We start from the raw sequence: 56,966 nt of genomic DNA on the forward strand, positions 1-56,966 counted from the left end.
CGGTCGCCGCGGAGTGCGGACGGGGGGTGCCGGGAGACGGACCTCGAGCGGCTGCCGGGCCTGGTCCAGGCGCGGATGGGAGCGCAGCCGCAGCCGTCCGCCGGGAGCCGGCTGCGCGGCCGCAGGAGGGTCCGTGGGGATGGCCGGCACCAGCGCGCTCGCCCCGATCCGCAGTACGGTGCCGGCGGGCCAGGGGCGGGGCCTCGAGCACAGCACCTCGTCGCCGAGCCGGCTGCCGTTGGTGGACGCCAGGTCGGCCACCGCCAGACCTCCGGCGCCGACGTCGACGAGGACGTGCCGTCGGGAGACGTCCGGGTCCTCCAGCCGGACGGTGGCCTCCCCGCCGCGGCCGATCACCTGCCGGCCGCGTGCCAGGGGAAGGGTCGTGCCCGCGTCGGGGCCGCCCACGACGTGCAGCTCCAGAGCGCTGGCCCGATCCGCCCCGGCACCGCGAGGCCCGGCGCGGCCCAGCCCGAGCAGCGCGCCGTGCGCCAGCGCGGAGGAGGTCAGCGGGACGTCGCCCGCGAGGCGCGCGGAGCCGGCCCACAGCTCCGCCTCGGGCAGTCGCAGCGCCTCGGCGAGGGCGGGCAGCACGGCGCCCAGGCGCTCGTCGCCGGCCGCGGTGACCTCGACGTCCACCGTGCCGTCGGCGGTGACGAGGGACCAACGACGGGCCGCGGGCGGGGAGGACTCGAGACGGGGACGCACGCGTCGACCCTCACCGCCGGCCTACCGGGAGCGGGCCGGGGCGGGACACCTGTGGACGGGCGCCGGGCCTGTGGACGACGGAGTGGGCGTACCCGGGCCGCGCCCTACCGTTCGCCGCGACCGGGACGGGCCCGGGCGAGGAGGAACAGTGAAGGTCGACATCGCCACCCTGCAGTCGATGGCCGGGCAGTGCCGGTCCGAGGCCGCCGAGAGCGCAGCGCGCCACGCCACGTTGTCGAGCAGCGTCAACGCGTCGGTCCTGGACGGCTGGACCGACAGCCAGGCCGCCGTGCGGTTCAGCGAGCTCTACGAGCAGTGGCGGCTGAGCGCACAGGGGGTCAGCGACGCCCTCACCGGCATGGGCGGGCTGATCGAGAGCGTGGCCGCCTCGTACCAGCAGCACGAGGCGGAGGTGGCCGCACGGATCAGCGCCCTGCTGTGACGGCGGCCGAAAGCGTGCCCGCTCAGGGCGCGGGAGCGCCGTCGGAGGGCACCATCGCCGGACCGCGGCGGCCGATCCGCCCGCGCAGTTCCCGTGCGGTGTCCGGCAGCCGCTCCCACGGGAGGATCGACAGGATCGCCACGCAGTGCGGCAGGAAGATGATCTTCACGCTGGCGAAGACGGCGACGTGGAACCCGAGCAGGAAGACGACCAGGGCCACCCGTGCGCGGTTGGACCAGACCAGCAGCATGAGCGGGGCGACGAACTCGAGGACGAGCATCGCCCACTGCGCGGCCACCAGCAGACCGGGGACCTCGAGCGTCCAGTCCGACAGGACGGTGCCGCGGCGCACGATCGCCCGGGCCAGCGTCGAGCCGGTGGCCCAGTCCCAGCCGCCGAACCGCATCTTCGCCCAAGCGGCCAGGAAGTAGGTGAGCATGACGGTCACGAAGACCGCGGCCATGGCGAAGCCGGCCGCCTCCGAGGAGCGGCGGTCGCGCCAGCGCACCCGCCCGATGGTCGGCAGCACCGCGAGCGCGACGAGGAAGGCGATCCGGTCGTGGTCCACCTTCCCGTAGCTCATCGCGATGACCATCCACTCGAAGTAGAGGAGGAACACCGCGGTGCCCAGCAGGCGGGGCGCTCGCCCGGTGGCTGCCGCCAGCGCCGCGGCCACGAGGGTCCACTGCACGACGTGCACCACCGTGGACGTGGGGACCGGCAGCGGGAGGAGCTGGCCGATGGTGAGCGGCTGGTAGTACTCGGTCGGGACATCGGCGTGCGCCCGGACCCACGCCGTGGTCAGGAAGACGTCGACCGGGACGAACAGGTAGGCGATGGTCCGGAAGACCGCGATCCGGGCCAGCGGCACGGGCCGGAACCACCAGCCGTGCCGGCCGGCTGCCACCCGGGAGTCGCCGGCCGGCTGGGAGCCGGGGGAGGAGGTGGCGCTCACGGGGTGCCCTCCAGGTCCTGGGCGACGAGGACGCTGTCGGTGACCTCGCCGGTCTGCCGGCCGTCCTCGAGCTCGTAGCGGCGCTGCACGACCCGCACCTCGACCAACGGCTCGGCGTCGGGGTGGTGGGCGGCGTAGGTGCCGGCCAGCAGGGCCAGCAGCTCCGGCTCGTCCACGAGGCGGGGCAGCTGCCCCTCGAACTCGGCCCGGCGCAGCCCCACCTCGCCGCCCGAGAGGCGGACCTCCACGTCGTCGGCGGTCATCCCGACCACGCGCGTGGAGACCACCGGACGGTCGGGGTCGGCCCGGGTCGAGTACATCTTGAACGGGCCGAAGGGGAACGAGGCGTCGGATCCCCAGACGGAACCGGCCAGCAGCACCAGCAGCACGGCGACGGCGGCCGTGAGCCGGACCAGCCGGCCGGCGGGGGAGAGCGTCACGACGCCGGCCTCCCCGGGATCACGAACGGGGGGAGCCGGTGGCACCCGGGCATCGTAGGATCAGCGCCCGTCCAGATGGGTCACCGACGCGGCGTCGTGGGCAACTGGCCCCTCGCTCGCGGAGGCCCTCCCGTCGTCGTCCGGGTCCCGCCGTCAGCGTCGACACCGGAGGACGTCCATGCAGTTCGGTCGGTACTACGAGGAGTTCGAGGTCGGGGCCGTCTACAAGCACTGGCCCGGCAAGACCGTCACCGAGTACGACGACCACCTGTTCTGTCTGATCACGATGAACCACCACCCGCTGCACCTGGACAGCCACTACGCGGCGGAGACCACCGACTTCGGCAGGAACGTCGTGGTCGGGAACTACGTCTACTCCCTGCTGCTGGGCATGAGCGTCCCCGACGTCTCGGGCAAGGCCATCGCCAACCTGGAGATCGAGTCGCTGCGGCACGTGGCGCCGACCTTCCACGGCGACACCATCTACGGCGAGACGCGCGTCCTGGACAAGACCGAGTCGCGGTCCAAGGACGACCGCGGCGTCGTGCACGTCGAGACCGTCGGCTACAAGCAGGACGGCACCGTCGTCTGCACCTTCCGGCGCAAGGTCATGGTGCCCAAGCGCTCCTACGGCGAGGCCCGGGGCGGCGAGCAGCCCGGGCGCCCGGAGCCGACGCCCCGCGGCTGAGCGCCGCGGCCGCACGCCCCGCGGCTGAGCGCCGCGGCCGCACGCCCCGCGGCTCAGCGCCGCGCGCACGCCCCGCGGTCGACCTGCCCGAGCGCACGCCCCGCGACGCAGGCGCCCGCGCTCGTGTCGCACGGCGGAGGCGCGCGGTCAGGAGGGCAGCACGCCCCAGCCGGCCAGGGTCTCGACCAGTCGCGGGGTGCACCGCAGCGCCGCCAGTTCAGCGGCGTCGGCGAAGGCGACCGCGTCCGCGTCGTCCCCGGCCACGGGGACGGCATCGGGGTCGACCAGGGTGCAGGCGAGGTCGACGACGTCGTAGACGACGCCGGCGCCCGGGATGCGGACCCGGCCGACCGGCGCACCCGCGCGCACCCGGAGTCCGGTCTCCTCGAGCACCTCCCGCTCGACGGCGGCCTCGGGCGTCTCCCCGGGCTCGACCCGTCCCCCGGGCACCGACCACAGCCCCCGGCTGGGCTCGTGACCGCGGCGGATGAGCAGCAACCGGCCTCGCGCGTCGTGCACCACGGCCCCGACGCAGGCCACCACCGGCGGCGCGGGATCGTTCGCGGAGGACACGCCCCGCACGGTACGCAGCGCCGTCGGTGCCAACGCTTGACGAACCCCTCCGGTCACAGGACGGTGATGCGCGATGACTGCCACCACGGTCTGTCCCCGGTGCGGTGAACGACTCGTCGTCCGCCCGGGGAACTCTGGCCAGGCCTGGTGCCACGTGCACGGCGCGGTGACGCCGCTGCACCACACGCTGCTGGTCGCGCACGACGCCATCGCCGCGGTCACCGCCGACGCCCGCGTCCCGGCCTGGGTGCCCGACCCCATGCCGTCGGGCTGGTCGGTCACCGGGCTGGCGTGGGGCGGGGAGCCCGGGGCGCGCGCGATCGTCGTGGACTGTGCCGGACCGGCCCCGCTGGGTGGCTCGGCCGAGCTGGTGCTCATCGCCGAGGAGCCGGGCACCGGCGTGGGCTGTGGCTACGCGGGCCTGCCCGGCCCCGACCCCGGTGATGTCCTCTCCGGACCCTCCTCGGCCGACGTCAAGGCGGCCGGCCAGCACGCGCCGCTGTGGGCCGTGCCCACCTCCGACGACCGCGCGGCCTTCGTCGGGGAGGCCTTCGGCGTCTGGTTGTGGCTGGTCATGTGGCCGATGTCGGCCGCCTGGCTGCTGGCCGAGCAATTGGAACTGCTCGACCTGCGCGAGCGGCTGTACCCCGATCTGCCGCTCGGCCCGCCGAGTGAGCACCTGCTGCCGGGGCCGTGACGGACCGGACCGGACCGGGCCGCAACCCCGGCGGCGTGTCCCGGGAGGGAGTCGTGAGGCGTGTGTTACCCATGGTGCTCGCCGCTGGGGCACCCCCGTCCCGGCGCTCCGCACAGCACCCACGGAGGTGACGGTGAACCTCAAGAAGGTCCTCACCTGGCTGGTCGTCGCCTTCGTCCTCTTCTACATCATCCAGGCCCCCGAGAGCTCCGCGGAGATCGTGCGCACCGCCGGTCACGCCCTCGGCGACGCGGCGTCGTCCCTGGCCGACTTCGTCGGGTCGCTGATCTAGCCGGGACATGACCGGCCCGGCACCCCGGCCCACCAACGGCCGCCGGCCCCGGTGGAGCAAGGACACCGACAAGTTCACGCTCCCGCAGGAGCGCCCGCCGGTGGTGGCCACCCGGCGGCACTGGGCGGTGCTCGTCGAGCCGCTGGTCAAGTCGCTGCCGGCGCTGTTCGTCGGCGGCTGGCTGCTGCTGTGGGGGGCCGGCCACATCGGCACCGCGAACGCCGACCGCGACAACCAGGTCGCCACCACCGTCGGCTTCCTGGTGCTCGTCGGCGCGCTGGTCTACCTCGGCCTGCGCATCGGTGAGTGGTACATGCGGCACTTCATCGTCACCAACCGGCGGGTGCTGCTGACCAGCGGGATCGTCGTCCGCACCGTCGCCCTCCTGCCGCTGCGGCGGATCACCGACCTCACCTACCGGGAGACCCTCGTCGGCCAGGTGCTGGGCTATGGCACGTTCCGCTTCGAGTCCGCCGGCCAGCAGCAGGCACTGGCGGAGATCACCTACCTGCCGCACGCCGACCAGCTGTACCGCAAGGTGAGCGACCTGCTCTTCGGCGGCGGCGGTGCCGCGTCCTCCGGGGACGACGAGGGTGAGCCCGAGCCGCCGTCGTCCCCGCCCCCGCCCACGCCGAGGGGCCCGCGCGTCGCCCCGGACGACGGACGGCGCGACACCGAGCCGATCCCGCGGGCCCGCCCGCCGCGCCGCCGCGTCGCCGGACGGCGGGTGCGGCAGGCTGACCGGTGATGCGGATCGACCTCCACACCCACTCGTCGGTCTCCGACGGCACCGAGCGCCCCGCCGAACTCCTCGCCACCGCGCACGCCGCGGGCCTGGACGTCGTCGCGCTCACCGACCACGACACCACGGCGGGCTGGGCCGAGGCCGCGGCCGCCCGCCCCGCCGGGATGACCGTCGTCCCCGGCATGGAGCTGTCCTGCCGGTGGTTCCCCGCGGCGGCGCCGCCGATCAGCGTCCACCTGCTGGCCTACCTGTTCGACCCGCAGCACCCCGGGCTGGCGCAGGAGCGGGCGCGGCTGCGCACCGAGCGGCTCGGCCGCGGGGAGCGCATCGTGACCGCGCTGGCCGAGGCCGGCTTCCCGGTGGCCTGGGACCAGGTCGTCGAGCGATCCGGGGGCGGCGTCGTCGGCCGCCCGCACGTGGCGCGGGCGCTGGTCGACGCCGGTGTCGTCGAGTCGGTCGACCACGCCTTCGCCACGCTGCTGCACCACCGCAGCCCCTACTACGTGGCCAAGGCCGACACCGACGTGCTCGACGGCATCGCGCTGGTGCGGGCCGCCGGCGGGGTGCCGGTCTTCGCGCACGGTCTGGCCACCAAGCGGGGACGGGTGGTCGGCGACGAGGCGATCGCGCAGATGGTGGCCGCCGGGCTGCTGGGCCTGGAGGTCGACCACCCCGACCACGACCCCGACGAGCGGGCGCACCTGCGCGGCCTGGCCGGCGAGCTCGACCTGCTGGTGACCGGCTCCAGCGACTACCACGGGACCAACAAGACGACGCCGATCGCCGCGTGCACCACCGCGCCGGAGCAGCTCGAGGCGATCCTGGCCGCCGGCACCGGCGTCGCGCCGTACCGGGACTGACCCGGAGGCGCCGGCCGGACGCCGCCACCACGCCGGCAGGGCACCGCCACCACGCCGGCAGGACGCCGCCACCACGCCGGCACCGCGTCCGCACCACGCCGTGCCGCGGTGCGCCGACCCGTCGCTGCCCGCGGCTAGCGTGGCGGGTGTGGGAGGCACGCAGCTGGAGATGCCGGGCATGCCGCGACGGCTGTTCCCGGCCACGCCGAGCAAGCTGGCGACCTTCGCCGACTGCCCCCGCCGGTACCGGTACGCCTACGTCGACCGGCCGACGCCGCAGAAGGGCCCGGCCTGGGCGCACAACTCGGTCGGGTCCGCGGTGCACGCGGCGCTGCGCTCGTGGTGGGAGCTGCCGCTGTCGAAGCGCACGGCGGTCTCGATCCGGCAGCTGCTCTACTCGGTCTGGTCCCCGGCCGGGTTCCGGGACGCCGAGCAGGCCGACCGCTGGCGGGCGCGCGCGGCCACCTGGCTCACCGACTACGTGGGTGGCCTGGACCCGGCCGACGAGCCGGTTGGCACCGAGCGGCAGGTCGCGGCCACCACCGAGCGACTGGCGCTGTCCGGCCGGGTCGACCGGATCGACCAGCGGGGCGACGAGCTGGTGATCGTCGACTACAAGACCGGCCGGGTGCCCAGCACCGACGACGAGGCCCGCGGGTCACCGGCGCTGGCCGCCTACGTGCTCGGTGTCCGCCGGACGCTGCGCCGGCCGTGCCGCCGGGTGGAGCTGCACCACCTGCCCAGCGGCACCGTCGCCGCGTTCGAGCACACCGAGCGCTCGCTGGCCAACCACGTCCGGCGGGCGGAGGACGTCGCCGCCGACATCGGCGCGGCGACCGCGGCGCTGGACGAGGGGCGGGACCCGGACGAGGCGTTCCCCGCCGCCCCGGGCCGGCAGTGCGGCTGGTGCGACTTCCGGCCCAGCTGCCCGGTCGGCCAGGCGGCCACCCCGGCGCGGGAGACCTGGAGCTTCCTCTCCGAGGAGGAGACGCAGGTCGCTCCGGCCTGACTCAGCCGCCCTGGACGCCGCGCACGACCAGCGAGACCGCCAGCGAGAGCATCACGACGGCGATGCCGGCGTCGAGCACCCGCCAGGCGGCGGGCCGGGCGAACACCGGCCGGAGCAGCCGGGCTCCGTAGCCGAGGCCGGTGAACCAGACCGCGCTGCCGGCCGCGGCGCCGGCGGCGAACCACCAGCGGAGGTCGTCCCACGTGCCGGCGAGGGACCCGAGCAGCACGACGGTGTCCAGGTAGACGTGCGGGTTCAGCCAGGTCAGCGCCAGGCAGGTGGTCACGGTGACGACCAGGCCGGCCCGGTGGCCGGCCGCCTCGGTGACCAGCGCGGCCGGACGCACCACCCGCCGGGCGGCCATGAGCCCGTAGACGAACAGGAACGCCGCCCCGGCGAAGCAGACGACGGTCAGCAGCGCCGGCAGCCGGGAGACCAGCGCGCCGGCGCCGGCGGTCCCGGCGGTGATCAGGGCGACGTCGGAGAGCAGGCAGATGGCGACGACGGCGGTCACGTGCTCCGACCGCAGGCCCTGCCGCAGCACGAACGCGTTCTGCGCGCCGATCGCGACGATCAGGGACAGGCCGAGGCCGAGACCGGAGACGGCGGCCAGCAGTGCGGGGGACACGGACGGACGGTAGGCGGGGCACCGCCATCAGCGCCCACGGAGTTCCTGCAGAACCTGAAGCGGATCTAATGACGGCGTGGACCTCGACCTCGCCCACCTGCGTGCCCTGGAGGCGACCGTCACCGCGGGCACCCTCGACGGCGCCGCCCGCGCGCTGCACGTCACGCCGAGCGCGATCAGCCAGCGGCTCAAGGCGCTGGAGGCAGCCACCGGGCGGGTGCTGCTGGTGCGCAGCAAGCCGGTGCGGGTCACCGAGTCGGGGCAGGCGGTGCTGCGGCTGGCCCGCCAGGTGGCGCTGCTCACCGCGGACGCCACCCGGGAACTGGCCGACGACGGCACGACCGGGCCGGTGACCCTCCCGATCGCGGTCAACGCCGACTCGCTGGCCACCTGGGTGCTGCCGGCCCTCGCGCCGCTGTCGGGCGACCTCGCCTTCGACCTGCACCGCGAGGACCAGGAGCACACCGCCGCGCTGCTGCGGGACGGCCGGGTGATGGCCGCCGTCACCGCCGATCCCGACCCCGTCCCGGGGTGCACCGCGACCCGGCTGGGCAGCATGCGCTACCGCCCGATGGCCACCGCCGCGTTCGCCGGGCGGTGGTTCCCCGACGGGGTTCCCCAGCAGGCCCTGTCCCGGGCGCCGGTGGTGGTCTTCGACCGCAAGGACGACCTGCAGTACCGCTACCTGCGCGGCCGGGGGATCTGCGCGGGGCAGCCCCCGGTGCACCACGTGCCCGCATCGGCCGACTACGTCACCGCCGTCCGGCTGGGGTTCGGCTGGGGCATGGTGCCCGCGCAGCAGGAGCCGGCCGGGGAGCTGGTCGAGCTCGACCCGGACGGCGCGGTGGACGTCGTCCTGCACTGGCAGCAGTGGAAGCTGCGCTCACCGTCGCTGGACCGGGTCGCCGCCGCGGTCCTCGCCGCCGCTCGCCGGGCGCTCGACCAGTAGCAGGGCCGCGGCTCTCAGGCGCTGGCCGGCTCGGCCTGCGCGACGCGCTCGTACGCCGCCCAGACGATGGGGGATCGCTGGACCCGCTGCGGCAGCCGCAGCATGCCCAGCCGGAACGCCCGCAGGGCGGCCGTCGCGGCCGGGTCGGTCACCCCGAGCCCGGGCAGGGAGTACATCCGGCGTGCCCACCGCGGCAGGGTGGCCACCGCGAGCGAGGCGAGCGAGCCCCAGGCCGGGCGCGCCGGGGTCAGGAACCGCACCCACGCCGGCATCGGTGGGGCGAGCACCAGGCGGACCGCGTCGCGCGCCGCCGGGGTGGGCGCGAGCGCCGGGCGGACGTCGGCGAAGTACCCGGCCAGCGCGTCGACCGTCCGCGGCACGTCGTCCTCGGCGCACCCGACCAGGACCGCGGCGGTCACCTGCTCGGCGACGTAGCGGTCGGCGTCCGCGCCGCTGACCACGCCGGCGCGGCGGGCGACGTCGAGCAGCGAGTCGACCTCGCAGCAGTGCACCCACAGCAGCAGGTCGGGGTCGTCGACGCGGTAGGCGCGGCCGTCGACGGCCCCGCCCAGCCGGCGGTGGATGCCGCGGACCCGCCGCACCGCGCGCACCGCCTCGGTGCGCGTGCCGAAGGTGAGCGTGTCGACGTAGGCGGCGGTGCGGACCAGCCGCGGCCACGGGTCCTCGCGGAAGACGGAGTTGGTGGCGACGCCGTCCATCGCGACCGGGTGCAGGGCCTGCAGCAGCAGCGCGCGCAGCCCGCCGACGGAGAACACCGGGTCGGCGTGCACCCGCCAGGTCACGCTGCCGGGGCCGAAGAACCCGAGCAGGTCCTCCTCCGGCGTCCAGTCGCGGGCCGAGACCCTCACGACGGGGTTCCGGTCCGGGTGGCCACCGCGGCCCAGAACTCGACGAAGACCTCCAGCGTCCGCGACGGGTTCTCGATGGCGGGGGAGTGGACGGCGCCGGGGAGCACCGTGTAGCGGGCGCCCAGCCGCCGGGCCATGTCCTCCTGCGCGGCCGGCGACCAGGCGTCGTCCGCGGCGCCGTGCGCGACGAGGACCGGAACACCGGTGGCGGCCAGCTCGGCGACCCGGTCGGGCTCGGTGGTCATCGCGTCGGCCATGCCGCGCAGCCCGGCGGCGCTGTTGGCGAGGAACCGGCGGGAGAGGAACGCCCGGGTGGCCGCCGGCACCGCCTGCGCCCGGGGGTCGGTCATGGCCAGCTGCTCGAGCGTCTCGTTCACCAGAGGGACGCCGCCGGCGTCCAGTAGCGGGGAGAGGTGCTCGAGCAGGTCGGCCCGCGGCCCGGTCAGCCGGGCGGGCCCCGAGCCGAGCAGGGTCAGGGAGGCGAACAGCGCCGGGTCGGCCAGGACGGCGGCCCGGCTGACCAGCCCGCCGAAGCTGTGCCCGACCAGGTGCAGCCCGGCCCGCGCCTCGCCCGCCAGGGACCGGCCCACGGCCACGACGTCGCCGGCCAGCTCCGCCACGGTGTAGCGCGCCGGGTCGTCGGGACCGGGTGACTCGAACTGCCCCCGCTGGTCCACGGCGACGACCCGGTACCCCTCGGCGCACAGCGGCCGCAGCAGGGGCGCGAAGTCCTCCTTGCTCCCGGTGTACCCGGCGACCATCAGCACGGTGCCCCGCTCGCCGTCGTTGCCGGTGTCCAGCGCGGTCAGCGGCCCGGCGCCGCCGGGGAAGGTGCGGTGGTGCGCGTCGTGGTCGGCAAGTTGCCGCAGGTCGTCCGGGGCGATGGAGAGGGGAGCGCTGTGGTCGGGGCCGCCGGGCATCACCATGCCCCAGTCATACCCCGGCGCGCGTCGGGGGCGGCGTCCCGGGTCAGCGGTAGCCGACCACCCGGTCGGTCAGCTGGAGGACGACGACGGAGCCCGCGACGGTGGCGAGCCCACCGGCGGGCAGCCCCTCCACGGTGCTCCGCCCCACCTCGGCGCCGGTGGCCAGGTTCCGCAGGACGACGGCGCCGTCCTCGGGGACCGGCACCGGCGCCTCGACGTCGGGCTGCTTGCCGCCGACGACGTCGCCCGGGAGCCCGGTCGCCGGCGTGGACCAGCCGACCGCGCCGGTGTCCTGCGCGACCGCGGAGAGCGTGCCGCCGGCCAGGACGAGCAGGGCGTCGCCGACGCCGCGCACGAGCACCGGGTCGGCGCCGGGGACCGGGGAGCCCAGCGGAGCGCCGTCCGCGGCGGCGAACAGCTGCACCCCGGCGGCTCCGGCCACGGCCACCGTCCGGTCGACGCCGGCCAGCGTGGCCGTGGTGTCGGGGACGTCGCGGCTCCACACCGGGGACCCGTCGTAGCCGTCGAAGAGCCGCAGCTGCAGCGCGGCGGTCTCCGCGCACCGCTGGAGGACGACGACGCCCGCCTGCCCGACGTCGGCGCCCAGCAGGCGGCACCCCGGCGTCGGTGCCTGCCGCCAGCGGATGTTGTCCCCGACCGGGTCGAGGGTGACCACCCCGAACGGCGAGGCGGCGAGCACGATCCCGTCGGTGCTGTGCAGGACCACGTCGGTCCTGAGGTTCACGTTGCGGGTCCAGGCGCGCACGCCGGTGTCGGCCGACAGCGCGACCGCCTCGTCGCAGCGGTCCTCGGTGCGGAACACCGCGACCACCACGCTGCCGACGGCCGTCCAGTCGCACAGCTGCGCGTTGGCCCGGGTGTAGTGCCACCCCTCGGTGCCGGTGGCGACGTCGAGCGCCCGGACGCCGTGCGCCTCGGCGACCAGCACCCGGCCCTCGTGCACCGTCGCGCGCGGTCGGTCCCCGCTCGTCGCGGTCGCGGACGTCCAGGCGGCGGAGACGGCGCCGGCCGGCGTCCCGTCGGGGACACCGGCCGGTGCTGCCGTGGTGCTCTCGGTGGCCGCCGCGTCGGAGCCGCGCCACAGCAGCGCGGCGACGACCACGAGGGCCAGCGTGGCCGCCGTCCAGACCCACACCCGCAGGGGCGGGCGGCGCACGGCCCCCTTGCAGGGTCCCGCCGCGAGCCTGTGAGCGGTGGGGGGCAAGGGGGTCCTCTCTTACGCGGCGGGCTCGGCGGAGCCCCGGTTGGCGCCCCCGCGGCGGCGACGGCGACGGCGCGGCGCGGACGCGGCGCCCTCGGCCGCGGGCTCGGTCGCCGGGGCCTGCTCGGCGCCGGAGTCCGGCGCGGCAGCTGCGGCTCCGCCGCCCCGGGTGCGCCGGCGGGACCGGCTCTTGCGGGCGGCGGCCGGCTTCTCGTCGTCCTCGCTGGCCGGACCGCGGGAGCCGCCACGGGTGCGCTTGCCGGTCTCGCCGAGGTCCTCGACGGCCTCGGCGTCCAGGCCCTCGCGGGTGCGCTGGGCCTTGGGCAGCCGACCGGTCGCACCCTCGGGCACGTCCAGGTCGGTGTAGACCCACGGCGAGGTGGAGTAGGTCTCCTGGGGCTCGTCGAAGTCCAGGCCGAGCGCCTTGTTGATTAGCTGCCAGCGCGGGATGTCGTCCCAGTCGACCAGCGTGACGGCGACGCCGGTCTGCCCGGCGCGGCCGGTGCGGCCGATCCGGTGCACGTAGGTCTTCTCGTCCTCGGGGCACTGGTAGTTGACGACGTGGCTGACGCCGGTGACGTCGATGCCGCGGGCGGCGACGTCGGTGGCGACCAGGACGTCGACCTTGCCGCTGCGGAACGCGCGCAGCGCCTGCTCACGCGCGCCCTGGCCGAGGTCGCCGTGCACCGCGGCGGCGGCGAAGCCGCGCTCGACGAGCTCGTCGGCGACCTTCTGCGCGGTGCGCTTGGTGCGGCAGAAGACCATCACCAGGCCGCGACCCCGGGCCTGCAGCACGCGGGCGAGCAGCTCGGGCTTGTCCAGGTTGTGGGCGCGGTAGATGAACTGCGTCGTCTGCGGGACGGTCGAGCCCTCGTCGTTGCCGTGCGCGCGGATGTGCGTCGGCTGGGTCATGAACTGGCGGGCCAGGTTCACGATCGGGCCGGGCATCGTCGCGGAGAACAGCATGGTCTGCCGCGCGACGGGGACCATGCCGAGGATCCGCTCGATGTCGGGCAGGAAGCCCAGGTCGAGCATCTCGTCGGCCTCGTCGAGGACCAGCGCCCGGACCTTGCCCAGGATCAGGTGGCCCTGCTCGGCCAGGTCCAGCAGCCGGCCCGGCGTGCCGACGACGACGTCGACGCCGGCCTGCAGCGCCTGCACCTGCGGCTCGTAGGCGCGGCCGCCGTAGATGGCCTGCACCCGGATGCCGCGCTTGGACCCGGCGGTGGACAGGTCGCGGGCGACCTGCACACACAGCTCACGGGTGGGGACGACGACCAGCGCCTGCGGGACGCCGTCGCCGCCCTCGGCCGCCGGGACGACGCGCTGCAGCAGCGGGACGCCGAAGCCGAGGGTCTTGCCGGTGCCGGTGCGCGCCTGGCCGATGAGGTCGTGACCCGCCAGCGCCAGCGGGAGGGTCAGCTCCTGGATGGCGAAGGTGCGGGTGATGCCGGCCTCGGCCAGCGCCGCGACGACGTCGGGGTGGACGTCGAAGTCGCTGAACAGCGGCGCGTCGGCGGCGACGGGGGCGCCGCCGAGCTCTTCGGCGGCCTGCTCGAGCTGCTCGGGGGCGGGCGCGCCGGTCTCGGCGTGCTCGAGGTCGGTGGGGGTGTTGTCGTCGATGGAGGTCAGTGCTCTCGCCTCTGGTCTGCTGGGGGACCGGCTCCGGCGGCGGGGAGGCCGCGTCACACCTGGTCCCGTCGGGTGTCGCGGGATCAGTTCCAGCGCCGACGCGGCCAGCAGACCGGGCGACGGATCGGCCCGGGAGACAGCCCAGGAGGGCGTCGTCCAGCGGTCGTCAGCGCACAGATACACAAGCGAACCGCGCGGCTCGCCGATTCCCATCGTAACGTGCGCAACGGTTAGCCTCTGCGCGCCGCGCTGCCCGGGAGGCCGGGCCTCACCCGACCGGGGCACGCGCGGCCGGACCACCGAGCACAGGAGCTGCCCGTGACCGCGGTCGACCAGCGCGCCGTCGTCGACCTGCTGGGGGTGCTGGCGTACGCCGAGCTGACCGCCTTCGACCGGCTCGCCGAGGACGCCCGGCTGGCCCCCACCCTGGCCGGCCGGGCCGCCCTGGCGCAGATGGCGGCCGCGGAGATCGGGCACCACTGCCGGCTCACCGCCCGCCTCAGCGAACTCGGCGCCGACCCGACCGCGGCGATGACGCCGTTCGTCGCGGCGCTGGACGCCTTCCACGAGTCGACCCGGCCGCGCACGTGGCTGGAGGGCCTGGTCAAGGCCTACGTGGGCGACGGGCTGGCGGCCGACTTCTACCGGGAGATCGCCACGTTCCTGCCCGACCCCGACCGGGCGCTCATCCTGGAGGTGATGGCCGACACCGGCCATGCGGACTTCGCCGTCCGCGAGGTCCGGGCAGCCATCGCCGCGCACCGGACCGTCTCCGGCCGCCTCGCGCTCTGGGGACGGCGGCTGGTGGGCGAGGCGATCACCCAGTCGCAGGCGGTCATCGCCGAACGGGACCAGCTGGCCCAGCTGATCATGGTGGGCACCGGCGACCTGACCGGGCTCGGGCGGCTGATCGAGCGGATCACCGCCGCGCACACCCAGCGGATGCGCACCCTGGGGTTGAACCCGTAGGAACGGCGACGGGGCGCCTCCGCGAGTGCGGAGACGCCCCGGCGCACGAGGTCTCAGCTGCCGGCGATGAAACCGACCCGGCGCTGGTCGGCCTGGGCGATCTCCACGTAGGCGATCCGGTCGACCGGCACCAGGACCCGCCGGCCACGGTCGTCGACGAGCGTCAGCAGGCCGTCCTTCGTGGCGCCGGACATGGCCTTGGCCACCTCGGCTGCGATCTCGTCGGGGGTGTTGGGGCTGTCGATGACCAGCTCCCGGGGGGAGTGTTGGACACCGATCTTGACTTCCACGGGGGATGCCTCCTCGAGTTGCGCGGCTGCACCCCACGCTAGTGCAGCAGCCAGACCCCGACCTGGGGCGCAGCTGCGCCGTCAGCGAACGGGGACGCTCAGTGCTCGCCGTCGAGCCGGGGCCACCCCGAGATGCCACGCCAGGACAGCGCGGTCATCAGCGACACCGCCTCGTCCCGGGACACCGTGCCCTTGCGGGGCAGCCACCAGCGGGCGCTGGTCTCGGCCAGCCCGGTCATCCCGGAGGCCAGCAGCAGCGAGCGCTCGCGGTCCAGGCCGGTGTCGGCCGCGATCACCTCGGCGATCGCCTCGACGCACGCCAGGTGCCCGCGGTCGGCCAGGCCCCGGACCTCGTCGTCGTTGCGCAGGTCGGACTCGAAGACCAGCCGGAAGGCGGCGCCCTCGGCGTTGACGAAGTCGAAGTAGGCCCCGACGGCCCCGTTCACCCGGGTGCGGTTGTCGTCGGTGCCCTCCATGGCCTCGCGCACCCGGTCGGTCAGCGCGGTGACCTGCTGCTCGAGCAGCGCCAGGTACAGCTCCCGCTTGCCCGGGAAGTGCTGGTAGAGGACCGGCTTGCTGACCCCTGCCCGGTCGGCGATGTCGTCCATCGCCGCGGCGTGATAGCCCTGCGCGACGAAGACCTCCTGCGCCGCCTGCAACAGTTGCAGCCGCCGGGCCCCGCGCGGCAGGCGGGACGAACGACGGACGGACTCGGGTGCAGGTCGGGGCAGTGACATGACGCCCGGATGTTACCGGCGGGTCACCGGGCAGCGCGCCCCGTCGGGGCTGACCTACCTTCGGGAGGTGACCCCGTCGCCCCGACCCGCCTCCGACCCCGCCCCACAGGCCCGGCTCTCGACCGCCCGGCTGCCCCGCCCCGGCACGCTGCCGGAGCCGTGGCCCGGGGAGCCGGTGGCGGTGCGCGGCGGGGAGGTCTTCGTCCGGCGGACGCCGTGGTCCGGGCCGGTCGACGGGCCACGGGACGGCGCCCCCCGGGAGCGGGCGCTGTACGTGCACGGCCTCGGCGGGGCCTCGACCAACTGGACCGACCTCGCCGCCATGCTGGCCGTCCGATTCGACGGTTGGGCGGTGGACCTGCCCGGGTTCGGCCGCTCCCACCCGCCGGCGCGCACCTCCTACTCCATCCGCGGGCACGTGCAGGCCGTCGTCGACGTCCTGGAGCAGGTCTCCGCCGAGCCGGGGGAGGCGCAGGGCCGGCCGGTGCACCTGCTGGGCAACTCCCTGGGCGGCCTGGTGTCGCTGATCGTGGCCGCCCGCCGGCCGGACCTAGTGGCCACCCTCACGCTGGTGTCCCCGGCGATGCCGGTCTACCGGGTGCCGCCGGCGTTCAGCCGCACGCTGCTGCTGCTCCTGCTGCCCGGCATCCCGTCGGTCGCCGACCGGCGGCTCGCCGGGGTGACGCCCGAGCAGCAGGTCCGCGGGATGGTGCAGATGTGCTTCGGCGACCCCTCCCGGGTGCCGCGCGCACGGCTGCAGCAGGCCCTGGCGGAGATGCGCGAGCGCGCCGAGCAGCCCTGGGCGGTGCGGGCGCTGACCCGCAGCATGCGCGGGCTGATCACCTCCTACCTGCGGGTCGGTGCGGCCAACGCCTGGCGGATGGCACGGTCGCTGCGCACGCCGACGCTCGTGGTGTGGGGCGACCGTGACCGGCTGGTCGACCCGGCGCTCGCGCCCCGGCTGGCCGCCGCCGTCCCCGACGGCCGGCTGCTCCTGCTCGAGGGTGTCGGCCACGTGGCGATGATGGAGGCGGCCGAGCCGACCGCCCGGGCCGTGCTCGGGCTGGCCGAGGACGTCGCCGCAGCCGAGGCCGTCCCGGAGGCGCGCGCCTCCTGAGGGCCGTCACCGAGACGACACAGTCCGGTACGCGCCGTGACGATCAGGTCTCCACGGACGCCTCCTGGACGTGAGAGCCTGGCCGGGTGAGCCGTCCGGACGCCCCTCCCGGCCGCGGGCCGGGACGGCCTCCCGGACCCCCGTTCCCCCCTCCGCCGAGCGCACCCCGCGGCCGCGTCGGCGTGCCGGAGCGCGGCCTGCCCCGGGTGCCGCCGCCGAGCGGCCGCCGGAGCGGCGACCGCGCCGCGGTCGCCGACCCCCGGCCCCGTCCGCGCCCGGCACCCGGCGACCCGCCCGGCTCCCGCCGGGCCGCGGCCGACCGCCGTCCGCCCGCGCCCCTCCGGCAGCCCCGTGGCGGACTGCGCCGGTTCTTGACCCGGTGGGGCTGGCGGGCCTACGCCATCCCGCTGCTGACCATCGCGACCGTGCTGACCCTCCTCGACCTGGTCGCCTCCGGGGCCGGGACGACGTCCCGGACGGCCGGCTCCGCGGCGTCGTCCGCCCCTGCCGTCGCCAGCCCGTCGGCGGCGGCCCCGACCGCCGAGCCGACGGAGGACGCCGAGCCGACCGGCGACGGCGAGTCGTCGGAGGAAGCCGGGCGGGCCGAGGGTGATGCCGGGCCGACGGAGGTGGAGGCGCCCGCGACGGGCTTCGTGCAGAAGGGCGCGGGCACGGTCACCGTGGTCCCCGGCACCTCGCAGGTCTACGGCAGCGGGCCGCTGGAGCGGTTCGTCGTCGAGGTCGAGGACGGCATCGGCGTGGACGGCGCCGCGTTCGCCGCCGCCGTCGAGGCCACCCTCGGCGACCCCCGCTCGTGGGGCGCCGGCGGCCGGATGTCCTTCCAGCGGGTCGGGACCGAGGAGGCCGCGGCCGGCGCGTACGACTTCAAGGTCACGCTGATCAGCCCCGGGAACATGGAGACCTACTGCCCCGGCGTGGGCACCGGCGGCTACACCTCCTGCCGGTACGGCGACCGGGCGGTGATCAACCTGGCGCGGTGGGAGACCGCCGTCCCGGACTACCAGGGCGACGTCGCGACCTACCGCCTGTACGTCGTCAACCACGAGGTCGGCCACGCCCTGGGCAACGGCCACCAGCAGTGCCCGGGACCGGGGCAGCTCGCCCCCGTCATGCAGCAGCAGACGCTGGGGTTGCAGGGCTGCGCCAAGAACCCCTGGCCCCACCCGTAGTCGGCTCCCCGGCCGGCGAGGCGGCCACCCCGCGGGTGGGAACAGCCCCGCGTGTCACGCTGTTGTCCCGACGAACGCCGGCCCCCGCGGGCCGCTGTCGAGTGACTGAGGAGCAACCCGTGTCCCTGCCACCCCTGGTGGAGCCCGCCGAGGACCTGTCGATCGACGAGGTCCGCCGGTACAGCCGGCACCTGATCATCCCCGACGTCGGCATGGACGGTCAGAAGCGGCTGAAGAACGCCAAGGTGCTCGCCGTGGGCGCCGGCGGCCTCGGTTCGCCGGTGCTGATGTACCTGGCCGCGGCCGGTGTCGGCACGCTGGGCATCGTCGAGTTCGACGTCGTCGACGAGTCCAACCTCCAGCGGCAGATCATCCACGGCAAGTCCGACGTCGGCCGGTCCAAGGCCGAGAGCGCGCGGGACACGATCAAGGAGATCAACCCGTACGTCGACGTCCGCCTGCACGAGACGCGGCTGGACAGCGACAACGTCATGGAGATCTTCAGCCAGTACGACCTGATCGTCGACGGCACCGACAACTTCGCCACGCGCTACCTCGTCAACGACGCCTGCGTGCTGCTGGGCAAGCCGTACGTGTGGGGCTCGATCTACCGCTTCGACGGCCAGGTGTCGGTCTTCTGGAACGAGCACGGGCCCAACTACCGCGACCTCTACCCGGTGCCCCCGCCGCCCGGCATGGTCCCCTCCTGCGCCGAGGGCGGCGTGCTCGGCGTGCTCTGCGCGACCATCGGCGCCATCCAGGCCACCGAGGCGGTCAAGCTGATCACCGGCATCGGCGAGACGCTGCTCGGCCGGCTGATGGTCTACGACGCCCTGGAGATGACCTTCCGCACGATCAAGGTGCGCAAGGACCCCGAGGCCGAGCCGATCACCGGCCTGATCGACTACGAGACGTTCTGCGGCGTCGTCTCCACCGAGGCCCAGGAGGCCGCGGCCGGCGCGACGATCACCGTCGACGAGCTCAAGGACATGATGGACGCCGGCAAGGACTTCGAGCTCATCGACGTCCGGGAGCCCAACGAGTACGAGATCGTGTCCATCCCGGGCGCGAAGCTCATCCCCAAGGACGAGATCCTCTCCGGCCGGGCGCTGTCCCAGCTGCCGCAGGACAAGCCGATCGTGCTGCACTGCAAGACCGGCGTCCGTTCCGCCGAGGTGCTCGCCGCCGTCAAGAACGCCGGCTTCTCCGACGCCGTGCACGTCCAGGGCGGCGTGACCGCCTGGGCGACGCGGATCGACAAGACGCTGCCCACCTACTGAGAGGACCCCCTGCCCCCGCCACTCGCACGCTCGCGGCGGGGCCCTGCAGGGGGCCGTTCCAGCCCCTCGCCAGGGGGCCGCTCCATCACCTCACCTGGGCCCGGATCGCTCCCCGCTGGAGCGGTCCGGGCCCTCGTGGCGTCTACTGACGACGTGTCCGAAATCTCTCCCGCCGAACTGCTCGAGCTCTTCCAGCGGGCGCAGGCATCGTTCACCGATCGGGTCGACGCGGTGAAGCCCGAGCAGTGGGAGGACCCCGCGCTGCCGGGGTGGAGCGTCGCCGACCTCGTGGCCCACCTGGTCACCGAGGCGCTGTGCGCGCCTCCGCTGCTCGCCGGGGAACCGTACGACCTCCTCGACGGCCGGTTCCCCGACGCGACGCCCGACCTCCTGGGCGACGACCCGCTGACCGGCTGGGAGTCCGCGGCCGACGCCGCCCTGACGGCCTTCGCCGACGACCACGCGCTGCTGCGCACGGTGCACCTCGCCCGCGGCCCCCTCCTCGCGGCGCACTACATGGAGGAGATGACCGCCGACCTGACGGTGCACTCCTGGGACCTCGCCCGCGCCACCGGCGGGGACACCGACCTGGACCCGGTCCTGGTCACCGCCGGTCTCGTGGTCGCCGACCGGCTGCCGGAGGACGGCGTTCCCGGGCTGATCGACCCGCCGCTGGACGTGCCGCCCACCGCGTCGCCGCAGTCCCGCCTGCTGGCCCGGTTCGGGCGTCGGGGGTGACGCACGCCGTGATGCGGTGAGCCGATCCACGGATCGGCGGCCTCTAAGCTGCGGGCGCTCTCGAGAACCAGGAGGTCACCCGCATGAGTACGCCACCGCCGGGTCAGGGGCCCTACGGCCCGCCCGGTCCCCAGCAGCCGGGTCAGGGAGGCTGGGGACAACCGCAGGGTGGCCCCGGTGGTCAGGGTGGGGCGCCGCAGGGCCCGCCGCCCGGTCAGCCGGGACAACCCGGGCCCTACGGCCAGCCGGGACAGCCGGGGCCCTACGGCCAGCCCGGACAGGCCGGGCCCTACGGGCAGCCGGGGCAGCCCGGACAACAGGGGCCGTACGGCCAGCCGGGGCAGTACGGGCAGCCGGGCCCGTACGGCCAGCCTGGACAGGCCGGCCCCTACGGACAGCCGGGGCAGTACGGGCAGCCGGGCCCCTACGGCCAGCCCGGTCAGCAGGGACCGGGCAAGAACCGCCGTGGCCTGGTCATCGGCCTGGTCGCCGGGCTCGTGGCCCTCGTCGCCCTCGCCGCCGTCCTCTTCCTCACCCTCCGCGACGACGACGAGCCGACTCCGGCCGCCGAGAGCACGAGCGCCGCGACCACCTCATCGTCGAGCTCCAGCTCCCGCCCGTCGACCAGCAGCTCCTCCAGCGCGCCCGCCCCCGCCCCCGGCGGCGGGGACCTCCTCGCGATCCTCCCGGTCGACTTCACCGACTGCACCGAAGCCGACCCGCAGGGCGACGGCGACATCGCGCACGCCAGCTGCGGCGCCAGCACCACGCAGCCCGGCCCGCAGCAGGCGGAGTTCTTCCTCTACCCGGACCAGGGCACCCTCGACTCGGTCTTCAAGACCGACACCTCCGGCGCGCCGGACATCCCCGAGGGCCAGACCTGCGCCGACACCACCGGCGTCGGGCAGTGGACCTCGTCGGACAACTCCGGCTCGGTGGCCTGTGCCATCAACGCCGACGAGGGCCAGGTGGGGATCATCTGGACCGACGACAACGCCCTCGTCGAGGGCATCGTCGCCGCGCCCGGCAGCACCCAGGCCGACCTGGCCGCGCTCTACGAGTGGTGGACGACCAACAGCGGCTACCAGCTGTGACCTCGCCGGAGGCGCCCGGAGCACACCCGTCCCCGGGCGCCTCCGCGCATCCGGAGGACGTCGACGAGGCGGTGTTCGACGCCGTCGAGCAGATCCCGCCCGGCCGGGTGAGCACCTACGGCGCCATCGGCCGGCTGGTCGGCGTCGGTCCGCGCCGGGTCGCCCGCGCGCTGTCGCAGGGCGGGGGAGCGGTCCCCTGGTACCGGGTGGTCCGCGCCGACGGGACGGTGGCCGAGCCGGTCCGGGTGCGGCAGCTGGAACTGCTCGCCGCCGAGGGGGTGCCGGTGCGCAACGGCCGGGTCGACCTCGCCACGGTCGGCTGGCCGTGACGAGAGGGCCTCAGCTCGTCCGCGAGGCGCGCCACATGGTGTGCTCGCGGGAGATGGCCGCCTCCGCGGAGTCCACGAACTCCGCCCACTGCTGCTCGGTCGCCGCGTAGGGGATCAGCACCCGGATCGCGGCGAGCTCCTCGTTGGCGATGGCGTACGCCGAGGCCAGGGCCGCGTACTGCTTGGTCTGGACCCACGCCGCCGCAGCAGCCCCCACGGTGGCGACGAGCCCCAGCAGGCCGGCGGTGTCGTCGTCGGTCCCCGCCAGGCTGAACGCCTTCACCACGCCGACGACGACACCGAGCAGCTCGAGGGTCAGGACGGCGACGTTCCAGCGCTGGGCCCGGCGGCGGTTCGACCGGGCCCGCCCCGCGTACCAGTGCTGCTGGTCCTCGATGCGCTGCCGCTCGTAGGCGCTGCGGCGTTCGGCGAGCGGTGCCGCCCGCAGCCGGCGCATCCACTGCGTGACCTCCTCGTACTGGTGGTCCTCCGGTTCGACGGCCTGCAGGTCGCGGATGGAGGCGAGGATCTCCCGCAGCCGCTCGACGAAGAGCCGGTCGGCCGCGGCGCCGTCGAGGTCCGCGGGGAAGAGCCGGCTGCCGACGGCGTAGCGCCAGCACAGCGTCTTGATCGACTCTGCGGCGGCGCGGGCGTCCTGCCAGACCGTCGTGGGACGCACGCTCGTCCGGTACCCCCGCAGCACGAGGGTGGTCGAGAACAGGACCACCGCCGCCACGCCGGCCAGGTCGACGCCCCGGGGGCCGACCGGCCCCGGCACGGCGCCCGCGGCCGCCGCGAGGACGAGCAGCCCGAGCTCGGCGCGGGTGAGCCGGAGGTGTGTCCGCTGCGCCCAGGCGGCCGTGTGGTCGGCGACGCCGAAGGCCCGGGAGTAGGTGGGGGTGTCCTGGCTGCCCACGCGCGGATCGTAGGGGTGTCGCCCGGCCGGCGTCCGGGATGCGAGGGCTCCCGGGTACGAGACCGACGAGGTCCGTTCGGGGGTCGCGTGTGTTCCGGAGCGGACGTCGGCTCGGCATCATGGGCCTCGCTGCGGGCTCGACCGACCGGGACGGACCGAGACATGACGATCAAGGTCTTCGTCAGCTACTCGCGCAACGACGAGGGACGCGCGCGGCAGCTCGTCGCCGATCTCGAGGGTGCCCGGCTCGCCGTGTGGCACGACGTGGCCCTCAACGGCGGTGACCCCTGGTGGCAGGAGATCCTCAGGCAGATCCGTGCGTGCGACGTCTTCCTGTTCGCCACCTCGGACCACGCGTTCGCGTCCAAGCCGTGCCGCGCCGAGCTGGCCTACGCCCGTGACCTCGGCCTGCCGGTGCTGCCGGTCCAGGTCGGGCACGTGGAGAGGCTCCGCACCAGCCCCGTCGCCGACCTCCAGGTCATCGACTACCAGCAACCGACGTCGGCCGCCGCCATCCGGCTGCTCTCCGCGCTCGGCGAGGCGGGGGCGCAGCGACGGGAGCTGCCCGACCCGTTGCCATCGCCACCCCCGGTGCCCTTCGCCTACCTGCTGCGGCTGGGCTCCGCGATCGAGGCCGAGAACCTCACGCCGGTCGAGCAGGGGAGCCTCATCCGCCAGCTGCGGGAGTGCCTGGAGACCGAGGAGGACGAGGGCGTCCGGGGCGACGCCCTGGAGCTGCTGCGCGCGCTGCGGCAGCGCCCCGACGTGACCTACCGCAACGCCGGGGAGATCGACCAGGTGCTCACCGAGTACGCGGGGCGCGCTGCCGTGCCGAGTCCGCGGCCACCTGAGCCGGAGGTCCGCGAGCGCCCGAGCGTGCCGTCGGGAGCAGGACAGCTGCCTCCGTGGGCCGGTCCTGAGCAGACGGCACCTGCTCCGCCGCCCGGGTACGGCTTCCCGTCGCAGCCCGGTGGCCCGCCCTACACCCCGCCGCGCGGGGTGCCTCCCGGCCCGCCCGGCGGGGGTGCGCACGCATGGCACCCCGCCCCGGACACTCGTGCCAAGCGCAACCGACTGGTGCTGCTGGTCTCGGCCGCGGTGGCCGTGGTGGTGCTCGGGGTCATCGGGGCCGTCGTCCTGGTCGGTGGGGAGTCGGCCGAGCGGCGGTTGCTGGAGCAGCTCCCCGTCGACTTCCGGGACTGCCGGCTTGCCGATCCGGCCGGTGACGGCGACATCGCCGCGGCGACGTGCGGGCCCAGCGCGACGCAACCTGGACCCGCACGGGCCTTCTTCCACCTCTACGAGGACGAGGCCAGGCTGTCCTCGGTCTTCGACACAGACATCTCGCGGCTGGGGCTGTCGGACATCCCCGACGGACAGGACTGCACGACCACGACCGGCAAGAGTGGGTGGGGCAGCGGCGACAGCAGCGGGCGGTACGCCTGCGACGTCGACACGCAGAACAGCGTGGTCAGGATCACCTGGACCGACAACGCGGCGCTCACGGAAGGCACCGTCGTGGCAGGGGGCAGCACCCAGGAGGACCTCGCCGCGCTGTACCTGTGGTGGGTCTCGAACAGCAGCTTCCGTCCCTGAATCCCGGCGTGGGGTGGGCAGCGCCTCGCCACACGCGCCCCACCCGTCCCGGGCCTGTCGGACACCCGTGGTGTCATCGAAGGGTGGTGGCGCTGCGGGGGGCAGAGGGTGCGCCGGTCTACCGGCTCGTGCAGACCGATCCGGAACCGGTGGCGCCGCCGCGGCTGGACCCCACGCAGCAGGCCGTCGTCGACCACGCGGGTGGACCGCTGCTGGTGCTCGCCGGTCCCGGCACCGGCAAGACGACGACGATCGTCGAGGCCGTCGCCGCGCGGATCGACCGGGGGGTCGACCCGCAGCAGATCCTCGTCCTGACCTTCAGCCGCAAGGCCGCCGCCGAGCTGCGCACCCGCATCACCGCCCGGGTGGCCCGCACCATCCGTGAGCCGCTGGCCCGCACCTTCCACTCCTATGCCTACGGGGTGCTGCGCCGGGCGGCACTGCTCCGGGGCGACCTCCCGCCCCGGCTGCTCACGGCAGCCGAGCAGGACGCCGTCGTGGCGCAGCTGCTGCGCGGTGACGTCGAGGAGGAGGGGGCGGTCCGCTGGCCGGCCTCCCTCGCCCCCGCCCTGTCGACGGCCGGGTTCCGCACCGAGCTGCGGGAGCTGTTGCTGCGGGCCACCGAGCGCGGCATCGGCGCCGACCGGCTGGCTGCCTGGGGCCGCGAGGTGGGCCACGAGGCGTGGGTGCACGCCGCCGCGTTCGCCGAGCAGTACGAGGCCGTGACGGCGTTCGCCACTGCCGGTCGCGGCGACGCCGCGGGCTTCGACCCGGCGGAGCTGGTGCGCGAGGCGATCGCCGAGCTGGCCGGGGACCCCGAGCTGCTGCGCCAGGAGCGCGCCCGGGCCCGCTGGCTGTTCGTCGACGAGTACCAGGACACCGACCCCGCGCAGGTCGAGCTGCTGGAGCTGCTGGCCGGCCGCGGCGGCGACCTGGTCGCCGTCGGCGACCCCGACCAGGCCATCTACGCGTTCCGGGGCGCCGAGCCGCGCGGCATCGGGGAGTTCCCCGAGCGCTTCCGGCACGCCGACGGGCGGCCCGCCGAGCGGGTGTCGCTGGGGGTCTGCCGCCGCTCCGGCGCGGAGCTGCTGCGGATCAGCCGGCGCGTCGCCGAGGGCCTGCCCGGCCCCTGGGAGCACCGCCGGCTGCAGCCGGTCGAGGGCACCCCGGACGGCGCCGCCGAGGTGCACGTCTTCGGGTCCGCCGCCGTCGAGGCCGCCTACGTCGCCGACGTGCTGCGCCGCGCGCACCTGCTCGACGGCGTGCCGTGGTCACAGATGGCCGTCGTCGTCCGCACCGCCGTCGCCCTGGGTCCGCTGCGACGGGCGCTCACGTCGGCCGGCGTCCCGTCGGCGATCTCCTCCGACGACCTGCCGCTGCACGCACAGCCGGCGGTCGCCCCGTTCCTCGGCGCCCTCGACGCGCTGCTGCCCGGCTCCGACGGCACGCCGCCCGGTCTCGACGAGCCCGCGGCCGAGGCGCTGCTGGCCTCACCGCTGGGCGGGGCGACGGTCCTGGACCTGCGCCGGCTGCGCCGGGCGGTCCGCATCGCGCTGGCCCAGCAGGGCGTCGACGCCGCCGAGCGCGGCGCGCCGCTGGCCACCGCGCTCACCGACGAGACGCTGCTGGAGGCTCTCCCCGAGCACGTGGCCCGCTCGGCGCACCGGGTCGCCGGGGTCCTGGCCGCCGGCCGGGCGGCACTGGGCCTGGGGGGCAGCGCCGAGGACGTCCTCTGGGCGATGTGGCAGCGCAGCGGGCTCGCCGGGCGCTGGGCGCGGGCCAGCGCCGCGGGCGGGGCCGCCGGCGCGGTGGCCGACCGCGACCTCGACGCGGTGGTGGCCCTCTTCGACGCCGCGGCCGGCTTCGTCGACCGGCTGCCCTCGGCCGACGTCCGCGCCTTCGTCGACCACCTCGCCGCCCAGGAGCTGCCCGGCGACACCGGTGCGGCCCGGGCGGCGAACGACGAGACCGTCCGCCTGCTCACCGCGCACGCGTCCAAGGGCCTGGAGTGGGACCTCGTCTGCGTCGCCGGCGTGCAGGAGGGCGTCTGGCCGGACCTGCGGGAGCGGTCCTCGCTGCTCGGCACCGAGGAGCTGGTGGAGCGCGCCGCGGGGGTCGACGGCGCCCGGGTGGACCGCCGCGCGCTCGCGCTGGCCGAGGAGCGGCGGCTGTTCTACGTCGCCTGCACGCGGGCCCGCCGCCGGCTGGTGGTCACCGCGGTGCAGGGCGCCCTCGACGGCGCCGAGGCCGGCGCGACCGCCTCCCGCTTCCTGGAGCTGGTCGCGCCGTCCCCCGAGGAGGGCCGCCCGCTCACCGAGCTGCCCCGCTCCCTGACCCTGCCCGCGCTCGTCGCCGACCTGCGCCGGGCGGTCACCGACCCGCACACCCCCGCCACCCGCCGGTCGGCGGCCGCCGCGGTGCTGCGCCGACTGGCCGACGAGGGCGTCCCCGGCGCGGCCCCCGCGCAGTGGTGGGGGTTGCCGCCGCTGTCCGACGACGCCCCGCTCGTGCCGGAGGACGCCACGGTGCGGGTGCGGCCCTCGGCGATCGAGACCTTCCAGCGCTGCCCGTTGCGCTGGGTCCTCGGCGCGGTCGGCGCGGAGGCCTCGCCCGACGCCACCCGCACCGTCGGCTCGGCGGTGCACGCCGTCGCCCAGCGGGTCGCCGACGGGCTGCCGCCGGCCGAGGCGCCCGACGCGCTGGCCGCCGAGCTCGACACGCTCGACCTCGGCCCGGGGTGGTCCGACCAGCGCCAGCGCGGCTCGGCGCAGCAGATGCTCGACCGGTTCCTGCGCTGGCACGCGGCCAACCGGCGCGAGCTGGTCGCCGCCGAGGAGGACTTCGACGTCGTCGTCGGCCGGGCGCGGCTGCGCGGGCAGGTGGACCGGCTGGAGCGCGACGCCGAGGGCCGGCTGGTCGTCGTCGACCTCAAGACCGGCAAGACCGCCGCGAAGAACGTCGAGGAGCACGGGCAGCTGGCCGCCTACCAGGTGGCCGTCGCCGCCGGTGCCTTCGCCGGCCACGGCACCGTCCCCGGCGGCGCCGCGCTGCTGCAGGTCGGCACCGGCGCCAAGGCCAAGGAGCAGCACCAGGAGCCGCTGCCCGCCGACGTCCCCCTGGAGCAGACCCCCGCCGGTGAGCTGATCGCCGCGGTCGGCGACGGCATGGGCGCCGGCGCCTTCGAGGTGCGCACCGGCACGCACTGCTCGCGCTGTCCGGCCCGTCGCAGCTGCCCGCTGCACGAGCGCGGCCGGCAGGTGACCGCGTGACCACCGAACAGCTGTCCTTCGACGACCTGTTCGACGGCGGACTCGAGCCGCAGCCGGAACCGCGGCGGCTGCTCACCCCGGCCGAGGTGGCCGCGCGCTGCGGGCTGTCCTACGCGCCGTCGGAGGAGCAGGCCCGGGTGGTGGCCGCCCCCGCCGACCGGCCGCTCGTCGTCGTCGCCGGGGCCGGGTCGGGCAAGACCGAGACGATGGCCGCGCGGGTCTCCTGGCTGGTCGCCAACCGGGTCGTCGAGCCCGAGGCGATCCTCGGCCTCACCTTCACCCGCAAGGCGGCCAGCGAGCTCAACGAGCGCATCCACCTGCGGCTGGGTGCCCTGGCCCGCCACCCCGACACCGAGCCGGAGCTCAAGGAGCGGCTGGAGATCGCCCAGCCGACCGTCGCCACCTACCACGGCTACGCCGCGTCCCTGGTCGCCGAGCACGGCCTGCGGATCGGCGTGGAGCCCGGCGCCGGCGTCCTGGGCCCGGCCATGTGCTGGGGGCAGGCCGCCCAGGTGGTCGCCGCCTACACCGGCGACATGGACGACGTCCCGCTGTCGCTGCTCACCACGGTCGAGGACGTGCTGGCCCTCGCCGCGGAGATGGGCGAGCACGACGTGACCCCGGCCGCCCTGCGCGCCTGGACCGCCCGCCTGGAGGCGCAGGTCGCCGGCTACGCGGACGCGCCGCGCAAGCGCGGCCCCTACGCCCCGGTCGTCGAGATGCTCGCCCGCCAGCGCGCGCGGGCGGCGCTGCTGCCCCTGGTGGAGGCGTTCGAGGCGCGCAAGCGGGCCATGGGCTCCATCGACTACGCCGACCAGGTCGCCTCCGCCGCGCGCATCGCCGTCTCCGCGCCGGAGGTCGGCCGCCGCGAACGGGCCCGCTGGAAGGTCGTGCTGCTCGACGAGTACCAGGACACCAGCGTCGGGCAGCTGCGCATGCTCGAGGCGCTGTTCGGCCGGGAGACCGGCCACCCGGTGCTCGCCGTCGGGGACCCGCGCCAGTCCATCTACGGCTGGCGCGGGGCGTCGGCGGGCACCATCGAGCGCTTCGCGCGCACCTTCCCCGGGGTCCGCGAACGGCGCGCCGAGCGGCTGACCCTGGCCACCAGCTGGCGCAACGACGAGGCCGTGCTCGCCGTCGCCAACGCGGTGTCGGCGATGCTGCCGCCGCCCGAGGTGCCGCTGCCGGACCTCTCGCCCGCACCCACCGCCGGCCGCGGCGCGGTCACCGTGGGCCTCTACGAGACCGTCGCGGAGGAGACCGCCGCGCTGGCCGACCGGCTGGCCGCCTGCTGGCACGGCACGGACCCGGTGGTGGGCCGCCGTCCGGACGGCCGCCCGCCGACCGTCGCCGTCCTGGCCCGCACCCGCAAGCAGCTGCCCGGGATCGCCGCCGCCCTGCGCGAGCGCGGCCTGCCGGTGGAGGTCGTGGGCCTGGGCGGCCTGCTGGAGGTCCCCGAGGTCTCCGACGTCGTGGCCACCCTCACCGTGCTGGTCGACCCCACCGCCGGGGACGCGCTCGGTCGGCTGCTGACCGGCGCCCGCTGGCGCATCGGCCCGCGTGACCTCGCCGCGCTCGAGGCCCGCGCCCGCGCGCTGGTGCACTCCCGCCGCCCGGAGCGCGACGCGCACCGGGCCGGCGCGCAGCAGCCCGGCGCGCCCGAGCCGCCGCAGGAGCGGGGCAGCATCGTGGAGGCGCTCGACGACCTCGGCGACGCCCAGGACTACTCCGCCGAGGGCCACCGCCGGCTGCGCCGGCTGGGTGCCGAGCTGAGCTCGCTGCGCACCCGGCTCGGGGAGTCGCTGCCCGACCTGGTCGACGAGGTGGCCCGCACCCTCGGCCTGGAGACCGAGCTGGCCAGCGCCCCCGAGGTCAGCCCGGCCGGCGCCCGCGCCCACCTCGACGCGCTGCACACCGTGGCCGCGCAGTTCACCGAGCTCGCCGAGCTGCCGTCCCTGCCGGCCTTCCTCGGCTACCTGCGGGACGCCGAGGAGCGCGAGCGCGGGTTGGAGCCGGGGGAGGTGGCGGTCAACCCCGAGGCGGTGCAGCTGCTCACCGGGCACTCGGCCAAGGGCCTGGAGTGGGACGCCGTCGCCGTCCCGGGCCTGACCGCCGACCAGTTCCCGGCCAAGCCCGGCGCCAGCGACTCGTGGATCAAGGACCCGGGTGCGGTGCCGGTGGACCTGCGCACCGTCGACCGCGCGGAGCTGCCGCAGCTGCGCCTGCCCGTGCCGGGCTCCGGGGACCAGGCGGCGGTCAAGGAGGCCCTCGAGCAGTACGTCGAGGACTGGAAGGAGTTCGGCACCGGCGAGGAGATCCGGCTGGGCTACGTCGCCGTCACCCGGGCCCGGCAGCTGCTGGTCTGCTCGGGCAGCTGGTGGCGCGACGGGGTGCGGCCGAACGGCCCGTCGTCCCTGCTGGAGACGGTGCGCGGGGCCTGCGAGGCCGGCGCCGGCACGGTCCTGCACTGGGCGCCGGCGCCGGAGGACGGCGCGGAGAACCCGGCGCTGGCCGAGTGGCCGGTCGGGGTCTGGCCGGCCGACCCCCTCTCGCCGGGCCGCCGCCGCGCGCTGGCCGCCGCCGCCGAGCTGCTCGCCGGGACCCCGCCGCACCCCCTCGACGCCGGCCTCCGGCTCGGCGACCCCGATCCGCTGGTCGACCAGTGGGTGCGCGACGCCGACCTGCTGCTGCGCGAGCGCGCCGCCGCGGCCAGCCCGACCGTCGACGTGCCGCTGCCCTCGCACCTGTCGGTGTCGGCGCTGGTGGCCCTGCGCCGCGACCCCGCGGAGCTGGCCCGCCGGCTGCGCCGGCCGATGCCGGCCGCCCCGGCGCCGCTGGCCCGGCGCGGCACCGCGTTCCACGCCTGGCTGGAGGAGCGGTTCGGTGCCGCCCGGCTGGTCGACCTCGACGAGCTGCCCGGCTCCGGCGACGAGTTCGCCGCGCCCGACAGCGCGCTGGCCGATCTCCAGGCGGCGTTCCTCGCCAGTGAGTGGGCCGACCGCCAGCCGGTCGAGGTCGAGGTGCCCTTCGAGACGCCGCTCGGTCCGCTCACGCTGCGCGGGCGGATCGACGCGGTCTTCGCCGACGGCGACGGTGGCTACGAGGTCGTCGACTGGAAGACCGGGCCGCCGCCCTCGGGTGCGGAGCTGGCCGCGGCCGGCGTGCAGCTGGCCGCCTACCGGCTGGGCTGGTCGCGGCTGATCGGCGTCCCCGTGGAGCGGGTCAGCGCCGGGTTCCACCACGTCGCCGCGGGGGTGACCGTCCGCCCGGTCGACCTGCTCGACGAGGCCGGCCTGCTCGCCCTGGTCACCGGCACCGCCCGCTGAGCGTCAGGACGATGCGATCCGGTCCAGGATCGCGGTGGCCAGCTGCTCCGGGGCCTGCTCGGGGATCCAGTGGCTCACCCCGGTGAGCTCGACGAACCGGTAGTCGCCGGTGACGTGCTCGGGGCAGCCCTCCGCGGCGGTGCGGCCGATCGCCACGTCGTCGTCGCTCCACACGAACGTGGTCGGCACGTCCACCGGGTCGACCGGCGTGCTCGAGCTCATCGCCCGGTACCAGTTCAGCGCGGCGGTGAGCGCTCCCGGCGCCGACAGCACCGCCACGTACTCGTCGACGGCCTCGCCGGGGACCGCGTCGCCGAACATCCGCCGCAGCCGCCGGGCGCCGTCGGCCAGCAGCACCTCCTCGGCCTTGCCCTGCTGCCAGAACAGCCGGATGTAGGCCGAGCGCTCCTGCTGCTCGGGATCCGCGCGCCAGGCGGCGGTGAACGCGGTCGGGTGCGGCACGGAGACCGCGGTCAGCGAGCGCACCCGGTCGGGGTGCCAGGCGGCCAGCGTCCAGGCCACCATGGCGCCCCAGTCGTGGCCCACGACGTCGGCCCGCGGCACGTCCATCGCCGTCATCAGGTCGGCGGTGACCTGCGCCAGGTTCGGCAGCGCGTAGGCCTCCACCTCCGCCGGCCGGGCGCCCGGGGAGTAGCCGAGCTGGTCGACGGCGTAGGTGCGCAGCCCCGCCTCCGTGAGCAGCGGCGTGACCGCGGCCCATGACGCCGACGTCTCGGGGAAGCCGTGCAGCAGCACCACCGGGCGGCCGTCGTCCGGCCCGTCGGCCCGGACGTCGAAGGTGAGGTCGCCGACGTCCACCTGCAGCAGCGCTCCGGCCATGCGCTGAAGTTAGCCGGGGACGGCGGCCCGCGCGCCCGCCGCTACCGTCGGACGACGTGGCCAGCCCTGAACGCGACTTCGTGACCGCGCACCTCGACGACCTGCACGCCGACCTCGACGCGTGGCTGCGGATCCCGTCGATCTCGGCCGACCCGGCACACGCCGCATACGTCGCCGAGAGCGCGGCCTGGCTGGCCGAGGCGCTGCGCCGCACCGGCTTCCCGACGGTGGAGATCTGGCCCACCGCGGGCGCCCCCGCGGTCTTCGCCGAGTGGCCGTCGGCGGACCCCGGCGCCCCGGTGGCCCTCGTCTACGGCCACCACGACGTGCAGCCGGTCGACCCGCCCGAGCTGTGGGTGCACCCGCCGTTCGAGCCGACCGTCGTCGAGGGACCGGACGGCCCGGAGCTGCACGCCCGGGGCGCGATCGACGACAAGGGCAACGTCGCGTTCCACCTGCTCGGCATCCGCGCGCACCTGGCCGCCACCGGCCGCGACACCCCGGCGGTGACCGTCAAGCTGCTCGTCGAGGGGGAGGAGGAGTCCGGCTCCCCGCACTTCGCCGACCTGCTGCGCGCCAAGGCCGACCGGCTGGCCTGCGACGTGGTCGTGGTGAGCGACACCGGCATGGCCGCTCCCGACGTCCCCAGCGCCGTCGTGGCGATGCGCGGGCTCGCCGACGCCGAGATCACGCTGCGGGGGCCGGACGTCGACCTGCACTCCGGCTCGTTCGGCGGCGGCGTCCCCAACCCGCTGCACGCCATGGCCGCGCTGCTGGCGAGCCTGCACGACGAGCAGGGCCGGGTCACCCTGCCCGGCTTCTACGACGAGGTGCGGCCGCTGACCGACCGCGAGCGCGAGCTCATGGCGCGCGTGCCGTTCGACGAGGAGGCGTGGCTGGCCGGTCCCGCGGCCTCGCGCGTGGCCACCGGCGAGGCGGGGTTCAGCACGCTGGAGCGGATCGGCGCCCGGCCCACCGCGGAGGTCAACGGGATGTGGGGCGGCTACACCGGCCCCGGCCACAAGACGATCATCCCGGCCGAGGCGCACGCCAAGATCACCTTCCGGCTGGTTGCCGACCAGCGCCCGGCCGACCTCGCAGAGCAGGTCCGCGCCTGGGTCGCGGCGAACACCCCCCAGGGCATCGAGGCCGACGTGCACGTCCCGGCCGGGGGCGTCTCGCCGTGCGCCAGCGACCTGGACTCCCCGGCGATGGCCGCCCTGCTGGCCGCCATCGGGCAGGCGTTCGACACCGACCCCGCCGACGTCCTGTTCACCCGCGAGGGCGGCAGCGGGCCGGAGGCCGACCTGGTCGACGTCCTCGGCGCGCCGCTGCTGTTCCTCGGCGCCGGCCTGCCCACCGACCGCATCCACTCGCCGAACGAGCGGGTGTTGCTGCCGATGCTGCACCGCGGCGCGGAGGCGGCGGCGCACTTGTGGCGCGAGCTCGCCGCCGTCGCCTTCCCGAGCGCCCGGCGGTGAGCCGCAGGCTCCGCCCGCCGTCCTAGGGTGCAGACGTGACGGACGCGGGGCAGACGGGGAGCGCGCCGCCGGGCTGGTACCCGGACCCCGACGGCGCCCCCGGGATGGTGCGCTGGTGGAGCGGGACCGCCTGGTCGGACGTCACCACACCCGCCGGGCCGGGGGTCGCCGTCCAGGCACCGCCGGTGCAGGCCCAGCCCCAGCCGGCCGTCCCGCCGGCGGCCGCCCCGCGCCGGGCCCGCACGGGCTGGGTGGTGGGGCTCTCCGTGCTGGGCGTGGTGCTGGTCGTGCTGATCGGCTTCCTCGTCGGCCGGCCGTCCGGGGGTGGGGACGACGCCACCGACGCCGGCGGCCCCTCGGTCGCCGCCGGGCCGACCTTCCCTCCGGGCACGGTGCGGATCATCGACGAGGCCGCCGGCATCTCCTACCCGTTCCTCGGCGACGGCTGGTACGAGTACGACTTGGGCGTCGTCGTCGAGACGGCGTCGGTCGCCGGGCAGTTCTTCACGACCCAGGAGGTCACGCCCGACGGCGGCACGTTCATCGCCCAGTGCACCTCCGGCCCCCTGGTCGAGCAGTTCGGCTACGCCGGGCCGGGCAGCCTGCAGGGGACCCTCGCCCAGGTCGCCGACAGCGTGCGGACCAACTACTACCCGGCGCCCAACGAGCGGCGGGTGCTGCGCGACGAGGGCCGCACCGTCGACGGCGCCGCCGCGCACCTGTTCGAGTTCGACCTGTCCTGGGACGTGGGCGGCTACGACGCCACGGGGGAGCGGGCGGCGCTGCTGCTCGTCGATGTCGGCCGACCCGCGCCGGCGCTTCTCTACATCTCGATCCCCAACACCCACGCCGAGCTCTACGGCGTCATCGACCGGGTCATCGACGCCGTCGAGGTGCTCTGACCTGCGCTTGGCCCCTCCTTAGCGCGACCTTGACCAGGTCGGCGACAGGGTCGGCCCATGACACGAACCCGCGCCTCGCGCACCCTCTGGACCGCCTCGGCGGCCGCCGCCGTCGGTCTCGGCATCCTCGCCGCCTCGGTAGGCGGCGCCGACGCCTCGCCCGTGACGCAACCCGCCGCGGCCACCGGAGCCCAGCAGTCGGCCCCCTCGTCCGGCTCCGCGGATCCCGCGCCCGCGGACCCGTCGGTCGGCGAGCAGGTCACCGTCGCCGGCACCGTCTCCGCCACCTGCGACGGCGACGTCGTCTCGCTCAGCGGCTCGCCGGCGCCCGGGTGGACGGCGGACGACTCCCCGCGGCCCGGCCAGGTGGAGTGGCGCAACGGCACGCAGGAGGTCGAGGTGACGGTCAGCTGCGTCGACGGCAGCCCCCGCTTCGCCGTCGAGGGGCCGCGCGACGACCGCCGCGGCCGCGGGGGAGACGACGCCCCGGCGACCGGGCGCGGCTCCGACGACTCCGCCGGCCGGGTCGGGGGCGGTCACGGTTCGGACGACCCACCCGGGGACGACTCGGCGGGCCGGGTCGGGGGCGGTCACGGCTCGGACGACGGGCCCGGTGACGACTCCGGGCGCGGCCGCGGTCGGGGCCGCGGTGGCGACGACTGACCGTTCCCCGTGCAGCCGCCGGGCCCGGCCGGACCGTGCCGGGCCAGGCGGCGCGCCGGCCGGCTCCTCCGCTCGGGCGCCGGCGGGGGTCACCGCACGGCGGCCGGTCGGCGCGCCCGGCTACTGTCGGGACGTGACAGCAGCTGGGGCCGACCTCACCCTCCGGCACCCGGTGGAGCGCTTCCGACTGGAGAACGGGCTGCGGGTCGTGCTCGCACCCGACCGCAGCGTGCCGGTGGTCGCCGTGACCGTCTCCTACGACGTCGGGATGCGCAACGAGCCGCAAGGCCGCACCGGGTTCGCCCACCTCTTCGAGCACCTGATGTTCCAGGGTTCGGCCAACGTGCCGAAGATGGAGCACGCCCGCCTGGTCCAGGCCGCGGGGGGCACCTTCAACGGCTCGACCCACCAGGACTTCACCAACTACTACGAGGCGCTGCCCGCCGAGGCGCTGGAGCGCGCGATCTTCCTCGAGGCCGACCGGATGGCGGCGCCGGCCATCACCGAGGAGAACCTCCGCAACCAGATCGACGTGGTGAAGGAGGAGATCCGGGTCAACGTCCTCAACCGGCCCTACGGCGCCTTCCCCTGGCTGCAGTTGCCGCAGATCGCCTTCGAGAGCTTCGCCAACACCCACGACGGCTACGGGTCCTTCGTCGACCTCGAGTCCTCCACCGTCGAGGACGCCGCCGACTTCTTCCACCGCTACTACGCGCCCGGCAACGCGGTCGTGTGCATCGGTGGGGACCTCGACGTGGAGGAGACCGAGCGGCTGGTGCGCCGCTGGTTCGGCCCCATCGAGGCGCGGGACGTGCCGCCGACCGTCGCCACCGGCGAGCGGTCCCCGACGGGGGTCCGCTCCGGCGTCGTCGAGGACCGCCTGGCGCCGACCCCCGCGGTGGCGATCGGCTGGCGGGTCCCGGACCCGGTCGGTGACCTCGACACGTACCTGGGCACGGTCCTGCTCGCCGAGTTGCTCAGCGAGAGCGACGCCTCCCGCCTGGAGCGCCGCCTCGTGCACGACGACCAGCTGGCCGTGGCCCAGAGCAGCTACGTCGGCCTGTTCGGCGACCCCTTCGAGGTCCGGGACGCGACGCTGCTGACCACCCAGGTCCACCACCCGGCGTCGGTCACCGTCGAGAAGGTGCTCGCCGCGGTGCACGAGGAGATCGGCCGCATCGCCGACGAGGGCGTCGGGTCCGAGGAGCTCGCCCGGGTGCAGGCCCGCGCCGAGGCGCAGTTGCTGCGCCAGGCCGACTCCGTGCTCGGCCGCACGCTGGCCTTCGGCACCGCCGAGCTGATCCACGGCCGGGCCGAGCTGGCCGGCGAGCTCGCGGCCCGGCTCGCCGCGGTCACCCCCGACCAGGTCCGGACCGCCGCCCGCGGGCTGGACCCCGCTACCGCTGCCATCCTCGAACTGCGCGCGACAGGAGGACGGTCGTGAGCCAGCCCGCTCTCGTCCCGCCGCTGGGCGAGCCCCGCCCGCAGCCGGAGCTCGCCGTCACCGAGGCCACCCTGCCCAGCGGGCTGCGCCTGGTCGTCGTCCCGCGGCCCGGCGTCCCGCTCGTGGAGCTGCGGCTGCGGGTGCCCTTCGCCGCCGCGACGGCGCGGGCCGCGGCCGCACACACCGCCCGGGCGTCGGTGCTGTCCGGCGCCGTCCTGCTCGGCACCGAGGCGCACGACGCGACCGGCATCGCGCAGCTGTTCCAGGCCCACGGCGGGGAGCTGTCGGTCTCGGCCGACCCCGACCGGTTGCTGTTCGCCACCACGCTGCTGTCCGAGGGGCTGGCCCCGGTGCTCGGCGTGCTGGCCGAGGTCCTCACCGCCGCCACCTACCCGGCCGACCAGGTCGAGGCCGAGCGGGCCCGCGTCGCCGAGCGGATCTCGATCGCCCGGTCCCAGCCGGGCGTGATCGCCCGCACCGCGCTGGCCGCCCGCCGCTACGGCACCCACCCCTATGCCGAGCAGCTGCCCGCTCCGGAGGCGGTCGCCGCCGTCCGCGGCCCGGCCCTGCGCAAGCTGCACCGCGAGCGGGTGCTGCCTGCCGGCAGCACGCTCGTGCTCGTCGGGGACCTCGACCCGGCCGCCGCGGTCGAGGCGGTGGGCGAGGCGCTCGGCGGCTGGACCGGCGAGGGCACGGCGGTGGCCGCCCCGCCGGCACCGACGACGGCCCCGGGACACCTCGAGGTGGTCGACCGGCCCGGCGCAGTCCAGTCCAACCTCCGGCTCGGCGGCCCCGCCCCGAGCCGCACCGAGCCGGACCTGCCCGCCGTGCGGCTGGCCAACATGGTCTACGGCGGCTACTTCTCCTCGCGGCTGGTCGAGAACATCCGCGAGCGGCGGGGCTACAGCTACAGCCCGCGCAGCTCGGTCGACCACCTCGCCGGCGCATCGTCGTTCCTCGTCGAGGCCGACGTCGCCACCGAGGTCACCGGCCCGGCGATGCTCGAGGTCCTCTACGAGCTGAGCCGGATGGCGCTGACCCCGGTCACCCCGGAGGAACTGGACGGCGCCCGGCGCTTCGTCCTGGGCAGCATGGCGCTGTCCACCGCCACGCACGCCGGCCTGGCCAGCACGCTGTCGGCGCTGGTCGGCGCCGGGCTGCCGCCGAGCTGGCTGACCGAGCACCAGCGGGCGCTGGCCGAGGTGACCGTCGAGCAGGTGCAGGACGCGGCCCGCCGCTACCTGCAGCCAGCTGCGCTGACCGCGGTGGTGGTCGGGGACGCCGAGCGGGTCGCCGACGAGTTGCGGGCGCTGGGCCCGGTCGACGTCCGCGCCTCGGCCGAGGCGACGGCGTGACCGTCCCCGACGGGGGCAGCACGCCGGCCGACAACCCGCCGATCCACGACCCCGCACGCGGCTCGTGGCCGGAGAGCCGGCCGTCCCCGCCGGGCGAGGTGCCGGTGCTCTCCCGCTCCGCGCACGACCGGAGCCACCTGGCCCGCTCCCTGCCCGACCCCACCGGCGGCCGGCCGGTGCGGGTGCTCACCGTCGACGAGCGCCGCCAGGTGCCCGTCGAGGAGGGCGACGGCGGTCCCCGGCTGCTCTGGGAGGAGCGGCCGCAGCTGCCCGAGGGCGCGGTGTTCCTCGGGGAGGCCGACGGCGTGTTCTACGCCGCCGTCCGCGGGGACCGGCGGCTGACCGTCGGGAGCCGGCCGGTGGACGCCTGGAGCGGGCTGCGCGAGCTCGGCGCCGACCTCGACGACCTCGACGCGGGCCTGCTCGCCCAGGCCATCGGCATCCTCGAGTGGCACGAGCGGCACCGGTTCAGCCCGCTGTCCGGGGCGGAGACGACCGTGGAGCGGGCCGGCTGGGTGCGGCGCGACCCGGTGACCGGCGCGGAGCTGTTCCCGCGCACCGACCCGGCGGTGATCATGCTGGTCCACGACGGCGCCGACCGGTGCATCCTCGGCCGGCAGGCGGTCTGGCCTCCGGGGCGGTTCTCGATCCTCGCCGGGTTCGTCGAGCCGGGGGAGTCCGCCGAGGCCGCCGTCGCGCGGGAGGTCGCCGAGGAGGTCGGCGTCCGGGTCACCGACATCCGGTACGTCGGCAGCCAGCCGTGGCCGTTCCCGCAGTCGCTGATGCTCGGCTACACCGCCCGCGTGGAGGGCGACCCCACGCTCCGGCTGGACCCCACCGAGATCGAGGAGGCCCGCTGGTTCACCCGCGACGAGCTGCGCTCCGGCGCCGGCCCGCGGGCGCTGCCCCCGGCGGTCTCCATCGCCCGGCACATCATCGACCGCTGGGTGGTCGGCGACCTCGGCTGAGGGTCCTCAGCCGAACCGGCCCTGCAGCACGAGTGCGGGGTGATCGGGGGAGTCGGCCAGGACGACGGCGTCGGCCAGGGCCACGGGGTCGACCTCGGCGTCGTAGCGGTCGAAGGCAGGCAGCTCCCACGCCTGCTCGGCCGGGGTGCGCCGGCGACGGGCCGCCGGGGCGACCCGCAGGTGGACGACGACGTCGAACGCCAGCCCCAGCCCCTGCAGCAGCGGTCCCGGGACCAGCAGCACCCCACCGGGCGACATCGGCTCCGGGGGGACGCGGGCCGCCCGGTCGCGGACGACGTCCCACAGGACCGGCAGGTACTGCCCGGAGCCGCCCGGCCCGACCGGGTCGAGGACCTCCCGGGCCAGCGCGCCGGCGTCGAGCCAGTCGGTGTAGCGGGCGTCCGGGTCGGTCCGGCCGTGCTCGAAGCGCAGCGAGGCCGGGCGGAGGAACCCGCCGGCGGGGACGACGGCGACGGGCCGCCCCAGCGCCGGCAGCCGCTCGGCCACCGCGTCCGCGAGCACCCCGGGCGCGGCGACGTCCGGGCCGTCCACGGCGACCCGCAGCGCGGTCGCGCCCGGTTCCGGGGCCAGGTCGCCGAGCAGTCCGGCCAGCCGGTCGGCGAGCGCCGCCGGCGTCAGCGGCTCCGGACGGGTCAGGACCGGTCCTCCGCGGCCTCCCGGCTCCCGGCCGCTGCGTCGCCGGCGGCCGAGGTGCCGGGCCGGAGCAGGGCGCAGTCGGCCGGAGCCTCCGGCTGCGCGCGGGTCTCGAGCCCCTCGAGCACCTCGCGCGCGAGTTCGGCGACCGGCCGCCCCTGGGACCGCGCGCTGCCGCGCAGCAGCTCGAACGCGCACCGCGCCGTGATGCCGTGCCGCTCGGCGAGGACGCCGATCGCCCGTTCCGTGGACACCCGCGCCGCCAGTGCGTGCTCCAGCTGGGCCACCGTCCGCTCCAGGGCGGCCAGGCGGGCCTCGCGCGGGTCGGCGTCGGGATCGGCCGGCCCGACCGGGCCGCGGGCGGCGCGCCGCGCCGTCCGGCCCGGCTCGACCAGCGCGCCCAGTTCCTCGGCGACGAGGTCGGCGAGCGACATGCCCTCGACGAGGTCGCCCACGTCCTCCGCGCGGCCGGGGGCGAGGACCGACCAGCCCCGGCCGGTGCGGGCCACCACGACCGCGGGTCCCTCCGACCCGAGTGCGTCGTCGGGGCAGGCGGCCGCGGCGGCTGCGTGCTCGACGCTCGAACTCACGACGGCGTCCTCCGGGAAGGCGGGCCCGGCCGGGTGCCGGGACGTCAGCGGGCCGTGGTCGTCACAGCCCTCGTCGGACGATCATGCCTCGTCGCACACCGAGTCTGGGGGACCACTCGCCGTCACGCCTCCGCGGTCTGCGCGAGCTGGTCCTTGACCTCGTCGATGCTGGGGTTGGTCAGGGCGTTGCCGTTGGCGAACACGAGGGTCGGCACGGTGCGGTTGCCGCCGTTGGCCTGCATGACGATGTCCGCGGCGGCCGGGTCGCGCTCGATGTCGACCTCGGCGAAGTGGATCCCCTCGCGCTGCATCAGCTTCTTCAGCCGCACGCAGTAGCCGCACCAGGTGGTGGTGTACATGGTCACGGCGGCGGTCGCTGCACTCATCGAGGGGGTCCTCCCTGGGGATCGGGGTGGCGGCGCGGTGGAGTCCGGCCACTGCGGGGGGTCAACGCCGCGCGCCTGGGGATGCTTCCCGCGTGCGTCGGTGGCGGCTGGGAGGATGGGGGCGGCCATCGAGGGAGAGAGACGGGGGGCCGGATGTCGCAGATCGCCGGGGCGCCCGGCGTCGTCCGGGGCGCCGAGGCGGTGCTCGCGCAGCTGGACGACGAGCAGCGCGCGGCCGCCCAGGCCGTCTCCGGGCCGGTCTGCATCCTCGCCGGTGCCGGCACCGGGAAGACGCGCACGATCACCCATCGGATCGCCTACGGGGTGCACACCGGTGCCTTCGTGCCCGAGCAGGTCCTCGCGGTCACCTTCACCGCCCGGGCCGCCGGTGAGCTGCGCGGGCGCCTGGCCGGCCTCGGGGTCGGCGGCGTGCAGGCGCGCACCTTCCACGCCGCGGCCATGCGCCAGCTGCGCTACTTCGCCCCGCAGGTGCTCGGCGGCCCGATGCCGGGGCTTGTCGAGAACAAGCTGCGGCTGGTGGCCACCGCCGCGTCCCGGGCTCGGCTGTCGACCGACCGCACCAGCCTGCGCGACCTGGCCAGCGAGATCGAGTGGGCCAAGACCACGCTGGCCACGGCGGAGGACTACCCGGCCCGCGCCCAGGCGGCCGGCCGCGAGCCGCCGTTCGAGCCGGCCGCGGTCGCCCAGGTGTACGCGAGCTACGAGTCGGCCAAGCAGCGCGACGGCGTCCTGGACTTCGAGGACCTCCTGCTGGTCACGGCCTACGCGCTGGAGGAGCACCCGGACGTCGCCCGCCAGGTGCGCAACCAGTACCGGTACTTCGTCGTCGACGAGTACCAGGACGTCAACCCGCTGCAGCAGCGGCTGCTCGACGCCTGGCTCGGCGGCCGGGCCGACGTCTGCGTGGTCGGCGACCCCAACCAGACGATCTACTCCTTCACCGGCGCCGACCCCGACTACCTGCTCGGCTTCGCCGACCGCTATCCCGACGCCGAGGTGGTCAAGCTGGAGCGCGACTACCGCTCCACCCCGCAGGTCGTGGCGCTGGCCAACAAGCTCATCGGTCAGGCGCCGCGGCGCAAGGGGCTGCCCGGGCTGCGGCTGCTGGGTCAGCGCGCCGAGGGGCCGGCGCCGCGTTTCTTCGAGCACCCCGACGAGCCGACCGAGGCCGCCGCGGTCGCGCAGGCCTGCCGCGCCCTGGTCGAAGCCGGGATGCCGGCCGCCGAGATCGCGGTCCTGTTCCGGATCAACGCCCAGTCCGAGGTCTACGAGAACGCGCTGAGCGCCGCGGGCGTCCCGTACGTGCTCAAGGGCGGGGAGCGGTTCTTCGAGCGGCCGGAGGTGCGCGAGGCGGTCCTGCTGCTGCGCGGCGCGGCCGCCGGCGGCACCGAGCCCGGGGCGCTGGTGCCCACCGTGCGCGACGTGCTGGCCTCGACCGGCTGGGTCGAGCACCGCCCGCCGCCGGGCGGAGCCGCGCGCGACCGCTGGCAGTCCCTGGCCGCGCTGGTCGACCTCGCCGTCGACCTGGTGGCCGAGGACCCGACGATGGACCTCGCCGGCTTCGTGGGCCACCTGGCCGCCCGGGCCGACGCCCAGCACGCGCCCACGGTGCAGGGCGTCACCCTGGCCTCGATGCACGCGGCCAAGGGCCTGGAGTGGGACGCGGTGTTCGTCGTCGGTCTGGTCGACGGCGTCCTCCCCATCGCGCAGTCGCTGTCCCGCCCGGAGGCCGTGGAGGAGGAGCGGCGGCTGCTCTACGTGGCCGTCACCCGGGCCCGGGAGCAGTTGACGCTGTCGTGGTCCCTGGCCCGCAACCCCGGTGGCCGCCGGTCGCGGCCGCGTAGCCGGTTCCTCACCGGACTGGTCCCGGAGTCGACCCCGACGGCCGCCCCCCCGGCGCGGCGGCAGAAGCGCCCGAAGGTCGTCCTCGAGGGCGAGGCGGGAGAGCTGTTCGAGCGGCTCCGGGCCTGGCGCAGCGAGGCGGCCGCGTCGGCGTCGGTGCCCGCCTACGTCGTCTTCACCGACGCGACGCTGCAGGCCATCGCCGAGTCCCGCCCGTCGACGCTGCGGGAGCTCGCCGCGCTGCCGGGGATCGGGGCGCGCAAGCTCGAGCTCTACGGCGAGGACGTGCTGGCGACGGTCGGTTCCTGACGCGTCGCCGTCCGTGACGGCGGACGGGTGAGCTGGGTCACTCCGACACGGCTGGATTAATTGCGTTGACCCCCTCCGCGACGGCCCCCTACTGTCCTGTTCGCGCTCGGGGCACCGCCCCGAGCCGCACCAAGCCCGAGACCGGCCGGCAGGCCGGGATCCGACCCCGGGAAGGAGGGGGACCGATGATCACCACGACGTGGATCGCCACCCCCGCCGGGGTCTCCGGCCCGGGGAGCCTCGCCGTGCGTCCGGCCGCCTTCGTCGCGCCGCCCGCCGCCGCCCGCCTCCGTGCCCTGCCCCTGACCGGCGTCGTCGCCGGCGCGTGCTCCCGCGTGCCCGCCGTCGCCCCGGTCTTCGGCACCGACGTCCCCGGCGCGCCGCAGTTCGACCTCGTGCCCACCGGCCGTGGCCGTGTCGCCACTCCCGGGACCGATGAGTTCGGCACCCGCACCGACGTCATCCAGGACAAGCAGAACGACAGCACCACCCTCGGGATCCCCTTCTCGAGGAGACCGCTGAGCTAGCGCTCGACCGGTCCTCCTCGAGGCCGCGGAACCCGACACCGGGCTCCGCGGCCTCTCTCTTTCGTCCCCCGCGGCACCCGGCCCCGACTCCCGGTCGGCGGGCCCCCGCCGGCTGCAGACGACGAGTACGAGGAGGAGCGGCAGTGCAGCAGGCGATCGACCGCCCGACGACCCACCGCCGACCCGGGCTCCCCCGGACCGGCGGTTCCCTTCCCCGACGGCCGGTGACCCCGGTGTCCCCGGCCCCGGTGCGGCTCCCGCTGCCGTGCCGGACCGACCCGGACCTGTGGTTCGCCGAGAGCCCGGCCGCGCTCGAGCAGGCCAAGACGCTCTGCGCGAGCTGCCCGGTCCGGGACGCCTGCCTGGCCGGCGCCCTGGACCGCGGCGAGCCGTGGGGCGTCTGGGGCGGCGAGATCTTCGAGCGCGGCGTGGTCATCCCGCGGAAGCGGCCGCGGGGACGGCCCCGCAAGGTCGCGGTCGCGTGAGAGAGGACCTCCCACCACCCACCACTCGCGGGCTCGCGGCGGGGCCCTGCAGGGAAGCCGCACCACCCACCACCCACCACCCATCCCGGCCCGCCGAGCGGCGGGCACCCGGACCACCGAGGACTGACGTGCACACCATCGAGTACGACCTCGCCGTCGACCGACTGCGCGAACTGCGCGCCGAGGCCGACACCGCCGCGCGCGCCCACCGGCTGCGCGCCGCCCGCCGCTGGGCCCGTCGCGCCGAACAGGCGACGCGGCGCGCCGCGCGGGCCAGCGCCGCCGTGCGCTGACGGCGGTCCGTCCGCGGGGGCCTGCGTGGCCCCGCCCGATCCGCGGCCGGGTCCCGGACGCTCCCGGTGCGTCCGGAGCCCGGCCGCCTCTGTGCTCGGAGCGCCCCGGCGCGCAGGCTGGGGGAGTGGACGACGACCTGAGCTGCGCCCGGTGCGGCCGGAGGGGGACCGCGGCCGACGTCGCGACCGGCTGGTCGTCGAGCACCCCGCCCCGGCCGACCGGCTCGACCGGCCCGCGGGAGCCCGGGCCGCTGACCGTGCTGTGCCCGGCGTGCGCCCGGGAGCACCTCCGCGACCTGGAGGCGCGGCTGGACCCGTGACCCCTCAGCCGGTGAAGCCGGGCAGCCACTCCTCGATGACGCTGCGGAAGTCACCGGCGGAGTCGAGCTGGCAGAGCACCCCGATCGAGCCGATCGTCACGCGGTGGATGAGCAGGTAGGCCGGCGGCAGGTTGAGCATCCGGCCCAGCCGGCTGGCCTCGCTGCGCGGGTCGGCGACGCGGGTGGCCTGCTCCTGCATCCAGCCGCGGGTGAAGTGGAAGTGGTGCGAGGCGATCGGCTCCAGCAGCGGGAGCAGGTAGTCCAGCACGCCCTGCGCGTCCACCTCCACGCCGGGCCGCACGAAGCCCTCCGTGCGCAGGTCGGCCAGGACGTCCTCGGCCCGGCCCTCGAGCGCCCAGCGCACCAGCCGGCCGATCGGCTCGGGGTGCCCGTCGGGCAGCCGGGCGGTGGCGCCGAAGTCGATGACGCCCAGCCGGCCGTCGGCCAGCAGCCGGAAGTTGCCCGGGTGCGGGTCGGCGTGCAGCAGCCCGGCGCGCTGGGGCCCGGAGAAGTGCAGCACCGACATCAGGAGGCCGGCACGGTCCCGCTGCTCCCGCGTACCCGAGGCGATGATCCGCGACAGCGGCGTCCCCTCCAGCCACTCGGAGACGATCACCTTGGGCGCGCTGGCCACGACCCGGGGGACGACGAGCTGCGGGTCGTCGACGTAGGCGGCGGCGAAGGCGCGCTGCGCATCGGCCTCGAGCCCGTAGTCCAGCTCCTCGACCACCCGGGCCTTGAGCTCGGCGATGAGCGGTTTGACGTCCATCCCCGGGAACAGCGCGGCGAACAGCCGGGCGAACCGCGACAGCTGGTTGAGGTCGGCCATCAGCGCGGTGGCTGCCCCCGGGTACTGGATCTTCACCGCGACGTCGCGGCCGTCCCGCCAGGTGGCGCGGTGCACCTGCCCGATGCTGGCGGCCGCCGCCGGAGCGTCGTCGAAGTGCCGGAAGCGCTCCCGCCACCTGCCGCCCAGCTGCTGGGCGAGGACCGCGTGGACGGTCCGCGCCGCCATGGGCGGCGCCTCCTCCTGCAGCTTCACCAGCGCCTCGCGATAGGGCGCGGCGACCTCCTCGGGGACGGCGGCCTCGAACACCGACAGCGTCTGGCCGAGCTTCATCGCCCCGCCCTTGAGCTGGCCCAGGACGGCGAACAACTGCTCGGCGGTGCGCTGCTGCAGCTCGGCGGTGACCGCCTCGGCGGGCCGGCCGGACAGCCGCTTGCCGATGCCCAGGGTCGCCCGCCCGGCGGCGCCCAGGGGGAGGGAGGCCAGCCGCGCGGTCCGGGAGACCGAACCCCGTGGGATCCCCCGTCCGGTCTCGGTCACGCGTTCTCCTCGCTGCTGGCTCTCTGGACCGCCGTCACGGCAGCACACGCCCCCCGCGGGCCGTCGACGCACTCTGCCCGCCATTGTCCCCGAGTGGTGGGTGCGGCGCTGGGAGACCTCCCTCATGTCCCCCCATCGAGGCCCGGGTCGGGCGCTCCGCAGCCGCAGTCGGGGTGGGGCCGCCAACGACGCAGCCGGGGCACGAGGTCGGGCGGGCGCAGCTCCACGGTCGCCCCCAGGGACGCCGGTGCGCCGCTGCCGTCGAGGTAGGCCAGCACCTGGACGGCCGCGGTCGCCGCCGTCATGAGGCAGGTGACGGTGGCCCCGCCCGGGGGCGCGGGCGCGGCGGTCAGCTGGGCGGCGAGCGCCGGCCACCCCGGGTCGGCGTCCCGCCGGTGCAGCTCGGCGCAGGTCAGGCAGCTGGTGGCCCCGGGGACCACGAGCGGGCCCACCACGCCGGTCTGCCCGCGGACGGTCGCCACCAGGTGCGGCACGCCGCGGCGCTGCAGGTCCGCGGCCAGCGGGTCGGAGGCGGCCCACGGGGCGGTGAGCACGACCAGGTCGCCGGACGTGCCGGGCGGCAGCGGGCGCAGGTCGGCCAGCGGGCTGGCGCGGCGGACGGCGTCGGCGGCGGCCAGCGCTCGCGGGCGGCCCTCGTCCGCGGCCTCGAGCCCCCCGACGACGGCGTCCCCGGCGGTGACCGGTCCGGCGTCCCGGACGCTCACCCGGCCCACCCCGCTCGCGGCCAGGACGGCGGCCAGCGGCACCCCGACCCGGGTCGCGCCCTCGACGACCACCGACGCCCCGCGGCGGGTCCGCCACGGCGACACCTGCCGGGGCCCCCGCGCGGCGGCCACGGGGAGCTCGGACCGCGTCCGCGCCGCCGCGGCCGGGCCGGCGTCCGAGGCGAGCAGGTCGGCGGCGTCGAGGTCGACCAGCAGACCGGTCGCCCGCAGCCCGTCGAGCAGCGTGCTCACCGCGGTGGGGTCGTGCCCCTCCCGGGCCGCGTCGGCCACGACCCGCCGCTGGGTGCGCCGCCCGTCCAGCCCCCGCAGCAGGGCGGGGAGTTCCTGCGGGCCGGGGCTCACGCGCAGCCCGTCGGTGGAGTCGGCCCCGCCCACCTGGAGCTCGCCGTGGGAGCCGGGCCCCGCCAGCCGCAGGAGGGGGACCGTCGGGGGCAGCAGCGGGTGTGCGGTGTCGTCCACCCCGGCAGGCTCGCAGCCGCCGGCCCCGCCGCGCCTGCGTCGTCCACAGGGTGTGGCGGTCCACAGACCCCGGAGACGACGACGGCGGCACCCGCCGCGCGGGTGCCGCCGTCCGTGGCCGGAGGGTCTCAGGCCTTGCCGAGGATCCGGTTCATCTTGGTGCCGCACACGGGGCACGTGCCCTGCGCCATGCGGCGGCCGGACTCGCTGACCTTGACCTCGCCGTCGAAGTCGCGCTTCTCCTTGCACTTCACGCAGTAGCCGTTGTAGCTCTCCGCCACGGTGCCTCCTCTTCTCCAGGCCTGTTCGGTGCCCGTCCCGGGCGCCGTCCTGCCGAACGCTACCCGCGGCGCGCCCGCCCACTCGCTCGACGGGGGAGGCTCCACCCACAGCCTGTGGACAGACCTGTGGAGGGCGTGGGGACGCCTCGGCGTGTCCCTGTGCGCGAACGGGGGACGAGGCGGTGCACCGGCCTCCGGAGCAGGTCGCGACTCGCCGTCCGACCTGCGCGAACGCCGTTCCGTGAGCTGTGGACGGCGGATCGGTGGGGTGCCCGTCCCCGGGACGAGGGCCCTTCTGTCCACCGTCCGTGCGACATGCCCGCGCCGAGGGCGCGGTGGTGCGGCGTCGCGGCCCGGCGGTGGCTACGGTGCCTGCGTGCCCGGAACGTCCCCCGACACCTCCCGCTCCGCCGCCGCCCCGTTCCCGCAGGACGGCCGGGGTTCCCGCGCCCTCCCCGTGAACCGGTCGGACCGGAGCGCGTCGGCGACGGTGCTGCCGGAGGACGTGGAGGTCCGTCGCAGCGCGCGGCGCCGCCGTACGGTGACCGCCTACCGGGAGTCCGGGCGGACCGTCGTGCTCATCCCGGCGGCGTTCAGCCCGGCCGAGGAGCGCCGCTGGGTGGCCCAGATGGTCGCGAAGCTGCAGACCCGGGAGGAGCGGCGGCGCCGGTCCCTCGGTGGGGACGACGAGCTGATGTCCCGTGCCCGGGCGCTGTCGGAGGCCCACCTCGACGGCGTGCCGCAGCCGGCCAGCGTCCGCTGGGTGGACAACCAGCAGCGCCGCTGGGGGTCGTGCACGCCGGCCGACCGGACCATCCGGCTGTCCAGCCGGCTGCGGGCGATGCCCGAGTACGTCGTCGACTACGTGCTCGTGCACGAACTGGCGCACCTGATCGAGCCCAGCCACGACGCGACGTTCTGGGCGCTGGTGGCGCGCTACCCGCGGGCCGAGCGCGCCCGCGGGTTCCTCGAGGGCGTGGAGCTCTCGCACGCCGACGGCCCTGCTCCGGCCGCCGGCGGCGACGACCTCGTGGACTGAGAAAGGACCCCCTGCCCCCCACCGAGAGAGGACCTCGTCCTCCTCGTCCCTCGCAGGCTCGGGACGAGCCTCTGGACGAGGCCGGCGGCGGGACCCTGCAGGGGGCCTGGGTGGGCCGCTGCCCGTGTCCCGGTCGGGGACCCTCCGGGCCCCGCGACCGGTCCACCGCGGCTGCGTGCCGTCCCCGGCGCTCGATGCCGGGCTCAGTCCTTGGTGCCGTCCTGCGGGTCCTCGTCCGACGGCTTCTGCTCCTCGGTCGGCTCCTCGGTGAGGGCGCGCAGTTCGTCGTCCACACCCTGCCGGGCCACGAAGTCCAGCGGCTCGTCGAGGTCGTCGGAGGTCGGCAGCAGGTCCGGGTGGGACCACAGCCGGTCCCGCTCGGCGTTGCCGTGGCGCTGGGCCATGGCGCCCCAGACGGTGGCGGCGTCCCGCAGCCGCCGGGGCCGCAGCTCCAGGCCGACCAGCGTCGCGAAGGTCTGCTCGGCCGGACCGCCCGACGCACGGCGCCGGCGCATCGTCTCGGCCAGCGCGCCATGGCCGGGCAGCCGCTCACCGGCGGCGGCCGCGACGACGGCGTCCACCCAGCCCTCGACCAGGGCCAGGAGGGTCTCCAGGCGGCGCAGCGCCATCTGCTGCTCCGGCGTCTCCTCCGGCTCGAGCAGCCCGCTGCCCAGCAGCTGCTGGATGCTCTCCGGGTTGCTCGGGTCGATGCCGCCCATCGACCCCATGGCCTCGTTGATGCCGCGCTCGATGGCCTCGCGGTCGACCTTGATGCCGCGGGCGTAGGCGTGCACGGCGTCGTGCAGCTGCTGGCGCAGCCAGGGCACGTGCACGAACAGCCGCTGCGACGCCGCCTCGCGCAGCGCCAGGAACAGCCGGACCTCCTCCGCCGGACGGTCCAGTCCGGCGGCGAACTCGGCCACGTTCTGCGGCAGGAGCACGCCGGCGCCGGCGGGGGCCAGCGGGATGCCCACCTCGGTGCTGGTGAGGACCTCGCCGGACAGCCGTCCCAGCGCCTGGCCGACCTGGGCGCCGAACATCAGCCCGCCCATCCGGCCCATGATCCCGGCCAGCGGGCCGGCCATCGCCGCGGCCTCGGCCGGCAGCGCGCTGGTCATGGCGCCGACCACCCGCTCGGCCAGCGGGTCGATGAGCTCGCTCCACGCGGGCAGGGTCTGCTCGACCCACTCCACGCGGGACCACGCCAGCGCGCGGTCCACCCCCGACGGCAGCTCGGTGACCTGGTCGAGCCAGAGGTCGGCCAGGCGCAGCGCGTCGGCGACGGCGGCGCGCTCGGCCTCGGACGTCGGCTGGGACCCGGTGGCCAGCGTGCTGATCGCCCCCTGGCGGGCGAGGTCCCAGTTGACCGGCCCGCCGGACCAGTTCATGAGCTTCTGCAGCTCGGCGAACAGCGGCATCTTGCCGAGCAGCTCCTCGGGCGCGCCCGCGCCCGCGCCGCCACCGAAGAGGGCCCCGAAGCCGAACGGGTCGTTGCCGCCGCCGGCTCCGGGCTGGTCGCGGCGCTCGGGGTCGCGATCGGGGAGGCCGAAGCCGAACGGGAGATCGCTCATGCCACCACGGTAGACGTGGTGATCTCCGTGCGGAGTCCGCGTCCGCCCGCAGCGCAACCCGGAACCGCCGAGGCCCCGGCCGCGTTCAGCCCGGCCTTCTAAGCTCGCCGGTCGTGACCCGTCGGATCGCCGTCCTCAGCGTCGGTGTCGTGCTGCTCGTGGTCTTCGGCGTCCTCGGCGCCGCGGTGCCGGTGCCCTACGTGGCGCAGGTGCCGGGGCCGACCTTCAACACCCTGGGCGACATCGACGGAGAGCCGGTCATCAGCGTCGAGGGCCGCGAGCGCAACGAGGTCGACGGGGAGCTGACGCTCACCACCGTCGGGGTGAGCCGCGCCGGGCTGAGCCTGGTCGAGGCGGTCAAGGGCTGGTTCGACGACGAGGTGAGCGTCGTCCCGGAGGAGTCGGTGTACCCGTCGGACCGCACCGAGGAGGAGACCCGCGAGGCCAACCGGCAGGCGTTCCTCACCTCCGAGGAGGCGGCCGAGGCCGTGGCGCTGTCGGAGCTCGGGTACCCGGTGAAGGTGGTCGTGCGGGGCCTGACCGAGGACTCGCCGTCCGACGGCGCTCTGGAGGAGGGCGACGCCATCGAGCGCGTCGACGGCCGGGCCGTCCCCGACGTGCAGACCCTGGACGAGGTCCTGGCCTCGATCCCCGCAGGCTCGTCGGTCGCGGTCGACTACACCCGCCTGGGCCGGCCCGGGACGGCGACGGTCACCACGCGGGCCGCGGAGGACGACGGGGGCTCGCTGCTCGGCGTGCTCGTCCGCGAGCAGCCGTCGGCGCCGTTCGACGTCGACATCCGCATCGAGGACGTCGGCGGCCCCTCGGCCGGGCTGATGCTCAGCCTGGGGATCCTCGACCTGGTCGGGGACACCGACCTGACCGGCGGGGCCCTGGTGGCCGGGACCGGGACGATCGACGCCGACGGCGACGTCGGCCCGATCGGCGGGGTCCAGCTCAAGATGGTCGCCGCCTCGGAGATCGGCGCCGAGCTGTTCCTGGTGCCCGCCGACAACTGCGCCGACGCGCTGGCCGCGCCCCAGGAGGGTCTCCTCACGGCCCGGGTGGCCACCCTGGACGACGCCCTCGAGGCGCTGGCCGACTTCCGCGCCGGGCGGACACCGGAACCCTGCTGAGCGCGCCCCGGCGACACAGGCGGCGTGCGGTGGGGGAAGCTGTCCGCGACAGCGGGGAACGGGAACCCGGCGCGGTCCCGCGCGTTGATCTGGGTTGACCGGATCGGTGCCGGGAGGCCCGTGCCGGTCATCCCGGCGACCCGCCGTCGGGACGTCCGTGGCTGCCCGCCACGACCGCAACTGAAGGAGACCGCTCGTGGCCATGCGGCCCCCCGTGTCCGTGCCGACGCTGTCGCGGCGCGCGAAGGTGGTCATCGGGGCCATCGCCGTGCTGCTGGTGCTGTTCACGGCCATCGGGACCTTGACCAACGTCTACGTCGACTACCTGTGGTTCGACGAGACCGGCTACACCGAGGTCTTCTGGACCGAGCTGCAGACCCGCGCGCTGCTGTTCGCCGTGGCCGGTGTGGCCACCGGGGGCCTGACCGCCCTCGCGATCTACCTCGCCTACCGGTTCCGCCCCACGTTCCGGCCGATGTCGCTGGAGCAGCAGAACCTGGAGCGCTACCGGCAGTCGCTGGAGCCGCGCCGCACCCTGGTGCTGACCGCGGTCGCCGTCGTCCTCGGCCTGTTCGCCGGGTTCACCGCCCAGGGCAACTGGGAGACCTGGCTGACCTTCCGCAACGCGACCGACTTCGGCCGGACCGACCCGCAGTTCGGGTTGGACCTCTCGTTCTTCGTCTTCGACTACCCCTTCTACCGGCTGCTGCTCGGCTTCGGCTTCGCCATCGTGCTGCTCGCGTTGATCGGCTCGCTGCTCACCCACTACGTGTTCGGCGGGCTGCGGCTGCAGACGCCGGGGCAGAAGCTGACGTCGGCGGCGATGATCCAGCTGTCGGTGCTACTCGGGCTGTTCGTGGCGCTCAAGGCGGTGGCCTACTGGCTGGACCGCTACGGGCTGGTCTACTCCGACCGCGGCGAGCTGTTCAACGGCGCCAGCTACACCGACGTCAACGCGCTGCTCCCGGCCAAGACGATCCTCGTGTTCGCCGCGGCGGTCTGCGCCGTCGCGTTCTTCGCCAACGTCGTCGTCCGCAACTTCCGGCTGCCGGCCGCCGCCCTGGTGCTGCTGCTGCTGTCCAGCCTGGTGATCGGCGTGGCCTACCCGGCGATCGTGCAGCAGTTCGTCGTCCGGCCCAGCGCCGACCAGCGGGAGTCGGACTACATCGAGCGGGCCATCGCCTCTACGCGCGACGCCTACGACCTCTCCGACGTGGAGTACGTCGACTACGCGCAGGACAGCACCGGCGAGTCGGTCGACACCGCGGCGGCGCAGGCGGAGTTGCGCAACGACACGCAGACCATCCCGAACGCCCGGCTGCTGGACCCCAACGTCCTGGCCGACACGTTCACCGCGCGCCAGCAGATCCGCAACGTGTACGGCTTCCCCGAGAAGCTCGACATCGACCGGTACACGCTCGACGGCGAGACCCGGGACTACGTCGTCGCCGCGCGCGAGCTGAACAGCGACGCGCTCTCCGAGAACCAGGACACCTGGATCAACCGGCACACCGTCTACACCCACGGCAACGGGTTCGTGGCGGCGCCCGCCAACCAGGTGGTCGCCGGCCAGGAGGGCGGCGAGCCCAACTTCACCACCCGGGACCTGCCGACGGTCGGCAACATCGAGGTCGAGCAGCCGCGGATCTACTACGGCGAGCTGATCGGCAACGACAACTACTCGGTCGTCGGCGCGCCCGAGGGCGCCACGCCGCGGGAGTTCGACCAGCCCGAGGACGGGTCGGACGAGGGCCAGATCAACAACACCTACACCGGCGAGGGCGGCGTCGCGATCGGCAGCTTCTTCCGGCAGCTGACCTTCGCCATCTACTACCGGGAGCGCAACTTCCTGCTCTCCAGCGCGGTCAACGACGCGTCGAAGGTGCTCTACGTGCGCGACCCGCGGGACCGCGTGGAGAAGGCCGCGCCGTTCCTCGAGGTGGACGGCGACCCCTACCCGGCGGTGATCGACGGCCGGATCCAGTGGATCCTCGACGGCTACACGACCTCGGACTCCTACCCGTACTCCGAGTCGATGGAGCTCGGCGAGGCCGCCACCGACGCGCTCACCGGCACCGGGACGACGGCCCTGCCCAACGAGCAGTTCAACTACATCCGCAACTCCGTCAAGGCCACCGTGGACGCCTACGACGGCACGGTGACCCTGTACCAGTGGGACGTCGACGACCCGGTCCTGAAGACCTACATGAAGGCGTTCCCCGGCGTCGTCGAGCCGCGCGACCGGATGTCCGACGAGCTGGTCAGCCACGTGCGCTACCCGGAGGACCTGTTCAAGCTGCAGCGGGACATCCTGACCCGCTACCACGTCAGCGACCCGGTCGACTTCTACAACCAGAACGACCGCTGGCAGGTGCCGGCCGACCCGACGCAGGACACCCAGGAGGCGCAGCCGCCGTACTACATCCTGGCCCAGCGGCCCGGTGACGAGCAGGCGAGCTTCCAGCTCACCAGCGCGCTCAACGCCTTCCGCCGGGAGAACCTCTCCTCGTTCATCTCCGCGTCCAGCGACCCGGCGACCTACGGGGAGATCCAGGTGCTGCGGCTGCCGGGCAACACGCCCTTCCGCGGGCCGCAGCAGGTGCAGCAGTCCTTCAACACCAACGACCAGGTCCGGCCCGACGTGACCCTGTTCAACAGCCAGGAGTCGCGGGCGGTGTTCGGCAACCTGCTGACCCTGCCGATCGGCGGCGACGGTCTGCTCTACGTGCAGCCGCTCTACGTCGAGGGCACCGGCGACAACTCCTTCCCGCTGCTGCGGAAGGTGCTGGTCAACTACGGCGGACGGGTGGGCTACGCCAACACCCTCGCCGAGGCCCTCGACCAGGTCTTCGGTGCCGGGGCGGGGGAGTCGGCGACCGACAGCGACGGGACGTCGGAGGAGCCGGCGACGCCGAGCCCCTCGCCGTCCACCACGCCGGCGCCCACGACTCCGCCGGCACCCCCGGCGGACGGCGGGACGGCGAACACCCCCGAGCTCCAGTCGGCCGTGGACGCGATCAACTCCGCGCTGCAGGCGCTCGAGAACGCGCAGCGCTCGGGTGACTTCGCGGCGCAGGGCCAGGCGCTGGCGGACCTGCAGGCGGCGGTGGACGCCTACCAGTCGGCACAGGCGGCGTCCGGCGGCGGGTGACGGCCTCGGGCCGGGACGGCGCGGATGCGCCGTCCCGGCCTGTGGTGGGGCCCACCCCGGGGCCGCGTGCACACCGCCGCGGAGGAGGGGTATGGTGGTCTCACCGACGCGGGGTGGAGCAGCTCGGTAGCTCGCTGGGCTCATAACCCAGAGGTCGCAGGTTCGAATCCTGCCCCCGCTACAGATGGCAGGGGCCCTCACAGGAACTGTGAGGGCCCCTGCCGCGTCTGCGGAGGGCCTGCACCGCGCGTGGTCGCCGGAGGGGCGCGGTCGGTGGCCTAGCGTGGCGGGACGATGACCGGTGCAACGACCCCGGCCGCACTGCTGCTCGCGGCGGCCCTCGAAGTCGGCTACGCGGGCTCGCCGGTGTGTGCGCCGGTCGACGTCTGCGTGCAGCCGGGACGGGCGCTGGGACTGGTCGGGGCCAACGGTGCGGGCAAGTCCACGCTGCTGCAGACGCTCGTCGGGCTCCTCGAGCCGCTGGCCGGGACCGTCGCCTTCGCCGGCCGGGAGGTGGACGAGCGGCGGGCCGACTTCCGCCGCGACGTGGCCTCCGTGCTCGACGACGACGCCTTCTTCCCGTCCCTGACCGGCCGGGAGCACCTGCTGCTCACCGCCCGGGGCCACGGCGTGCGGGACCCGGAGGCGGTGGTGGACGCCGAGGTGGTGGCGTTCGGGCTGGCCGACCGGATCGACGCGCTGCCCTCCCAGCTCTCCTCCGGGCAGCGCCGCCGGCTGGCGCTGGCCGCGGCCTTCGTCCGGCCGGCCCGGCTGGTGGTGCTCGACGAGCCCGAGCGCCGGCTCGATGCGGGCATGCGGGCCCGGCTGGCCGAGCGGCTGGCCCGGCACCGGGACGAGGGGGCCGCGGTCGTCTTCGCCTGCCACGACGCCGAGTTCCTCCGCGCCGTGGCCGACGAGGTCCTCCTCCTCGACGACGAGGTCTGTCGCCGGCTCGACCCGGCCGCCGCTGCCGACGTCCTGCCGACGCTGTGACCGAGGCGCCCTCCGTCCTCGCCGTCCGCGAGGCCGAGCTCTCGGGCGCCGCGGTGCGGCGGCTCACCCGGCGGGCCACGGCCGCACGGGCGGACACCACGCTGGCCGCCCGGTTGGGCGAGGCCTGGAGTTCCCTGGTCTCGGTCGCGATCGGGGTCGCGGTCCTGGCCGGGGCGGTGGCCTCCCTGCGGGAGCGGATCTCGCTGGCCGGGGCCCCGGTCACCCCGCCCGTGCTGCCGCCCGGGATCGTCGCGGCGGCTGCCGCCCTGCTGGCCGTGGCCGGGCTGGTCGTGTGCCTGGACCGGCTGGGACCGGTGAGCAGCACCCCCGCGGCGGCCGCCTGGTGGCTGCCGCTGCCGGCCGGCCGCCGGGATCTGCTGCGCGGGGAGCTGTTCCGGGTCACCGCGGCCGTGGTCGGCACCGCCGTGATGCCGGCGTTGCCGCTGGCGCTGACGCTGACCGACGCCCCCTCGGTCGGGGGTGTGGCCGCCGTGCTGGCCGGGACGGCGGGGAGCGCGGCGGCCCTGGTGGCGGCCGCGGCCCTCAACCAGACCCGCGGAGGCAGCGGCCGGCTGGCGCCCGTGGCCGGCGCCGTGGCCGTCGGGGTAGCCGTCGCGGCGGTCGGCGGGGTCACCGTCCTCGCGCTGACCGGCGGGAACGTCGTCCTCTCCCTCCCCGGCGCACCGGTCGGCTGGGCACTCCTGCCGGCCGCCGTCGCCGTCCTCCTGCTGGCCGGCGCGGTCGCCGGACTCGACCGGCTGGGTGCCGCGCAGCTGCGGGCGCTCGGCGCGACGTCGCAGTACGCCGCCGTCTCGGCCGTCTCGCTCGACACCCGCGAACTCGGCCGGGCCCTCGCCGGCCGAAGGGTCCGGGCGCCGCGGCGCGGCCGGCGCTTCGCGCGCGTCTCCGGCGCCTGGCAGGCGGTGGTCGCCGCCGACTGCACCGCCCTGACCCGCTCACCCTGGCACCTGGGTCAGGCGTCGGTCGCGGTCGCCGTCCCCGTCCTGGTGGCCCGGACCGACGGGCTCGGGTCCCTGCCGCTGGCCGTGTGGCCGGCCTGCGTGGCGGGGTGGGCGCTCGCGGCCGTCGCAGCCGGGCACCCGGCCCGCCAGGCACACGCCTCTCCCGGGCTCGACCGCCTGCTCCCGCTGTCGACCGCTGCGGTCACGGTCGCGCGTGCCGTGGTGCCGCTGGTCCTGCTCATAGTGGTCACGACGCTGACCGGGCTGCTGATCGGCGTGGCGAGCGGCGCGCCGGCGCTGTGGACCGGCGTGTGCGCGGCCACGGCTCCGGCCTGGGCCGCGGCCGCCCTGCGCGGCGCGTTCCGCGCGGAGATCGACTGGTCCGGGCCGGTCGTCTCCACCCCGATGGGCGTGGTCCCCGCCGGTGTGGGCGCGACCCTCGTGCAGGGGATCGACGTCGGGATCGTCGGCAGCCTCCCGGTCGCCGTGGCCCTCGTCACGGGTGGGCCGACCCCGCTCCTGGTGGCGGTCCAGCTCCTCTGGTCGGTGCTGCTGTGCGCCGGCGCCCTGGCCGCCGTGGCCCACCGCCGCAGCCGGACCGGCTGACCACCGGTAGAGCGACGGCGGGCCGGCGCTGCGCGGGGTCGGTCACGGCGCCCGGAACAGCTGCGCCGACGTCGCCGGACCAGCGTTCGCGGTGACGACCTCGGCGAGGGTGACCTCGTGGCTGACGCCGTACTGGCCGGCGATCCGGTCCAGTTCGGGGTCGTTGCCGTAGAAGTACCGGTCACCGTCGCGCAGCGCGGTGAACTGGCGCACCCACAGCGCGGTCTGGAGCTCGCCGAGGTCGGAGCCCGGCAGGTGCGGCTCGGACACCATCCCGGTGAAGGCGTCGACGGCGTCCACCTGTCCGTAGACGGCCTCCAGGCGCGCGGCGGTGCTGGTGCGGCGGGTCCCGGACACCGCGCTGTCGTCGGCCTCCGGCGTGCCCGGCGTGAGCGTCGTCCCGTCGGCGTCGACCAGCTCGGTGAACTCCAGACTGCGCGGGTCGTCCATCGACACGTCGGCCGGCGGCTCCGCCGAGGGCTCACCGGTGATCCCGCCGAACTGCTCGACGGGCTCGAGACCGAGCGCTTCGCGGAGGGCGGTGTACCCGGGGATGCCGTGGTCGCGTCCGCGCAGCACGTCGATCGCACCCAGGTCGGTGAGCGTCGAGAAGCAGTTCGGCGATTCGGCGGGCTCGGCGCAACCGGCGGGGTCCACCCCCGGCTGCGGGACCTGGAACAGCACGCTGCGCAGGGCGTCGTCGATCTGCTCGTCGTTGCGGTACTGCACCTCCGAGAAGCTGGCGAACAGGTGGTCCAGACCGACCGACCGGATGAGCTGGGGGTTGCCGAACGCGACGCCGAGCGGGATGGCGATGCCCAGGCCGTCGTCCTCCGCCGCCACCTGCACCCCGGCCGCGGCCAGCTCGCTGAGCACCTCGTCCGGCAGCGCGCCCGCGGGCAGGTCCACCTCGAACTCGCCGTGCACCATGCTGTGGCCGCGGAAGCCGGTGGTGGCGAACTCGTTGGTCAGCGCCGGGTCCACCGTCGGGTCGTAGCCCCGGTAGGGCGGAAGATCGACGCCCAGGGCCGGCAGGAACTCGGTGTAGGTGATGTGGGCGATCTCCGCGCCGACCACCCGCCGGGCGATCTCGAACCGCTCGTCGTCCGACAGCCCGGCCGGCAGGCGG

At 75.8% G+C, this 56,966-nt stretch carries 55 protein-coding genes and 1 tRNA gene (2 of these 56 cut by a window edge); 35 read left to right on the forward strand and 21 right to left on the reverse strand.

Features of this window, described 5'->3' with window-relative positions; all coding sequences use genetic code 11:
- On the reverse strand, positions 1-708 hold the 5' end (the start) of the coding sequence (locus ACI79D_RS11980; RefSeq protein WP_456918636.1) for an FtsK/SpoIIIE domain-containing protein. It extends 3,525 nt beyond the left edge of the window; only the first 708 of its 4,233 coding nucleotides appear in the window; the start codon lies at positions 706-708; the stop codon falls past the left edge of the window.
- Positions 709-856: 148 nt separating this feature from the next.
- Here ACI79D_RS11980 and ACI79D_RS11985 point away from each other — a divergent pair, with 148 nt between their 5' ends.
- On the forward strand, positions 857-1,150 hold the full coding sequence (locus ACI79D_RS11985; protein ID WP_456918637.1) for a WXG100 family type VII secretion target: 294 nt from the start codon (positions 857-859) through the stop codon (positions 1,148-1,150).
- A 22-nt stretch (positions 1,151-1,172) separates the two neighbouring features.
- Here the strand turns inward: ACI79D_RS11985 and ACI79D_RS11990 are convergent, their stop codons facing one another.
- The gene (locus ACI79D_RS11990; RefSeq protein ID WP_456918638.1) at positions 1,173-2,105 is read right to left on the reverse strand and encodes an MFS transporter permease; all 933 of its coding nucleotides are present in this window, start codon (positions 2,103-2,105) and stop codon (positions 1,173-1,175) included.
- A complete protein-coding gene (locus ACI79D_RS11995; RefSeq protein ID WP_456918639.1) occupies positions 2,102-2,545 on the reverse strand; it encodes a hypothetical protein in 444 nt (147 codons plus the stop codon). Before ACI79D_RS11995 ends, ACI79D_RS11990 begins: the two co-directional genes overlap by 4 nt.
- Positions 2,546-2,723: 178 nt before the next feature.
- Here ACI79D_RS11995 and ACI79D_RS12000 point away from each other — a divergent pair, with 178 nt between their 5' ends.
- The gene (locus ACI79D_RS12000; protein WP_456918640.1) at positions 2,724-3,233 is read left to right on the forward strand and encodes a MaoC family dehydratase; all 510 of its coding nucleotides are present in this window, start codon (positions 2,724-2,726) and stop codon (positions 3,231-3,233) included.
- A gap of 147 nt (positions 3,234-3,380) precedes the next feature.
- Here the strand turns inward: ACI79D_RS12000 and ACI79D_RS12005 are convergent, their stop codons facing one another.
- Positions 3,381-3,806, reverse strand: coding sequence for an NUDIX hydrolase (locus tag ACI79D_RS12005; protein ID WP_456918641.1), 426 nt, complete (start codon positions 3,804-3,806; stop codon positions 3,381-3,383).
- A 73-nt stretch (positions 3,807-3,879) separates the two neighbouring features.
- On the opposite strand from ACI79D_RS12005, the gene ACI79D_RS12010 reads away from it, so the two are divergent.
- The 5 genes from ACI79D_RS12010 (at position 3,880) to ACI79D_RS12030 (ending at position 7,409) form a co-directional block, all read left to right on the forward strand.
- Positions 3,880-4,503, forward strand: a complete 624-nt coding sequence (locus ACI79D_RS12010; RefSeq protein ID WP_456918642.1) for a DUF6758 family protein — start codon at positions 3,880-3,882, stop codon at positions 4,501-4,503.
- 133 nt (positions 4,504-4,636) lie between these two features.
- Positions 4,637-4,795 carry a hypothetical protein gene (locus ACI79D_RS12015; protein WP_456918643.1) on the forward strand — a complete coding sequence of 53 codons (159 nt, stop codon included), beginning with the start codon at positions 4,637-4,639 and terminating at the stop codon, positions 4,793-4,795.
- 7 nt (positions 4,796-4,802) lie between these two features.
- The gene (locus ACI79D_RS12020) at positions 4,803-5,543 is read left to right on the forward strand and encodes a PH domain-containing protein (protein ID WP_456918644.1); all 741 of its coding nucleotides are present in this window, start codon (positions 4,803-4,805) and stop codon (positions 5,541-5,543) included.
- Positions 5,543-6,400, forward strand: coding sequence for a PHP domain-containing protein (locus ACI79D_RS12025; protein WP_456918645.1), 858 nt, complete (start codon positions 5,543-5,545; stop codon positions 6,398-6,400). The genes ACI79D_RS12020 and ACI79D_RS12025 overlap by 1 nt, the downstream gene beginning before the upstream one ends.
- A gap of 148 nt (positions 6,401-6,548) precedes the next feature.
- On the forward strand, positions 6,549-7,409 hold the full coding sequence (locus ACI79D_RS12030) for a RecB family exonuclease (protein ID WP_456918646.1): 861 nt from the start codon (positions 6,549-6,551) through the stop codon (positions 7,407-7,409).
- Position 7,410: 1 nt separating this feature from the next.
- Here the strand turns inward: ACI79D_RS12030 and ACI79D_RS12035 are convergent, their stop codons facing one another.
- The gene (locus tag ACI79D_RS12035; protein WP_456918647.1) at positions 7,411-8,037 is read right to left on the reverse strand and encodes a LysE/ArgO family amino acid transporter; all 627 of its coding nucleotides are present in this window, start codon (positions 8,035-8,037) and stop codon (positions 7,411-7,413) included.
- A 76-nt stretch (positions 8,038-8,113) separates the two neighbouring features.
- Between ACI79D_RS12035 and ACI79D_RS12040 the strand changes: the two genes are divergently transcribed.
- A complete protein-coding gene (locus ACI79D_RS12040) occupies positions 8,114-8,986 on the forward strand; it encodes a LysR family transcriptional regulator ArgP (protein ID WP_456918648.1) in 873 nt (290 codons plus the stop codon).
- A 14-nt stretch (positions 8,987-9,000) separates the two neighbouring features.
- Here ACI79D_RS12040 and ACI79D_RS12045 read toward each other — a convergent pair whose 3' ends face one another.
- The 4 genes from ACI79D_RS12045 to ACI79D_RS12060 are packed head-to-tail and all read right to left on the reverse strand — an operon-like array spanning position 9,001 to position 13,692.
- Positions 9,001-9,855, reverse strand: coding sequence for an oxygenase MpaB family protein (locus tag ACI79D_RS12045; protein WP_456918649.1), 855 nt, complete (start codon positions 9,853-9,855; stop codon positions 9,001-9,003).
- Complete coding sequence (locus ACI79D_RS12050; RefSeq protein WP_456918650.1) at positions 9,852-10,781, reverse strand: alpha/beta fold hydrolase; 930 nt, start codon at positions 10,779-10,781, stop codon at positions 9,852-9,854. Before ACI79D_RS12050 ends, ACI79D_RS12045 begins: the two co-directional genes overlap by 4 nt.
- Positions 10,782-10,824: 43 nt before the next feature.
- Positions 10,825-11,958: an outer membrane protein assembly factor BamB family protein gene (locus ACI79D_RS12055; protein ID WP_456918651.1), complete on the reverse strand. Its 1,134-nt coding sequence runs from the start codon at positions 11,956-11,958 to the stop codon at positions 10,825-10,827.
- Between the two features lie 60 nt (positions 11,959-12,018).
- Positions 12,019-13,692, reverse strand: a complete 1,674-nt coding sequence (locus ACI79D_RS12060; protein WP_456918652.1) for a DEAD/DEAH box helicase — start codon at positions 13,690-13,692, stop codon at positions 12,019-12,021.
- A 261-nt stretch (positions 13,693-13,953) separates the two neighbouring features.
- Between ACI79D_RS12060 and ACI79D_RS12065 the strand changes: the two genes are divergently transcribed.
- On the forward strand, positions 13,954-14,604 hold the full coding sequence (locus ACI79D_RS12065) for a ferritin-like fold-containing protein (protein WP_456918653.1): 651 nt from the start codon (positions 13,954-13,956) through the stop codon (positions 14,602-14,604).
- Positions 14,605-14,657: 53 nt separating this feature from the next.
- Here ACI79D_RS12065 and ACI79D_RS12070 read toward each other — a convergent pair whose 3' ends face one another.
- On the reverse strand, positions 14,658-14,894 hold the full coding sequence (locus tag ACI79D_RS12070) for a DUF3107 domain-containing protein (protein WP_456908332.1): 237 nt from the start codon (positions 14,892-14,894) through the stop codon (positions 14,658-14,660).
- Positions 14,895-14,992: 98 nt separating this feature from the next.
- Complete coding sequence (locus ACI79D_RS12075) at positions 14,993-15,631, reverse strand: TetR/AcrR family transcriptional regulator (RefSeq protein ID WP_456918654.1); 639 nt, start codon at positions 15,629-15,631, stop codon at positions 14,993-14,995.
- Between the two features lie 67 nt (positions 15,632-15,698).
- Here ACI79D_RS12075 and ACI79D_RS12080 point away from each other — a divergent pair, with 67 nt between their 5' ends.
- From ACI79D_RS12080 to ACI79D_RS12105, 6 genes are all read left to right on the forward strand, one after another.
- Entirely contained in the window at positions 15,699-16,748 is a 1,050-nt protein-coding gene (locus tag ACI79D_RS12080) for an alpha/beta fold hydrolase (RefSeq protein WP_456918655.1), read from the forward strand.
- Between the two features lie 371 nt (positions 16,749-17,119).
- Entirely contained in the window at positions 17,120-17,938 is an 819-nt protein-coding gene (locus ACI79D_RS12085; RefSeq protein ID WP_456918656.1) for a DUF3152 domain-containing protein, read from the forward strand.
- Positions 17,939-18,057: 119 nt separating this feature from the next.
- Positions 18,058-19,218, forward strand: a complete 1,161-nt coding sequence (gene moeZ / locus ACI79D_RS12090; protein WP_456918657.1) for an adenylyltransferase/sulfurtransferase MoeZ — start codon at positions 18,058-18,060, stop codon at positions 19,216-19,218.
- A gap of 153 nt (positions 19,219-19,371) precedes the next feature.
- The gene (locus ACI79D_RS12095) at positions 19,372-19,956 is read left to right on the forward strand and encodes a TIGR03086 family metal-binding protein (protein WP_456918658.1); all 585 of its coding nucleotides are present in this window, start codon (positions 19,372-19,374) and stop codon (positions 19,954-19,956) included.
- Positions 19,957-20,039: 83 nt separating this feature from the next.
- Complete coding sequence (locus ACI79D_RS12100; RefSeq protein WP_456918659.1) at positions 20,040-21,050, forward strand: hypothetical protein; 1,011 nt, start codon at positions 20,040-20,042, stop codon at positions 21,048-21,050.
- A complete protein-coding gene (locus ACI79D_RS12105) occupies positions 21,047-21,379 on the forward strand; it encodes an MGMT family protein (protein ID WP_456918660.1) in 333 nt (110 codons plus the stop codon). The genes ACI79D_RS12100 and ACI79D_RS12105 overlap by 4 nt, the downstream gene beginning before the upstream one ends.
- A gap of 10 nt (positions 21,380-21,389) precedes the next feature.
- Here ACI79D_RS12105 and ACI79D_RS12110 read toward each other — a convergent pair whose 3' ends face one another.
- Positions 21,390-22,295: a DUF4231 domain-containing protein gene (locus ACI79D_RS12110; protein WP_456918661.1), complete on the reverse strand. Its 906-nt coding sequence runs from the start codon at positions 22,293-22,295 to the stop codon at positions 21,390-21,392.
- A gap of 162 nt (positions 22,296-22,457) precedes the next feature.
- Here ACI79D_RS12110 and ACI79D_RS12115 point away from each other — a divergent pair, with 162 nt between their 5' ends.
- The 3 genes from ACI79D_RS12115 (at position 22,458) to ACI79D_RS12125 (ending at position 30,486) form a co-directional block, all read left to right on the forward strand.
- Positions 22,458-23,891: a toll/interleukin-1 receptor domain-containing protein gene (locus ACI79D_RS12115; RefSeq protein ID WP_456918662.1), complete on the forward strand. Its 1,434-nt coding sequence runs from the start codon at positions 22,458-22,460 to the stop codon at positions 23,889-23,891.
- 83 nt (positions 23,892-23,974) lie between these two features.
- Positions 23,975-27,160, forward strand: coding sequence for an ATP-dependent helicase (locus tag ACI79D_RS12120; RefSeq protein ID WP_456918663.1), 3,186 nt, complete (start codon positions 23,975-23,977; stop codon positions 27,158-27,160).
- The gene (locus ACI79D_RS12125; RefSeq protein ID WP_456918664.1) at positions 27,157-30,486 is read left to right on the forward strand and encodes an ATP-dependent helicase; all 3,330 of its coding nucleotides are present in this window, start codon (positions 27,157-27,159) and stop codon (positions 30,484-30,486) included. The genes ACI79D_RS12120 and ACI79D_RS12125 overlap by 4 nt, the downstream gene beginning before the upstream one ends.
- 3 nt (positions 30,487-30,489) lie before the next feature.
- On the opposite strand, the gene ACI79D_RS12130 is transcribed toward ACI79D_RS12125, so the two are convergent.
- Positions 30,490-31,326 carry an alpha/beta fold hydrolase gene (locus ACI79D_RS12130; protein WP_456918665.1) on the reverse strand — a complete coding sequence of 279 codons (837 nt, stop codon included), beginning with the start codon at positions 31,324-31,326 and terminating at the stop codon, positions 30,490-30,492.
- A 56-nt stretch (positions 31,327-31,382) separates the two neighbouring features.
- Here ACI79D_RS12130 and ACI79D_RS12135 point away from each other — a divergent pair, with 56 nt between their 5' ends.
- The 6 genes from ACI79D_RS12135 to nudC all read left to right on the forward strand — a co-directional run bounded on the left by ACI79D_RS12135 (position 31,383) and on the right by nudC (position 38,139).
- Complete coding sequence (locus ACI79D_RS12135; protein ID WP_456918666.1) at positions 31,383-32,807, forward strand: M20/M25/M40 family metallo-hydrolase; 1,425 nt, start codon at positions 31,383-31,385, stop codon at positions 32,805-32,807.
- A gap of 35 nt (positions 32,808-32,842) precedes the next feature.
- The gene (locus tag ACI79D_RS12140; protein ID WP_456918667.1) at positions 32,843-33,709 is read left to right on the forward strand and encodes a DUF2510 domain-containing protein; all 867 of its coding nucleotides are present in this window, start codon (positions 32,843-32,845) and stop codon (positions 33,707-33,709) included.
- A gap of 57 nt (positions 33,710-33,766) precedes the next feature.
- Positions 33,767-34,372 (forward strand): hypothetical protein, encoded by a 606-nt coding sequence (locus tag ACI79D_RS12145; RefSeq protein WP_456918668.1) that lies wholly within the window; start codon positions 33,767-33,769, stop codon positions 34,370-34,372.
- A 133-nt stretch (positions 34,373-34,505) separates the two neighbouring features.
- Positions 34,506-35,816, forward strand: coding sequence for a M16 family metallopeptidase (locus ACI79D_RS12150; RefSeq protein WP_456918669.1), 1,311 nt, complete (start codon positions 34,506-34,508; stop codon positions 35,814-35,816).
- On the forward strand, positions 35,813-37,171 hold the full coding sequence (locus ACI79D_RS12155) for a M16 family metallopeptidase (protein ID WP_456918670.1): 1,359 nt from the start codon (positions 35,813-35,815) through the stop codon (positions 37,169-37,171). The genes ACI79D_RS12150 and ACI79D_RS12155 overlap by 4 nt, the downstream gene beginning before the upstream one ends.
- Positions 37,168-38,139, forward strand: coding sequence for an NAD(+) diphosphatase (nudC, locus tag ACI79D_RS12160; protein WP_456918671.1), 972 nt, complete (start codon positions 37,168-37,170; stop codon positions 38,137-38,139). The genes ACI79D_RS12155 and nudC overlap by 4 nt, the downstream gene beginning before the upstream one ends.
- 6 nt (positions 38,140-38,145) lie before the next feature.
- Here the strand turns inward: nudC and ACI79D_RS12165 are convergent, their stop codons facing one another.
- The 3 genes from ACI79D_RS12165 to ACI79D_RS12175 form a co-directional block, all read right to left on the reverse strand.
- Positions 38,146-38,691, reverse strand: coding sequence for a uridine kinase (locus ACI79D_RS12165; protein WP_456918672.1), 546 nt, complete (start codon positions 38,689-38,691; stop codon positions 38,146-38,148).
- A 101-nt stretch (positions 38,692-38,792) separates the two neighbouring features.
- Positions 38,793-39,383 carry an ANTAR domain-containing protein gene (locus tag ACI79D_RS12170; RefSeq protein WP_456918673.1) on the reverse strand — a complete coding sequence of 197 codons (591 nt, stop codon included), beginning with the start codon at positions 39,381-39,383 and terminating at the stop codon, positions 38,793-38,795.
- Positions 39,384-39,505: 122 nt separating this feature from the next.
- Positions 39,506-39,769 (reverse strand): mycoredoxin, encoded by a 264-nt coding sequence (locus tag ACI79D_RS12175; RefSeq protein WP_456918674.1) that lies wholly within the window; start codon positions 39,767-39,769, stop codon positions 39,506-39,508.
- A gap of 153 nt (positions 39,770-39,922) precedes the next feature.
- On the opposite strand from ACI79D_RS12175, the gene ACI79D_RS12180 reads away from it, so the two are divergent.
- The 5 genes from ACI79D_RS12180 to ACI79D_RS12200 all read left to right on the forward strand — a co-directional run bounded on the left by ACI79D_RS12180 (position 39,923) and on the right by ACI79D_RS12200 (position 43,566).
- Complete coding sequence (locus tag ACI79D_RS12180) at positions 39,923-41,941, forward strand: ATP-dependent helicase (protein WP_456918675.1); 2,019 nt, start codon at positions 39,923-39,925, stop codon at positions 41,939-41,941.
- A 185-nt stretch (positions 41,942-42,126) separates the two neighbouring features.
- Entirely contained in the window at positions 42,127-42,468 is a 342-nt protein-coding gene (locus ACI79D_RS12185; protein WP_456918676.1) for a hypothetical protein, read from the forward strand.
- A 233-nt stretch (positions 42,469-42,701) separates the two neighbouring features.
- On the forward strand, positions 42,702-42,953 hold the full coding sequence (locus tag ACI79D_RS12190; RefSeq protein WP_456918677.1) for a WhiB family transcriptional regulator: 252 nt from the start codon (positions 42,702-42,704) through the stop codon (positions 42,951-42,953).
- Between the two features lie 128 nt (positions 42,954-43,081).
- Positions 43,082-43,246 carry a hypothetical protein gene (locus ACI79D_RS12195; protein ID WP_456918678.1) on the forward strand — a complete coding sequence of 55 codons (165 nt, stop codon included), beginning with the start codon at positions 43,082-43,084 and terminating at the stop codon, positions 43,244-43,246.
- Positions 43,247-43,371: 125 nt separating this feature from the next.
- Positions 43,372-43,566 (forward strand): hypothetical protein, encoded by a 195-nt coding sequence (locus ACI79D_RS12200; RefSeq protein WP_456918679.1) that lies wholly within the window; start codon positions 43,372-43,374, stop codon positions 43,564-43,566.
- Between the two features lie 4 nt (positions 43,567-43,570).
- Here the strand turns inward: ACI79D_RS12200 and ACI79D_RS12205 are convergent, their stop codons facing one another.
- The 3 genes from ACI79D_RS12205 to ACI79D_RS12215 form a co-directional block, all read right to left on the reverse strand.
- Positions 43,571-44,893: an ABC1 kinase family protein gene (locus ACI79D_RS12205; RefSeq protein WP_456918680.1), complete on the reverse strand. Its 1,323-nt coding sequence runs from the start codon at positions 44,891-44,893 to the stop codon at positions 43,571-43,573.
- Positions 44,894-45,015: 122 nt separating this feature from the next.
- Positions 45,016-46,098 carry a ThiF family adenylyltransferase gene (locus ACI79D_RS12210; RefSeq protein ID WP_456918681.1) on the reverse strand — a complete coding sequence of 361 codons (1,083 nt, stop codon included), beginning with the start codon at positions 46,096-46,098 and terminating at the stop codon, positions 45,016-45,018.
- 128 nt (positions 46,099-46,226) lie between these two features.
- Entirely contained in the window at positions 46,227-46,379 is a 153-nt protein-coding gene (locus tag ACI79D_RS12215) for a DUF5679 domain-containing protein (RefSeq protein ID WP_012950213.1), read from the reverse strand.
- A 376-nt stretch (positions 46,380-46,755) separates the two neighbouring features.
- Between ACI79D_RS12215 and ACI79D_RS12220 the strand changes: the two genes are divergently transcribed.
- Positions 46,756-47,418: a M48 metallopeptidase family protein gene (locus tag ACI79D_RS12220; protein ID WP_456918682.1), complete on the forward strand. Its 663-nt coding sequence runs from the start codon at positions 46,756-46,758 to the stop codon at positions 47,416-47,418.
- Positions 47,419-47,621: 203 nt separating this feature from the next.
- On the opposite strand, the gene ACI79D_RS12225 is transcribed toward ACI79D_RS12220, so the two are convergent.
- On the reverse strand, positions 47,622-48,989 hold the full coding sequence (locus ACI79D_RS12225) for a zinc-dependent metalloprotease (RefSeq protein ID WP_456918683.1): 1,368 nt from the start codon (positions 48,987-48,989) through the stop codon (positions 47,622-47,624).
- Between the two features lie 113 nt (positions 48,990-49,102).
- On the opposite strand from ACI79D_RS12225, the gene ACI79D_RS12230 reads away from it, so the two are divergent.
- The 5 genes from ACI79D_RS12230 to ACI79D_RS12250 all read left to right on the forward strand — a co-directional run bounded on the left by ACI79D_RS12230 (position 49,103) and on the right by ACI79D_RS12250 (position 55,837).
- Complete coding sequence (locus ACI79D_RS12230; protein ID WP_456918684.1) at positions 49,103-50,125, forward strand: YlbL family protein; 1,023 nt, start codon at positions 49,103-49,105, stop codon at positions 50,123-50,125.
- A 202-nt stretch (positions 50,126-50,327) separates the two neighbouring features.
- The gene (locus ACI79D_RS12235; protein WP_456918685.1) at positions 50,328-53,276 is read left to right on the forward strand and encodes a UPF0182 family membrane protein; all 2,949 of its coding nucleotides are present in this window, start codon (positions 50,328-50,330) and stop codon (positions 53,274-53,276) included.
- 107 nt (positions 53,277-53,383) lie between these two features.
- Positions 53,384-53,457, forward strand: a tRNA-Met gene (locus ACI79D_RS12240).
- Positions 53,458-53,570: 113 nt separating this feature from the next.
- The gene (locus ACI79D_RS12245; RefSeq protein WP_456918686.1) at positions 53,571-54,269 is read left to right on the forward strand and encodes an ABC transporter ATP-binding protein; all 699 of its coding nucleotides are present in this window, start codon (positions 53,571-53,573) and stop codon (positions 54,267-54,269) included.
- Entirely contained in the window at positions 54,266-55,837 is a 1,572-nt protein-coding gene (locus ACI79D_RS12250) for a DUF6297 family protein (RefSeq protein WP_456918687.1), read from the forward strand. The genes ACI79D_RS12245 and ACI79D_RS12250 overlap by 4 nt, the downstream gene beginning before the upstream one ends.
- Before the next feature lie 42 nt (positions 55,838-55,879).
- On the opposite strand, the gene ACI79D_RS12255 is transcribed toward ACI79D_RS12250, so the two are convergent.
- Positions 55,880-56,966: the 3' portion of a peroxidase family protein gene (locus ACI79D_RS12255; protein ID WP_456918688.1), read on the reverse strand. The gene runs 791 nt beyond the window's last position; the window shows 1,087 of its 1,878 coding nt (coding positions 792-1,878); the start codon falls outside the window, past its right edge; its stop codon occupies positions 55,880-55,882.

This window comes from Geodermatophilus sp. SYSU D00708, from assembly GCF_054050115.1.

Coding starts and splice junctions, on each gene's coding strand:
- ACI79D_RS12000 (WP_456918640.1), top strand. CDS start 2,724: ATGCAGTTCGGTCGGTACTACGAGGAGTTCGAGGTCGGGGCCGTCTAC.
- ACI79D_RS12010 (WP_456918642.1), top strand. CDS start 3,880: ATGACTGCCACCACGGTCTGTCCCCGGTGCGGTGAACGACTCGTCGTC.
- ACI79D_RS12020 (WP_456918644.1), top strand. CDS start 4,803: ATGACCGGCCCGGCACCCCGGCCCACCAACGGCCGCCGGCCCCGGTGG.
- ACI79D_RS12025 (WP_456918645.1), top strand. CDS start 5,543: ATGCGGATCGACCTCCACACCCACTCGTCGGTCTCCGACGGCACCGAG.
- ACI79D_RS12050 (WP_456918650.1), bottom strand. CDS start 10,781: ATGGTGATGCCCGGCGGCCCCGACCACAGCGCTCCCCTCTCCATCGCC.
- ACI79D_RS12075 (WP_456918654.1), bottom strand. CDS start 15,631: ATGTCACTGCCCCGACCTGCACCCGAGTCCGTCCGTCGTTCGTCCCGC.
- ACI79D_RS12100 (WP_456918659.1), top strand. CDS start 20,040: ATGAGTACGCCACCGCCGGGTCAGGGGCCCTACGGCCCGCCCGGTCCC.
- ACI79D_RS12115 (WP_456918662.1), top strand. CDS start 22,458: ATGACGATCAAGGTCTTCGTCAGCTACTCGCGCAACGACGAGGGACGC.
- ACI79D_RS12130 (WP_456918665.1), bottom strand. CDS start 31,326: ATGGCCGGAGCGCTGCTGCAGGTGGACGTCGGCGACCTCACCTTCGAC.
- ACI79D_RS12145 (WP_456918668.1), top strand. CDS start 33,767: ATGACACGAACCCGCGCCTCGCGCACCCTCTGGACCGCCTCGGCGGCC.
- ACI79D_RS12175 (WP_456918674.1), bottom strand. CDS start 39,769: ATGAGTGCAGCGACCGCCGCCGTGACCATGTACACCACCACCTGGTGC.
- ACI79D_RS12180 (WP_456918675.1), top strand. CDS start 39,923: ATGTCGCAGATCGCCGGGGCGCCCGGCGTCGTCCGGGGCGCCGAGGCG.
- ACI79D_RS12185 (WP_456918676.1), top strand. CDS start 42,127: ATGATCACCACGACGTGGATCGCCACCCCCGCCGGGGTCTCCGGCCCG.
- ACI79D_RS12225 (WP_456918683.1), bottom strand. CDS start 48,989: ATGAGCGATCTCCCGTTCGGCTTCGGCCTCCCCGATCGCGACCCCGAG.
- ACI79D_RS12235 (WP_456918685.1), top strand. CDS start 50,328: ATGCGGCCCCCCGTGTCCGTGCCGACGCTGTCGCGGCGCGCGAAGGTG.
- ACI79D_RS12245 (WP_456918686.1), top strand. CDS start 53,571: ATGACCGGTGCAACGACCCCGGCCGCACTGCTGCTCGCGGCGGCCCTC.